Source organism: Salinigranum halophilum (assembly GCF_007004735.1).
Lineage (GTDB): Archaea > Halobacteriota > Halobacteria > Halobacteriales > Haloferacaceae > Salinigranum > Salinigranum halophilum.
Map to the genome: position 1 here is coordinate 55,572 of NZ_SSNL01000005.1, position 54,986 is coordinate 110,557.

A 54,986-nucleotide genomic window follows, 5' to 3' on the forward strand; every position below is an offset into this window, starting at 1 on the left:
AAGATGATGGCCGAGCTCTACGGCAAGCGAGACGGCTACTGCAACGGCAAGGGCGGGTCGATGCACATCGCCGACGTCGACGCCGGGATGCTCGGTGCGAACGGTATCGTCGGTGCGGGCCCGCCACTGGCGACAGGCGCGGCACTGACCGCCGACTACAAGGGCGAGGACAAGGTCGCCCTGGCGTTCTTCGGTGACGGGGCCGTCGCACAGGGGCAGGTCCACGAGGGCATCAACCTCGCCGCGACGTGGGACCTCCCGGCCATCTTCGTCGTCGAGAACAACCACTTCGGCGAGGCGACGGCGATGGAAGACCAGCACAACGTCGAACACCTCTCGGCGACGGCGGAAGCGTACGACATCCCCGGCTTCACCGTCGACGGGATGGACGTCACCGCGGTCTACGAGGCCGTGAAGGAGGCCCGCGAGCGCGCGGCCAACGGCGAAGGACCGACGTTCATCGAAGCCGACACGTATCGGTACGAGGGCCACTTCGAGGGCGACCACCAGCCCTACCGCACGGAGGAGGACATCGAACTCTGGAAGGACCGCGACGCCATCGAGACGTTCAAGAACCGACTCGTCGAGGCGGGAACGGTCACCCAAGCGGAGTTCGAGGAGATGCGCGACGAGATCGAAGCCGAGATCGAAGAACACGCCGAGCGGGCCAAGGAGGCCGACTACCCCGACCCGAGCGAAGCGTACGAGGACATGTTCAACGCGACCGTCCCCGAGATCAACGACTTCGCGGCGCGGATGCGCGCCGACGGAGGTGAGCGATAATGAGCACTGACACCGCAAGCGGCGAGGGGTTCTCCGACACCGAGACGATGACCGTCCGCGAGGCCATCCGGCAGGCGCTTCGCGAAGAGCTGGAACGTGACGAGGACGTCTATGTCATGGGCGAAGACGTCGGCCGCTTCGGCGGCGTCCTCGGCGTGACGGGTGACCTCGTCGAACAGTTCGGCGAGAAACGGGTGCGGGACACACCCATCAGCGAGGCCGGGTTCACCGGCGCGGCCGTCGGTGCGGCCGCGACCGGGACCCGCCCCGTGGTAGAGATCATGTTCTCGGACTTCATGGGCGTCTGCTCCGAGCAGATCCTCAACCAGATGGCGAAGAACCGCTACATGTTCGGCGGGAAGACGGAGATGCCCGTCACCATCCGTACCACCGAAGGTGGAGGGATGGGTGCGGCGAGCCAACACTCCGGCACCATCCACACCTGGTTCGCCCACCTCCCGGGCATCATGGCCGTCGCACCCGGCACGGCGCACGCGGCGAAGGGTCTGACCAAAGCCGCCATCCGCTCGAACGACCCGGTCATCGTCTTCGAGAACAAGCAGATCTACGAGCAGGAGGGCGAGGTCCCCGTCAGCGAGGACTACACCATCCCGCTCGGCACCGCGAGCGTCGAGCGCGAGGGAGAAGACGTCACCGTCGTCGCGACCCAGCGGATGGTCGGCGAGTCGCTCCAACTCGCCGACGAGCTGGAGGGTGAGACGAGCGTCGAGGTCATCGACCTCATGTCGCTGTACCCGATGGACACCGACACCCTGCTGAAGAGCGTCGAGAAGACGGGTCGCCTCGTCGTCGCCGACGAGAGCCCCCTCTCGTACGGGACCCACGCCGAAGTGGTCGCGCGCGTCCAGGAGGAAGGCTTCTTCAGCCTCGACGCGCCCATCCAGCGCGTCGGCGTCTCGGACACTCACATCCCGTTCAGCCCGGCACTCGAAGAGGAGATTCTCCCGCACGCCGACGACGTCCGCGCGGCAATCGACCGCGTGGTCTGAGTGGGCGCGACTGTCGGTCTGGTCGTCAACCCGGCCGCGGGACGTGACATCCGCCGCCTCACCGGCGGCGCGAGCGTCAGTGACGACTACGAGAAACGCCGGACCGCCGAGTGCGTCCTCTCTGGACTGACGCTGGCGGACGACATCGAGGTGTTAGTCATGCCCGACCGTGGGAGCCTCGGCCAGAAACTCGTCAACCGCGGTCCCGACGAACTTGACATCAGCCTGCTCGACATGACCGTCGGCGGCGACGGCCAGGACACCAGACGAGCGGCGGAGATCTTCGCCGAGGAGGCAGACGCCATCGTCGTCCTCGGTGGGGACGGGACCAACCGTGACGTCGCTCACACCTCGGGTGACGTGCCGCTCGTGAGTGTCTCGACCGGGACGAACAACGTCTTCCCGAACGCCATCGACGGAACCGTCGCCGGGGGTGCGGCCGCCCTCGTCGCGACGGGCGCGGTGGCCCGGTCGGAGACGACCTACCAGCACGGGATGGTCGAGGCCGTCGCCGACACGGCGAACGGTGAGCGTCGAATCAGCGGACTGGCGACGCTCGGAATCCTCGATCACAAGTTCATCGGGACCCGCGCCATCCTCGACGCGGAGAAGATCATCGGCGGTGTGGTCTCGCGGGCGTTCCCCACCGAGATCGGCCTCTCGGGCATCGCGGGCGGTCTCACGGTCCACCCGCCCGACGAGCCGGGGGGCGTCGGCTACCGACTCGGCCCGGCCGCCGAGTGTACCGAACAGGTCGACGCCATCACCGTCCCCGGCGTCGTCGAACGCCTCGGCGTCCGCGAGTGGGAACCGCTGGACGACGACCAGCCCATGACGTTCGAACTCCCCCGCGGCGTCGTCTCGGTCGACGGCGAGCGCGAACTCGAGCTCAGAGAGGCCGTCATCGACGTGTGTCCCGTCGCGGACGGTCCCCGGGTGGTCGACGTCGACGCGGTGTACGACCACGCCGCACGCGACGGCTACTTCCGGCGGCACTGACTCCCCTCGTGGGGGGGGGGACGCTGACGGCTCGACGTTCAGAAGTTTTTGAACTATCATTATAGTTTTGTAGAAGTATATTCTTCTTGACGTCGAAGGGGTGGCATGGACACTGACGTGCCAGACCTCGGTATCGAGATTCCGGAGATCACCCAGATCGCGTTCGTCGTCCGAGACATCGACGACGGGATGGACCGCTTCGGCGGAATCCTCGGGATGGGCCCGTGGGACGTTTTCCGCTTCGAGCCACCGACGCTGACTGACACCACCTTCCGGGGCGAGCCACACGACTACTCGATGGTCCTCGCGCTGGCGTACGCCGGCGACACGATGATCGAACTCATCGAACCGCTGGAGGGGCCGAGCATCTACACCGAACACCTCGACGAGCACGGCGAGGGACTCCACCACGTCGCCTGCTTCGCCTTCGACGACACCGAGGCCATCGTCGAGGAGTTCGAGGCGGCCGGGATGCCGGTGATACAGAGTGGTGTGTACGGGGAGACGCCGTACTGGTACTTCGACACGCAAGAACAGTTGAACGGCGTCATCTTCGAGACGGCGACGAACCTCGAAGCGATGCCCGAACCGGACCGGACCTATCCGGAGTGAGGCGGCCGTCGACCGCCGCACACAGCAGGTGTTTTTCGAGAGGAACCGATTCCGACAGTCAGCGCCCGCCCGCGCTGATGACGAGCGGCCAGGGGTTCTCGACGTGTTCGACCAGCGACCCGAGGAACCGCGCCGCGTCGGCACCGTCGACGATGCGGTGGTCGAACGAGAGGTCGAACGAGATGCGCTTGCGGACGCCGACCTCGTCGTCGCCGATGGGGACCACCTCGTCCTTGATGGTGTTCACCCCGAGGATGGCGACCTGCGGGGGGTTGATGACCGGGTCGAACGACTCCACGCCCAGAACGCCGAGGTTCGAGACGGTGAACGTCCCGCCCGAGAGGTCCTCCATCGTGTAGTCGCCCGAGAGCGACTTCTCCGTGACCGCGCGGCGCTTCTGGGCGAGTTCGGCCAGGGAGAGTTCGCCCACGTTTCGGACGACGGGCGCGATGAGCCCCTCGTCGATGTCGATGGCGACGCAGATGTCCTGGGCCCGGTGGAGGCGGTGGACCTCCTCTTCGAAGGTTGCGTTGAACGCGGGGTGCTCGTCGAGCGTGGCCGACAGCGCCAGCAGGAGGACGTCGTTGACGGTGACCTTCGGGTCGAGCGCGTCGTCCGCAGCGTCGGCGGCCGCCAACAACTCCTCGGCGTCGGCGCCGCGGTGCTCCGTGACGTGGACCGCCTCCCTGTCGCTTTGGCCCAGTCGGTTGGCGATGGTCCGACGCATCCCGCTCAGTGGCCGCTCCTCGTCCCGCGTGCCGACGTCGGCGGCGTCTGCCTCCGCGGCCTCACCCTCGGCGACTTCGCCGTCCCCGGCCGCCCGGACGTCCGCCTCGGTGATGGCCCCGCTGGGGCCGGACCCCTCGACGGTCGCGAGGTCGACGCCCAGTTCTCGAGCCAGCCGCCGGACGCGCGGCGGGGCGAAGACCCGGCCCTCGGCAGCCGACACCTCGGCCGGCTCCTCGTCTGCGCCCGCCTCCGCCGTCGCCGACTCGGCGGCCGCTTCGACGTCCTCCTCCGAGACCGCGCCCTGCGGACCCGTGCCCTCTACAGTCGTGAGATCGACGCCAAGCTCTTCGGCGCGCTTTTTCGCTCGCGGCGTCGCCTTCACCGACCCGGCGTCGCCACCGCTCTCTGCAGCGGCTTCGACGTCCTCCTCCGAGACCGCGCCCTGTGGTCCCGTGCCCTCCACGGTCGTGAGGTCGACGTCCAGTTCCTCGGCGCGTTTTTTCGCCCGCGGCGTCGCTTTCACCGACTCGGCCGACTGCGACCCACCTGTCGAGGTCGCCGACGGCCCGTCGAAGCTCGCCGCCTGCGGTGACGGCCCGTCACCGGACTCGGCCGCTTCGTCTTCGGTGTCGGCCTCCGCGTCGGGTTCGGCCGCCGACTCCCCCTCGAGGAGTCCCGAGACGTCCTCGTCGGGACCACCGACGATGGCGACGTCGCCACCGGGTTCGACGCTGTCACCGACGTCGAGGAGCATCCGGTGGAGCACCCCGTCCTCGCGGACCTTGATCTCGCCGGTCGTCTTCTCGGACTCGATCTCGGCGACGACCTGTCCGGACTCGACCTCGTCGCCCTCGTCGACGAGCCACTCGACGATCGTCCCCTGGTCCATGTCCATACCCAGCTTCGGCATCTTGACAACGTAGCCCATGTCAGACAGATACACGAGCGAGTGGGTCAAAAAACTACAACACCCGGCGAAACAGGCCCCGTATCCCGAGTCTACGCGGCGTCGGCGACGGTCCCGACGCTCAGTCGGGCGTACCCCATCGCGTGCGTCTCGTGTTCGACGTCGACACAGCGGTCGAACAGCGCGCGGTGGGCGGCGACGACCCGCCGGTCGAGGAGCGCCGCCGGCGACGTCGCCAGTCGAGACCGGGTCCCCGGCGGCGAGGTGCCGCGAACGACGATGCGGAAGACGTCGTTGAGTGGGCGGCCGACCGGGTGAGTGCTCCGCGCGAGGTCGAGGAGGCCGAGTCGTCCACCGGGCCCGACGATGTCGGCCCACGCGTGGACGACGCTCGCGGGGTCTGTGAGCATGCCCGAGACGAACGAGGCGAAGACGGCGTCGGCGTCGCGGACGGGCGGGCGGGTGGCGTCGCCGCGGACCACGCCGACGTGCTCACAGTCGCCTGCGACCGTGTTCAGGCGTCGGTCGCGAGCGATTTCGAGGACGCCGGGGGTGAAGTCGACGCCGAGAACACGGCCCGCTGGGCCGACCCGGGCGGCGAGAGACGGGAGGTTCGCACCGGTGCCACAGCCCATGTCGACGACGACCCCGCCGTCTGGTGGGGCGAGTCGCTCGGCGGCGCGCTCGCGGAGGCTCTGGACGCCCGGAGCGCGGCGGGCGATGGTGTCGTACAGGCGTGCCCACCGGGAGTAGAACGCCTGCGTCGTGGCGACGCCCCCCTCGGCGCGACGGGTCACAGCAGGTCGCGAACGCAGTCGGCGACGGTCGGCGCGTCCGGGCCGAGGAGATACGTGATGGGCTCGATGCCGTAGCCGCCGGTCTGATAGAGGACGAACACGTCGGTGAGCGCCGGGGCGTCGGCGAGCACCTCGCGGACGCCATCGACCTCGTCACCGTCGTCGGGCGAGAACTCGAGACAGACGTAGCCGGCCTCGGAGAGCGATTCGACGAGCGCCGGGTCGTACCGGACGTTGACCGCGGCGCGCGCTGACGTGGACTCGCGCGCGGCGAGTAAGACCGACGCGACGTACTCGCTCACGCCGAACTCGGGGTCGCCGGGCACCGTCGCCTGCCCTTTCACGTCGAAGATGCGCCCAGGGACCGCCGCGACGTCGTCGAGCCCCGTCGCCTCGGGGAGGCACTCGACGAGGTTCGAGCCGACGTTGGGGATGAGCGTGGAGAAGCCCGAGGCGTTCGTGAGCGTCCGAATCCCACGTCTGACGGACGAGCGGACGCGCTCTGTGGTCCGGACCGCGCTGTCGGGGTCGTGGATACGCGCGTGGTCGACATCCGCGAGCGCCGGCATCATCTCCTCGTGGAGGTCGGCGAGGAGGTCGCCGCGCTCCAGCCGACGGATGAGAATCTCGCTCTCGACGAGTGCCTGCACCGGCGTCATGTCGCTGCTGGCGAGGCCCTCGCCGACCCGGGTCACGAGTTCGCGAACCCGGTCGTCGGTCGCGACCCGGTCGTTGCGGGCGACCTCGCCGTGGGCGTACTTCGAGACGGCGCTCTGGCTGATGCCCAGGACGGACGCAACCTCGCTCTGGGTGAGCCCCTGCGCGCGAAGGTCCTCAGCGAGCATCGAGCGGAACGTCGGGAGGAACTCCTCGACGACGACCTCCTCGATGAACTTCATCGGTCGGCGAACTCCGGGTCCTCGCCGATTCGGGACGCTTGCGGTCCGCGCTGACCCTGGTACTTCGAGCCCCGTTCGGTGCCGTACGGGCGCGTCGCCGGCGACGTTAGTTCGGTGAACGTCAGCTGAGAGATGCGCATGTCGGGCGTGAGGGCGACGGGTGCGCTCCCGAGGTTCGAGAGTTCGAGCGTGATCTGTCCCTCGTACCCGGGATCACAGAGCCCGGCCGTCGCGTGAACGACGATGGCGAGTCGGCCGAGCGACGAGCGTCCCTCGACGTGAGCGACCAGATCTGGCGGGATCTCGACGCGCTCTTTGGTCGTCCCGAGGACGAAATCGCCCGGGTGGAGGATGAACTCCTCGCCCTCGGGAACGTGGGTCTCTCGGACGTACTTCGACACCTCGTCCTCGCGGTTGGGATGAATACACGGGATGTTCGTCCGCTGGAACTCGAGAAACTCCGAGCCGAGACGGAGGTCGATACTCGACGGCTGGACCTGCATGTCGACGTCGTCGAGCGGTTCGACGACGAGGTCGCCCTCGTGCAGACGCGCGAGCAGGTCCGTATCGGAGAGAATCATACAGGGATGCCGGTTACGGGCGGATTTAGTTTTTCGTGTCGACGACGCGGGACGGAACACGTCGTGGACCTGTCGGAAGGCGTCCCGACACGTGTCGAGTGCAATACATATTTCAGTCCACACACACTGAACAGAACTGTGACGGACGGTCCTCCCGAACGAATCCACGTCCTCCACGTCGACGACGACCCGGACTTCCTCGCGCTCGTCAAGCAGTTCCTCGAGCGGGTCGACGAGGAACTCCGCGTGATTCCGGCCGAAGGTGTGCCAGCGGCGCTCGACCGCCTCCGGCGTGACGACCGCATCGAGTGCGTTCTGAGCGATTACGACATGCCGACCGTCGACGGACTCGACTTCCTCGCCCGTGTCAGGGACGTCGCCCCGCGACTTCCGTTCGTCCTCTACACCGGACAGGGAGACGAGGCGGTGGCGGCCGCGGCGATCTCGGCCGGCGTGAACGACTACATCCAGAAGGGCGCGAGGACGACCCACTATCTCAAGCTCAGCGTCCGCATCAAACGCGAGGTCGAACGGCGACGGGCCGAAAGAGAGACCGAGACGCGCCTGGCGGCCCTGGAGGCCGCCCGGGACGGCATCTGTATCCTCGACGCTGACGGCCGTGTCGAGTACGCGAACGCGGCGTATCTGGACCTGTACGGCTACGAGCACGCCGACCTCGTCGGGACGCCGTGGGAACGGCTCCACCCCGAGTCCGAAGTCGAGTTCATCACCGCCGAGGTGCTTCCACACCTCGACGAGCACGGCGAGTGGGCGGGCGAGAGCGTCGGCCGCCGGGCGGACGGGACGACGTTCCCCGAGTCGAAATCGATGGCTGCACTCCCCGACGACAAACTCGTCATCGTCGCCACGGCGTTCACCGACTCGACGGCCACGTAGCCCGACGAGAGTCGAACGAGCGCGCGGATAGCAGGAGACTTCAGCCCGGGCCGAGGAGGGATGGTATGAAGCAAGCCATCGCGGCGCGGACCGACCTCGGCATGGGCCGGGGCAAGCTCGCCGCACAGGTCGCCCACGCGTCGTTGTCGGCGTACGAGGACGCCTCCGACGCGACGCGGAAGGCGTGGAAAGGGTCGGGACAGAAGAAGGTCGTCCTCAAGCTGTCGGGCGAGCAGGCGGTGTTCGACGTCGCCTCGGAGGCCGAACGGCTCGGCCTCCCCAACGCGGTCATCCGCGACGCCGGCCACACGCAACTCGACCCGGGGACGGTCACGGCAGTCGCCGTCGGCCCGGCCGAGGACGACGAGGTCGACCGCGTGACCGGCGACCTCTCCCTGTACTGATGCGTGACGCTCACCCGCGAGAGCGGACGGTCGGGATGGCGTGGTACGCGAGCGACGCCGAGGGAATCGGGGGGCGACTCAGGGAGCAGCCGACGGACTTCCGGGTCGAAGAGGTCGAGACGGTCGAGGCCGCCCCGGCCGATAGCGACGTCGGCGACTACGCGCACCTGCTCGTCCGGGCGACGCTGCACGGCTGGGACACCAACGACTTCGCCGCGCGACTCTCCGACGCGCTGGGGATGAGCCGCGAGCGCGTCTCGTGGGCTGGCACGAAGGACAAACACGCGGTGACGACCCAGCTGTTCTCCCTGCAGGGCGTCTCCGCGGACGACGTCCCCGACGTGAACAACGCCGACGTCGAGGTGGTCGGCCGACTCGGCCGCGCGCTCCAGTTCGGCGACCTCGCGGGCAACGAGTTCTCCATCAGGGTGCGCGACCTGGCCTGTGACACCGAGACGGCGCGCGGCCGAGTCGCGGCTGTGACGGACGACCTCACAGCCCTCGTGGACGGGACGGGGGAGCGCGCACGCGTCGGCGTCCCCAACTACTTCGGCCACCAGCGGTTCGGGTCGCGCCGGCCCGTCACGCACGTCGTCGGCCTCCACGTCGTCCGCGGCGAGTGGCGCGAGGCCGTGCTCGCGTACTGTGGCGACCCGGCGGACACGGAACCCGAGGCGACCCAGGACGCTCGCGCCATCGTCGACGAGGAGGCCGCGAGCGACGACCCCGACTGGCAGCGAGCGCTCGACGCCATGCCGGGCTATCTGCGGTACGAACGGTCGATGCTCCACCGGCTGGCAGAGGGGAGCGGTGAGACCGAAGACGTGGACGAGGACGCCCGGTTCAGAGACGCGCTCGAGGCGGTTCCGTCCAACCTCCAGCGACTGTTCGTCAACGCCGCGCAGTCGTACGTGTTCAACCGAATCGTGAGCGAGCGCCTCGAGCGAGGGCTGCCGCTGTCGCACCCGGTCGAGGGCGACGTGGTCTGTTTCGCCGACCGCTCGCTGGACGAGGACTTCGCCGTGCCCGACACGAGTCGCGAGCAGCGCGTCACGGCACGGCGTGTCGACATCATGGGGAAACACTGCGCACGCGGGCGGGCGTTCGTCACCGCGCCGCTCGTCGGGACCGAGACCGAACTCGGCGAGGGAGAGCCGGGAGACATCGAGCGGGAGGTCCTGGCGGAACTGTCTCTCTCCCCGGCGGACTTCTCGCTCCCGGGGGCGTTCGACTCGACGGGGACGCGCCGGGCCGTGCTGGTGCGGACGCGGCTCGACGCGACGGTGGACGACGAGGGGGCGACGTTCGACTTCGCGCTCCCCAAGGGGTCGTACGCGACCGTCGTGCTCAGGGAGTATCTGAAGACGGACCCCCTGGAGCTCTGAGAGCGACGGCGAGCGGACGGGGAACGCGAGCGGGGGCGTGGATGCGGAGTGAACCGGACGGGCTTTTACGCTCGCACCCGGAACGGGGGATATGAACTGTCGGCGGTGTGAGTCCCCGATCGAGCGTCCGGGCGACTACTGTCTCACCTGCGACACCGCCAACTGTGACACGGTCGTCGTCGACGTCTCGAGAGACCGGGCGACGCTAACGATGCTCGACGAGGAACGGGTGGTCGGGGAGTTCACCGTCACCACCATCCCCGAGGAAGGGGGCGAAAACGGCGTCGTCGAACTCCGGAACTTCGCCGGACTCGTGGCGGACGAGATCCACCGGAAGCGACCCGACGAGGTGTACGTCTCGGGGGAGCATCGCGTCATCCGTGAGGTCCGCGCCCAGTTACACCTCGACGTCTTTCGGGTGCGAGACGACTCGGACCCCGTCGACTCCGTCCTCTCCAGACGTGGTGAGCGCACGCTCGAGGTCGTCGAGGCGTCGCCGAAGGAGAAACTCGGCGGGAGCCACACCACGCTCATCGGCGGGCGTGAGGGGCGACGCGCCATCGGGGTGGTGGCCGAACACCCCCACGTGAAGAAGGTCGTCCCCGGCCCCATCGAAGCGGGCGGGATGAGTTCGCGGAAGGGGCTCAGAGCGAAGGTGACGCGCGCGGACGGGAACGGCAACGTCCGACTGCTCCTCCGTGACGGCTCCAGCGTCCAGGAGAACCGGGTCGTGACCACGGCGATGGACCGCGAGACCGGCGAGCGCGTGCGTGAGGACCTCAACGCGGCGCTCCGGGACGAGGCGTTGCAAGACGGCTGAGGGGAGCGCGAACGAGACGGGGTGGCGGGTGTGACGCCGTCACAGGCGCGGCGCGACGACTCGTAGGGTTTATCCCTCCGCTCGGGGTACTTCGCAGCACTATGGCCGACAGCAAATCGAGCAAGGTCGGGAGTGCCGGCCGGTTCGGCGCGCGGTACGGGCGCGTGGCCCGCCGACGTGTCAAGGAGATCGAAGCGGAGATGCGCGACTCGACGGTCGACGGCGACGACGTCACGCGCGTCGGCACGGGTATCTGGAAGAACGAGCGCACCGGCGAGGTGTTCACCGGCGGCGCGTACCGCCCCCAGACGCCCGGTGGCCGCCAGGTCACCCGCTCCATCCGCGCGGCGCTCAGCACCGAGAGCGACGAATAGGACGACGATGAGCTACAAGTGTTCCCGCTGCAAGCGTGATGTCGAACTGGACGAGTACGGCGGCGTCCGGTGTCCGTTCTGCGGGCACCGCGTCCTCCTGAAAGAGCGCGCACCGACGGTCAAGGAAGTCCCCGTCGAATAGCCGAGTGCGGTGACGCCGACGGCTCACTCCGGCGACGACTACCCCCACACCATCGGCTTGTCCTTCGAGTACGACGACGAGCGGCGCGCTCGCCTCGTCGGTGACGCCGTCGCCGTCGAGGTGGGTCAGATCGACGACGACCGTTCGACGGCGCGTGTCAACCGCGACGGCGAGACGCTTCGCGTCGACGTGTTCGCTCACGACCTCGTCGCCCTCCGCGCGGGTGTCAACACGTGGGTCCGCCTCGTCGAGACCGCCGAGGACGTCTGCGAACTGGCCGGCTGAGCGGTCGGGGACAGGTGGCGAGCGTCCGCCGCGGCGGGGCCACGGCGTCGCTCGTCTCCCCCGGGTCACAGAACCGAACGACGGGAACGACTCACACGATTTCGGGTCTCACGAGGACGAATACGGGGCTTTTTCAGGGTGGATACCTTCCCCTCGCGTATGCAGGGAAGCCTACCGCCGGAAGCGCAGGAGAAGCTCGAAGAACTGCAGGACCTCCAGGAGACGGCCCAGAAAGTCGCCGCCCAGAAGGAGTCCGCCGAGTCGACACTGAACGACGCACAGACCGCCCTCGACGCCCTCGACGACATCGACGAGGACACCGTCATGTACCGCGAGGTCGGCGAACTGCTCGTCGAGACCGACTACGACGAGGCCTACGAGAGCCTCGAAGACCGCGTCGACACGCTCGAGATTCGCGTCGAGCAGCTGAACAAGCAGGAGTCGCGCGTGCAAGAGCAGTTCGAGGACCTCCAGCAGGAACTCCAGCAGATGCTGCAGGGCGGCGCCGGTGGCGGTCCGATGGGCCCCGGCGGCGCTGGCGGCGCGTAAGCGATGCCGACGGACGAGGAAGTCGTCCAGACCGCGTCGGAGGCCGCCGAGGGACTCATCTTCGAGCGGTACAAACAGAGCGCGGTGCGTGACGTCGACGTCACCGTCAGCTTCGAGGAGGGCGTCCTCGACGTCGACGTCTACCTGAACGCGCCCGACGACGAGAAGGCACAGCGGGTCGCCGACGAGGCCGCACGCGCGGCACAGGACGCCGTCGACGACCTGTTCGCGGCCGAGCAGGACGAACCGCAGTAACTGCAACACGCGTCCGTTCTCGTTCGACTCACAGCCCGGGAGCGACGGCGCTCGCCCCGGCGTGGTGTGTCCACGCGACCCACCGCAGGGGCTATTACGATACGTGTTGTATGGTAACACATGTCTGCCTGGCGTACGAGCGGGACGACGCCACTCGACCGACTGAAATCGCAGTACGACCGTAACCTTCGGTGTGGTGAGTGCGGCTACGTCGACGAGGAGGGGGAGTGGCAGGCGCGGATGACGGGCGACCGCGTGGACTACCGTCACCTCTGTCCGAGCTGCGGGGCCGTCGAACACCGGACGCTCGAACTCCGCTGACACCGACGGTGTCGTCGACGCGTGGCGAGCGTGAGCCTCAGGTGAGGAAGAAGATGAGCACGCTGACCGCCATCGCGGCGAGGATGACCGCGCCGGCGAGGGCACCGCCGAGCGAGACGACGGCGTTTGCGTGACTCGCGAGCGTCTCCGTCCGGTCGTTCCCGAACACCGTGACCTCGGCCCGTTCGGTCGCCATCCCTGCGGAGACGGGTTCGCAGTCCGCGAGCGCCTCGTCGACGAGGTCGGAGACGAGTCCAACGAGTTCGTCGTGGTCGAGGACGGCACCGACCTGGTTGTCCGCCTCGACGGTGTTGACGATGTGGGTGTCGGTGGTCATCACCTCGCTCACGTCGATGCGGTCGTCGAGCGCGTCGATGATCCGGTCGCGCAGTCCGGGCTCCATGTTGTTGCCGTCGACGAGGACGTACGCCGTCGTCTGTCCGTCGACCTCCGTGACCGTGACGCGGATTCCGAGCGGGCCGATACCGTCGACGGGGCCCCACGGCGTGTCGTCCCAGGCCGTGCCGAGCAGGAGTTCTCCCCGCGGTGCGGTCGCGAGACGCCGCCCGACGTCGCCGGCCGCCTCGATCATGTCGAACGAGCGCTTCGAGCCGGGGGTGACGTGCCCCAGGTCGGGGCCGTCGAGGCCGTTGTTGGAGTTGTGCGCGTCGACGAGGAGGACGTTCTTGTGCCCCGCCGTGCGCGCCTCGGTGGCGGCCGAGAGGCCGACGGCGTACTCGACGTCGTCGGCGAAGCCCGGGGCGTACGTGGAGACCAGGAGGGCACTATCGTCGAACGCCTGGCCGAGCATCTTCGCCTCGCCGGACTGCACGCGAACGCTCTGAGTCGCCTCCAGCGAGTAGGTGATCTTCTCGTACGCGCGGTCGACCGCGTCGAGGATGGTGTCGACCTCGCGCTCGGTGACGAGGTTGAAGTCGTGGCCCGCGGTCGCGTGGGGCGGGAACGCCAGCCCCTCGGCCCGCGCGGCGACCCGCTCGGGGAAGTTCCCCCCACCGATTTCGCCCATCGGTCCCGGGTGAATCATCGGGAGAATCCAGCGCGCCTTCTCGCTGCCGTCCAGCCGGCGGAACGAGAGGACGGTGACGGGGACGATGGCCTCCTGACCGAGCTGTTCGAAGAAGTCCTCTAACTCCCGAGAGCCTTCGATGTGGCCGATGAAGCCGCGGAGGAAGTCGAGCATCGACACGCCGAGCGACCGCTCCCACGGGCGGTCGATGACACGGATGAACACGTAGACGGCGGTCGCGTAGATGAACGAGGTGACGACGAGCAGCGCGAAGTGGTTCGGGCCGACGATGAGCAGTTCCGGCGGTGCGCGGTCCGCGCGAGCGAGGTAGGGCATCATATACGCCTGCAGGAGGGGCCCACCGACTTCGAGGAAGCGGACAGTCCCACTGTAGACGAACAGCAAGACCGCGGAGGCGACGGTCTGGATGCTCGCGGGCACCGCGGCGACGAGGATCGACGACCGCGACACCGCCATCACCACGAGGAGGCGAAACGCGAAAATCGACGAGAGCGCGATTACGAGCACGTCGAAGACGAACGTCTGGCCGAGCGGGGTGACGACGGTGACGACGGCCGCGGCCGTCAGGGCGACGACGAGGATGAGCTCGCAGACGAGCGCCAGGAGTGACGACCGGTTGGGCGTGAGCTTCCCGCCGAGGAAGCGGTCGACGCCGGCGGTCCCCACCGAGGCGATGACCGTCGGGATACCGATGTAGAAGACTCCCTCCCACGCGTCCTGTCCGACGATGAATACCCGTCGCCACGACTCGGTCGCGCTCCCGGAGTCGAACGCCGCGATGCCGGCCATCGCGGCGATGAGGAGGGCGAAGCCGAGGCTCGTGTACCACCTCGGCGCGCGGAAGATGAAACGCGACAGCCCAGCGAGGTCGCTCTGTGTCGCCGTCATCGTGCCCCTCTACCCCATCGAAGTGGTAAAGTCCTCTCCTTCGCCGTCAGACGGACGGCAGACGCGCTCGTACTCCTGATTTTTCTGAGAGTGTCGTAGACCGAAACCGCAGCGGCCCGCCGCTGTCAGCGTCGACAGCGAGCGACGAAGTTCTCGAACACCTCGTCGCCGCGTTCGGTGTGAGCGACCTCCGGGTGCCACTGCACGCCGTAGAGTTCGTCGGCGGCGTTGCTCATCGCCTCGACGTCACAGACGTCGCTCCGCGCCGTCAGCGTGAATCCCGGTGGGACCTCCTTCACCTCGTCGGCGTGGCTCGCCCAGACGCGCGTCGTAGGCGCGAGCGACCCGACGAGCGGGTCGTCCGGGTCGACGATGTCGACGTCGACGTCGGCGTACCCGCCGTAGTCGCCGCCCCCGACGGTGCCGCCGAGTTCGTCCGCGATGAGTTGCATGCCGAGACAGATGCCGAAGACGGGGACGTCGACGTCGAGGTACTCGCGGGAGTGGCCGATGCGGTCCATCGACGGGCCGCCCGAGAGGACGACGCCGTCCACGTCGGCGACGACCTCGTCGGGCGGGGTGTCGTTGTCGACGAGGTCGGCGTCGACACCGATGTCACGGAGCGCGCGCTGTTCGAGATGGGTGAACTGCCCGTGGTTGTCGACGACGGCGATACGGGTCATTGCGCCGAGATAGTTCGCAGCGGCGTAAAAGCGAATCGAAACCCGGGCTTCCCGACGCCTTCGCGCCCGCCCCGCGAGCGGACCGGTCGGCAGCGTGCGACTCGGGGGCGATACCGGGAGACGGCAGAGGCCGGAATACCGACCACAGCGACCGAAACTGCACACTGCTGACGGACGAGAGGCAGCAGTCCGCACCGATGTCGAGGCGTGGGCAGCGAACTGCCCGAGTGGACGACGTTCTGTCGACCCAACCGATACGGCTTTGGAGCCGTCTATCAGACTAGGTGACAGATGACAGAGGGGGTCACCGCGGTCGTTCTCGGAGACGAAGGCTCCGAGGCCGCTGCGGCGGTCGCACGCGCACTCGACGACGGGACTGTCCGGACCACCGCCTCCGTCGACGAGGCGAGCGCGCTGTCGCGGGAGGTCGACTGCGTCGTCGTCACGTCGACCGGCCGGGCGAGGGCGTTGCTCGAACGGCTCGACGGCGAGCCCGCCTGTCCGGTCGTCGTATTGACGGCGCGCGCGACGCCGGTGACGGACCGGACACGCGTCCGACACCATCCCGCCGACGCGCTCGGGACGCTGGGAGAACGGCTCGTCGACGCCGTCCTCGCCGACAGGGAGCGACAGCGAGCCGCGAACCGGGCAGACGACGGCGACAGGGGGCTGGCCGAGCGCGAGGCCGCCTACCGGACGCTGGTGGAACACATTCCGAACGGCGGCGTCGCGCTGTTCGACCGGGACCTGCGGTACACGTGGGTCGGCGGCGAGGTGTTCGAGCGGGTCGACCTCGACCACGAGAACATCGCCGGAAAGACGCTCGAGGAGGTCCACTCGCCGGCGTTCCTCGACGCGAACGCCGACGCCTATCGGCGCGCGTTCGAGGGGGAACGCGCCTCGCTCGCGTTTGTCTACGACGACCGACACTTCCGACTGGACATCGTACCCGTTTCCGACGGCGACGAGGTGGTCGCTGGACTCGCGATGACGCGCGACGTCACCGACGAGGTCGCGGGCCAGCGCGACCTGCTGGTCCGGACGCGCGCGATGGACGCCGCCGCAATCGGGCTGTGTCTCACGGACCCCAACAGACCGGACAACCCGCTCATCTACGTCAACGAGGGATACGAGCGGATGACCGGCTACGACGCCGAGGAGGTGCTCGGGCGGAACCCCAGACATCTCAAGGGACCGGAGACCGAGGCCGAGGCCAGCCGACAGATGCGCGAGGCCGTCGAAAACGCCGAATCCGTCTCCGTCGACGTCACGAACTACCGGAAAGACGGCACGCCGTTCGTGAACCACGTCGACATCGTCCCGCTCTTCGACGACGAGGGTGACCTCGTCCACTTCCTCGGCTCGCAGGTCGACGTGACCGACCAGTACGAGCGCGAGCGCGCGCTCGCCAGACAGAACGAACAGTTGGCGGAGTTCGCGTCCATCGTCAGTCACGACCTCCGGAGCCCGCTCGCGGTGGCCCGCGGACGCATCGAACTCGCACGGGCGACGGGCGACCTGTCGCACCTCAAGCAGGCGGAGACGGGCCTCGAGCGAGCGTCGGAACTCATCGACGACCTGCTGACGCTGGCCCGCGAGGGGCAGACACTCGACCCCGCCCGCGTCGAAACGGTCGCCGTCGACGCCGTCGCCCGCGCCGCCTGGGACACCGTCGACACCTCGGGGGCGACGCTCACCGTCGTGGACGAGTGGACGGTCGACGCCGACGAGAGCCGCCTCCGCCAACTGTTCGAGAACCTCTTTCGGAACGGCGTCGAACACGGCGCGACGGGTGGCCGGTCGGTCGAGGTGCGAGTCGGCCCGCTGTCGGAGCGGTGTGGCTTCGTCGTCGAGGACGACGGTCCCGGCGTCCCCGAGGGGGTGAGCGAGCGCCTGTTCGAGGCGGGCGTCACCACCGCCGAGGACGGGACGGGGTTCGGCCTCGCCATCGTCCGGAGTATCGCCGAGGCGCACGGGTGGGCGGTCCGACAGACCGACAGCGAGCGGGGCGGTGCGCGCTTCGAGTTCGACGTCCCGTGTCTCGGGAGCGACGACGACTGAGGAGCCAGGGCGCGGTGCTCACGACGCGGTCCCGGTTCGTCCCGCAATCGCAATCGCAATCGCGAGCGGGGGAACCGCTCGGAGCCCCGGCTGGAGAGACGCCGGATGCATCTGTATGAACACTCGGCCCGTCTCCGTCGCCGAGATGTTCTCAGTAATGTATATCCGTCCGTGACCGGAACAGATGTCTATGCCCGATCAAGTCCGATCGGTGTCACGACGACAGGTGTTGAAGACGCTCGGTTCGACCGGTCTCGTGGTCGGTTTGGCCGGTTGTGGTGGCGACGGGGGCTCCAACTCGGCCGCCGGCGAGACCGAGACGGGGACACAGAGCCCCGAGCCGGAGTCGACCGACTCCCCCGAGCCGGAATCGACCGAGTCCGCCGAACCGGAGTCGGTCAGCGGGACGGTCACGCTCATTCACGACACGCATCTGCAGGGCCGTTACGGCAGTCTCGAGGACGCGGAGAACATCGCGAACTACGTCGGGCTGATGGACCAGCTCACCGAGGAGTATCCAGACGCAGTGCGCGTCGGCGTCGGTGACGACCTCGCGTCGTCGGTGTTGTCGTCGGTGTTCAACGGCGCACACATCGTCGACGCGCTCAACGTCGGCGAACTCGACTACGACGGGTTCGGCAACCACGACTTCGACATGGGGCCGGACACGTTCCGCGAGCAGGTCGAAAACAGCGAGTTCCCCTGGCTCAGCGCGAACTGCCTCGACAGCCGGACCGGCGAGGTGTTCGCGAGTGAACAGGGCGCACAGCGGTACGCGCTCACCGAAGTCGACGGGGTCACCGTCGGACTGACCGGAATCCTCACCGAGGAAGCGCCGAACATCGCGTCGATGGGGGAGCACGCCGAGGTGACCGACCCAGCGACGGCGCTGCAGGAGGTCGTCCCGCAGATGCGCGAGGAAGGTGCCGACGCCGTCGTCGTGCTCTCTCACGTCGCCAGCCCGGCCGTCGAGTCCGAGGTCGCACCGAACGTCGATGGCGTCGACGCGTACGTCGGCGACCACGCCGCACAGGCGTACGAGACGCCGAACGTCGTCAACGGCAGTCTGGTGTCGATCATCGGTGACGAGTTCCAGTACCTCGCCGAGCTTCACCTCGAGGTCGAAGCGGGCGAGGTCGTCTCCCACGAGTTCACGCGGCACGCCACGGCCGAGGCGGTCGGGCGCGGGCTCGAACCGAACGCCGAGGTCGCCCAGCTCGTCGAGGACTATCGCGCACAACTCGACGAGGAGGTGGGTCAGGAGATCGGGCGCACGGAGACGGCCCTCGACTGCCGGGAGAACGTCGTCCGCCGCGAGGAGTCGAACATGGGCAACTACATCGCGGACGAGATGCGCGAGGCCACCGACGCCGACGTCGCGCTGATGAACGGCGGCGGCATCCGGACCGACAGCCAGTACGGCCCGGGGGCGCTCACCCAGCGGGACGTCTTGAACATCCTCCCGTTCGGGAACGAGCTGACCGTGCTCGAGGTCACCGGCGAGACGCTGCTCGCCGCGCTGGAGAACGGCGTTAGCGAGGTCGAACGCCTCTCGGGGCGGTTCCCGCAGGTGTCGGGGATGCAGTTCACGTACGACCCGAGCAACGAGGTCGGGAACCGAATCGTCGAGGTCAGCCTCGGCGGCGAGTCGGTCGACCCCGAGGCGACCTACACCGTCGCCACCAACAACTTCGTCGCCGGCGGCGGTGACGGCTACGAGATGCTCACGGACGCGACCCGTGTGCTCACGCCGGGCAACGGCCCGGTGCTGGCGAGCCTCATCGTCCGCCGTATCAGGGCTGAATCACCCATCGCGCCCGAGGTCACGGGCCGGGTCACGGTACAGAACCCGACGTGGGAGCCGCTCGTCGCCGAGGCACTCGCGCCCGTTCTGGCCGCGTAGGTCCCCCGACGGACGGTCGACGGTCCCGCTCGGAGCCCCGTGGAGCCGAGCGGGCCGAGTCAGCAGTCGTCGGACGACGTGTCGTCGGACGGCGCGGAGGTCGAGGCGTCGGCCCGTTCCCGCGCGGAGGTGAACCCGAGTTCGGCCTGTTCTTTGCTCCGACGCTCTTCGCGGGCGGCGAGCGCTTCCGTCGTCGGGGCCGCGTCGTCGTCGATGCGGGCGAACGACTGGTGCACCTTCGCGTGACACCACCGACAGAGCGTCACGGTGATCTCGTGGCTCGTGCCGCGGTCGTGGTACGAGAGGTGATGCGTCTCGAGGAGCGGGCGGGCGGACTCGTGGGCGAGTCGGACCTCTTCGAGCCCACAGCGCTGGCAGGCGCGTGCCTTCGTCGTCGAGCGGTAGTGCGGACAGTCGCGCCAGGTCGCCCCCTCCGCGGCGGCGACGCACTCGTAATCGGCCCGCCGACGGTCGGTGGCGAACGCGGGGTCGTGGCCGGCGCGGTCCAGCGCGTACCGGCACCGGCCGTCGTTCGTCAGGTGGTCGCACGGGCCGGCGACCTCGTAGGGGTCATCGACGCCGACCGGCGTCCCCTCGGGCGTGCGCTCCATGGACGAGAGAAGGGGTGCGTGCAGTTGAAACTGTGGGGGAGTCGACGTGCGGACCGTCCCGACGGGCGTGGTCCCGGCGGCCACGTCCCGCGTTCACTGCTCTCGCGGGACGCTGAGGTCGCGCACGTCGCCGCCACAGGCCGAACAGCGAATCGGCTGGGTCTCGGCCTCGGTTCGCCTGCCGCAGTCGAGACACTCGAACGTGCGAACGTCCGGGGTGTCGTAGGGGTCGTGAGGCATCACATCACGACATCTGGTAGCACGAAACATAAATCGGCGAACCGGTTCCAACCGAGTGAGAACGCGGTCGGGTGCGGGCGGCCGGGACGCGAGTACTTTTTTCACTGCCGAGTGAAGGGCGGACGTGCGACTGGTACACGAACACGACGACGTAACCCGGACGCTCGCCACCCGGGTCGAGGTCGCGGAGTCGAGGCTGGCGCAGGCGCGTGGGCTGATGTTCCGCCGGTCGGTCCCCGACGAGTACGCGCTCGTCTTCCCCTTCGACGGCGTCGGGTCGCGAAGCCTCCACATGGTGTTCGTGCCCTTCTCCATCGACGCGGTGTGGCTCGACGGGGCCGAGGTGACGAAGGTCGAGCGACTGCGGGCGTGGACCGGTCTCGGGTGGGGGCGCGCGGACTGCGTGGTGGAGTTGCCGGCGGGTGCGGCGGCCGACGTCGCCGTGGGCGACAGGATTCGTATCGTCGAGGACCGCGTCGACGGTGACAACTGAGTACATCGGCCGACGGAAGGGTACGGCGCTGCCGGAATCCGACTCATTTAAGTCACGGGAGTGTCACCCTTGGTATACAATGTCGGAACACACCCCGACGGAGGATAGAGGAAGTCGCCGCGAGGCGGCTGGCCGTGAAATTCCCCGACGAGACTGACCGACAGGACCCCATTTTGACAGACACCAACCTCTTCGAGGGTAGCGACGGCTCCCTCGTCTCGGACACCACAGTACAGCTTCTCGACACCACACTGCGCGACGGCGAACAGGCACCCGGCATCTCGCTCACGCCGACCGAGAAGGCCGACATCGCCCGCGCGCTCGACCGCGCCGAGGTCCAGTACATCGAAGCCGGCAGCGCCTGTACCGGCACCGGCGAGCGCGAGACCATCCGCAAGGTGGCCTCGCTCGACCTCGACGCGACGGTGACCTCCTTCTGCCGCGGCATCCAGAAGGACATCGACCTCGCGCTCGACTGTCACGTCGACGGCGTCAACCTCGTCGTCCCCGCGAGCGCGCGCCACATCGAGGACAAGGTCGGGACGACTTACGAGGACAACGTCGCCGCGACCGAGGAACTGGTCGAGTACGCCAAAGACCACGGCCTCTGGGTCGAGGTCATCGGCGAGGACGGTTCGCGGGCCGACCTCGACTACCTCGAAGAGTTGCTCGGGAGCGCCCTCGACGCGGGCGCAGACCGCATCTGCTTCGCCGACACGGTCGGCCACGCGGGGCCCGAACGCGCCTACGAGGCGGTCTCTCGGCTCTCGGCCCTGGGCCCGACGAGCACCCACACCCACGACGACCTGGGTCTCGGGATGACGAACGTCTACGCCTCCCTGAAGGCCGGGGCGGACCTCGTCCACTGCACGGTCAACGGCATCGGCGAGCGCGCGGGCAACGTCGCCCTCGAAGAGGTCGCCATCGCCTTACACCACGTCTACGGCGTCGACACCGTCAAACTCGACGGGCTGTACGACCTCGCACAGGTCGTCTCGCGGAAGACGGGCGTCGAACTCCCGCCGAACAAGGCGGTGGTGGGACAGAACGCCTTCACCCACGAGAGCGGTATCCACACCGACGGCACGCTGAAGGACGACGCGATGTACGAGCCGTACGAGCCCGAGACGGTCGGGCGGGAACGACGGCTCGTCCTCGGGAAACACGCCGGCCGCGCGGGCGTCCGCGCCGCGCTCGACGAACACGGCGTCGACGTCTCGATGAACGAACTCAAGCAGGTCGTCCAGCGGGTGAAAGAGCTCGGCGACCGCGGCAAGCGCGTCACCGACGCGGACCTCCTCACCATCGCCGAGGACGTCCAGGGTCGCGAGCGCGACCGCCGGGTCGAGCTTGTCGACCTCACGGCCGCCTCCGGCGGGCGGACGCCGACCGCGAGCGTCCGTCTCCTCGTCGACGGCGAAGAGCGCGTCGCCTCGGGCACCGGGTCGGGCCCGGTCGACGCCGCCGTCGAGGCCGTCCGCGCCGCGCTCACCGCGAGCGCCGACGCGGAACTGGAGTCGTACCACGTCGACGCCATCACCGGCGGGACGGACGCGCTGGTGACCGTCGAGGTCGAGATGTCCCGCGGCGACCGCTCGGTCACCGTGGCCGCGAGCGACGCCGACATCACGCGGGCGAGCGTCCAGGCGATGGTCGACGCACTCGACCGCCTTCTGGCGGCCGACTCACAGCACGTCCCGGCCGACGACTGACCGGCGCTCGACGTGTGGAGCGCGCGCGGCCCGGCGTCACCGACTCCACTCGCGCGGCTCGTACGTTCGAGCGGGGTACCGTCATTTATCCCTCACGAGCCCTCCAGTCGGGACGTGTCATCGAACCACTCCACGCCGTTCCTCTCTGCGGCGGCCATCATCGCGTTGCTCGGTTGCGCCCTCGTCGTGGCGACACCACTCGTCGCCGGCGCGAACCGGGCGTTCGTCGGGAGCATCGTCACGAGCGGTCTCCTAGGTGTCGTGTTCGCCGGACAGAACCTCCGCCTCTACCGAGCGCAGTCGACCCCGTCGGTGCCAGCCGCGACCCTGACGGTCGTCTTCGGAGGCTGGTTCATGCTCGCGCCGCTGCTGTACGACGTCGGCTTCCTCGCGACGGCCGGGACCCAGTTCGGCGGCCTGCTGGTCGCAGCGTTCGGGCTGTACATGCTCGTCTCGGCGGTCGCTCCGCCGCGCTGAGTCCTGCCTAGCACGAAGCAGACACCACCCGGGATGGCGGCTACCGAAGCGACGTATAAAAGTCGGCGGCCGCCGTACGCTCACGTGTGTCGGAGTATCTCGTCGAGGTGAAACACTCGGCACGGAAGTCGAACGCCGCCGTCGGGAGCGTCGTCTGCCAGCACGGCGTCTCCCACCGGTTCGCCTCGCGAGACGAGGCCGAAGCGTGGGCGGCCGACCTCGCCGCCGCCGACGCACACGTCTGGATTCGCGCCGCGAACCCGGACGACCGCTCCGACGTCGACGCGTACCTCGTCGGCTGGCTTCATCGACCCGCCACGCCGCTCGAAAGGACCTCCAGCGACGACGGCAGCGACGCTGCAGGGCGGGCTGACGAGGTCGAGCAGGCGTGGCTCGCCGACTACGCGCGCACCGCGGTCGCGTCGAACGAGGAGGAAGCGGAGGAGACGACGTCGACGACCCGGCGCGGAGGCGAGCGGATCACGGACTGGCTCGCCTCACAGTGAGCCGCCACAGCCCGGGCACTCGTCGGGATACCGCTGTCCGTCGACGACGGCGAGGCCGTACTCGGCGTTCGTGGGGGCTTCGCGATAGACTCTGTCACCGCAGGAATCGCAGGTTTTCATGTGAATTGGAACGTCGACTCGCTCGACGCGGACCCGCCTCATCAGCGTTTCGTCGCTGGAACGAGCGGACCGCCCGGCGGACCCGCGGAGGCCGGTGCGAGCGGCGTCGAGGTGTGGCGAATCCCCTCCCAGAGTATCAAATCGGATTTTCAGGGGCGAGGCTTTATTATCACCCTTGTGAGAAGCCTTCTCGAACTCCCCGACGAGGTTCGATTCACCCCTAGCTATGCACTGCATCCGATGCCAGTCCGAGACGAGGTACAATCGCGCGGTCGTCACGCTGGACGACGAGACGGTCCGCGGCGGATTCTGTGCGGAGTGTGAGCGGACGGTCTTCGGCCGAGCGCTCATCGAGCGGCCGTTCGCTCATCTCGACGGCTGCATCGAGTGCCCGAACGCCGGTGTCGCCGCGATTCCGGAACACGAACTGGAGATATCCATCGAGACCGACAACGAGTACGTGACCGAGGGCTACGTCGTCGACGAGGAGACGCCCGTCTTCTGCCGCGAACACCTCCCGGCGCAGTTCGCTCGGCTCACGACCGGTGACGGACGCACGACTGTCGTCGTCGACCACGTCTAAGTGGGGCGGTCGCGTGTCGCACCGCGAAAGGTCACCGCTCGGAGAACGTTCCGCGTAACGGGGGTGAGGGCGACGAGCCACGCGGGGCGGACAACAGCACGAACGGGACGTCACACCCGCGAGCGCGCTCTTCGTAGCACGCCTCACACTCGAGCAACCCGTCCCGCCGAGCGGTCGGCCGGGAGACCGTTCGGGGTGAGGAAGGACAGTGCCGACACCGCGGGGTCGTATGGAAGACGGGCGAGTCGGCGACGGGGGGAACGTAGACGGAGCGCGGGCGCGGTGACATGGGTTCGGCGTTCGAACGACCAGAGTCGGAAGGCGGTGATATACGCTCGCCTCCGAGCATCAGCACTGAGATTTTCTGACAGCGACGTCCGAGTTCGGACGACTGTCCGGTTGTTCGAGACTGGTCCGGGGCCGAACGCCACAGCACGCACTCGTCGGGTGGTGGTGGGAGAAGCGCCGAGGGTGAGATTTGAACTCACGTGTCCGAATGGACAGTAGATTTCGAATCTACCGCCTTGGCCAGGCTAGGCTACCTCGGCTCACTCTCTACTGAACGGCGGGGTAAGTAATGGGTTTCGGTTTCCGGAAGTGACACACAGCGGTCCATTTCACCGCATCGCCGGGCCGAGTCAGGAGTCGACGACGAGGTAGGTGCGTGCGCCGCGTCGCTCCAGCGAGCATTCGACGGCGTCGAGCGCCTGCAGACGGATGTAGTCGTCGACGCTGTCGGCCGGGAGTTCGGTAATCTCGATGCGGCGGCGCGTTCGGAGCTCACGGGTGTCGTTCGAGGCGAGCATAGAGGATACGAGGGGCCAAACCGGCTTGTAGCTCTGCCTAGTGTGGTGAAAGTGAAAGTGCGCGACGGCGAACGGGCGACCGCGTGGCGGGGGACCAGCGGGGGTATCGGGGCCGGAATTGGGTGAGAACCGCGTCACAACGGGGACACAATCCCGTCGTAGTTCGGAGTATCTTCATCCGTGTTTTCGTTCGAGCACAGGTCGCCGACGATGAAGTCACCCAAGACCGCGTCCGACCGCGACGACTCGACGCCGACCAGTTCCTCCCGCCGCGCCTTCCTCGGCTCGGCCGCGACGCTCAGTGCACTCGCCCTCGCAGGCTGTATGGGCTCGGACGGCTCCGGGGCCGCGACCGACACGCCGACCTCGACGTCGACGCCGATGCCCACCGAGGAGCCCACGACCGAGACCGAGATGGAGACCGAGACCGAGACGATGCCGGCCGTCGACCCCGACGTGCCTGTCCTGAACTACGCGCTCACACTCGAACACCTCGAGAACGCCTTCTACCGCGACGGCCTCGCCGGGTTCGCCGACGACGAACTGATGAACGCGAGCGTGCTCTCGGGCTTCGGCGAACAGGTCCGGATGGACGTCCCGGCGTATCTGGCGGTCGTCGGCGAGCACGAGGCCGCCCACGTCGAGGCGCTCTCGGCCACCGTCGAGCAACTGGGCGGGACGCCGGTCGAAGAGGCCGAGTACGACTTCGGCTACGAGACCCCCTCGGAGTTCCTCGCGGTGGCGCAGGCGCTGGAGAACACCGGCGTCGCCGCCTACGCCGGTGCCGCACCCGCCGTCCACAGCACCGAGGTGCTCTCGGCCGCCGCGGGAATCCACAGCGTCGAGGCCCGTCACGCCGGCTTCCTCAACCTCGTCAACGGCGACAGCCCCTTCCCGAACGCGGTCGACGAGGCCAGTTCGATGCAGGAAGTGCTCGAGGTCGCCGGGCAGTTCGTCACCAGCGACACGAGCGGGCTGTCAGCGGAACCCGAGACGACCACGAAGCCCATCGCCCGCAAGCAGGAGGACGACGTGAGCGACCTCGACGTTCTGAACTACGCACTCACGCTCGAGCACCTCGAGAACGCCTTCTACCGCGACGGCCTCGCCGAGTTCGCCGCCGACGAACTCGTGAGCGCCGACGTGCTGTCGGTGTTCGGCGAGGAGGTTCGCGCGAACGTGCCCGACCACCTCGCGACCGTCGGCGAGCACGAGGCCGCTCACGTGACCGCGCTGACCGACGTCGTGGAGCAACTGGGCGGGACGCCGGTCGAAGAGGCCGAGTACGACTTCGGCTACGAGACCCCCTCGGAGTTCTTCGGCGTGGCGCAGGCGCTGGAGAACACCGGCGTCGCCGCCTACGCCGGCGCGGCCCCGACGGTGACGAACGACGACATCTTCGCCGCCGCCATCGGAATCCACAGCGTCGAGGCGCGCCACGCTGGCTTCCTCAACGAACTCAACGTGTCGTCGCCGTTCCCCGACGGGGTCGACGAGGCGATGACGATGGCCGAGGTGAGAGGAGTCGCCAGCCAATTCATCGTCGGCTGAGATGCGCTGTTGGTCGTTCCCCGTGCGGGCGTTCGCGCCGTCAGTGCCCGATGGTCGGGGTGACGTGTCGCCGTCGAACACCGCCGCGAGAGCGTGGCCGGCTGTGAGCCTCTGGAGGTGGTCGTGTGGCGCGCCCTGCTCGCACTCCACGCCCTCGAGACCGTCGCGCTCGTCCCGCTGGCGGACGTGACGCTCGACTGAGAGGGCGTCGTCGTCGCCCCTCGAACAACCATTCCTCCGACATAACAGCTATTGGTGTCAACTGAGTATACACTAGTGGAGGGATCATGTCACACGCTCCCTCCCATTCCCTCGACGGCGGACGGCGGGGTTCTCGTCGGACCTGAAGACGACGTCGAGCGCACGTGCTGTCGCTCGACGACGGAGTCGTGCGCAATCGTTCGACGAGTCGGGTGTCCGGGACGACCCACTCACTCGGGAGCGTCGGCCCCGTCCTCCCCGTCGTCGAAGTCGGCGTCCGAGTCCGCCGCCGTCTCGAGGTGCGACGTGTCCGCCAGGATGTCGACGTCCCAGCCCCAGGGGTACGAGGCGAGCCGCGTGATGCCGGCGACGGGCGTGTCCACCTCCTCTCGTCCCGTGAAGGCGGCCACGACGCTGGCGACGGTGAGGCCGTGACCGACGAAGAGGCTCGTCTCGGGGCCGTCGGCGAGGAGTCGCCGGACCGCTCGTACCGTGCGGCTGGCCGCCTCCTCGTCGGTCTCGGGGTAGTTCGGCCGGAGGACCGACGAGTGGGTCGGGTCGACGGTGTCGAACCGGTCGGCGAGTGTCCGCGGCGTCAACACCGACGGGGCGACGTCGAACCAGTCGGCGTTGAGGTGTTCGGAGAGCCCGTGGTCGACGAACACGGGACGGTCGAGGGTGCGGGCGACGAGATGGGCAGTCTCGGTGGCGCGGACGAACGGCGAAGCGTAGACGGCCTCGATATCCTGCCCCTGGAGGCGCTCGCCGAGGCGCTCGGCCTGCCACCGTCCGTGGTCGGTCAGCGGAGGGTCGTGCGGCCGCTCGGCCTCTGCCGCCCAGTTGGGGTCCACCTCGTCCCGGCGCTCTCCGTGCCGGACGAGCCACAGGACGCGACTCATGGAGGTACTGAGGAGAGAGCCGTGTATGTATGTTGTGTCACCGACGAGAACGGCCTCAGAAGAGGTGGTCGTCGACGCGTTCGGCCGGGCCGCCGACGCGCCAGACGTGTGAGTCCAGTCCGAGCGCCTCGACCGCCTCGGCGACACGCTCGGCGTGGGGCGCTGTCGTGTTCAGATACGCCGTCGCACCGGTGTCCGACGAGAAGTAGACGGGGAGTCCCTCGTCACGGAGGCGGCGGGCGAGGTCGTACAGCCGCACCGTCTCGGGACGCCAGTACAGCCACCCGTCGGGACCGGTCATCGTCGTCGCGAGGAGACTCAGCGAGTCGCGTTCGGCGAGCGCGAAGGTCCGCGCGAAGTCGCCGCTGCGAATCGCATCCCGTGCCTCGGCGAGCGTCTCGTGGACGGCCGCGAGGCGGGCGTCGAAGAACGGCGAAGCGGGTGTCTCCGCGTGCGCACGCGAGGTCCGTTTGTACGCGGGGACCATCCCGACGACCATCCGCACCTCCTCAGTGAAGGGCGCGTCGAGCCGCTCGCCCACACACTCGTGGGCCGGCAGGCGCGCGCGGAGCTGTGCGTACCCGCCGGGGACGCTCCGGGCCGCAGAGGTCGCCCCCTGCCGCGCGAGGGCCGACAGCTCCCGCCGCGAGAGCGACAGGCCGGCCGCCGCGGTGGCCGCGACGGCGAGCGCTGCGTACGCCGACGCCGACGCGCCCAACCCGACGTTCGAGGCGAACGTGTTCACCGACTCGACCCGTGCGCCCGACGTGAGCCCGGCGCGGTCACGGACCGCGTCGAGGACGGTCGTGACGCGGTCGAACCCCTCGTCGTCGACGGGGTCGCCGTCGACCAGGCACGTGTCGGCGTCGTCGCCGAACGCGACGGTGGTGCGCGTCTCCGAGGGAGCGGTACAGACCGAGATGGAGTCGTGGTACGGGACGTTTCGCGCGGGGTCTCGGAGCCCGTGGTACTTGACGAGCCCCTGGATGGGGTGGGCGCGGCCAGTCGCTTTCATCGGGGGGGTGGCTGTCATGGGGTGTCCGGCGGCGTCTCCGCCCGCACGCGGCGGCGCCGCGGTACGCTGCGAGGTGTGCGTCATCAGTGACTCAGGACGGATAACTGTACGCGTCGAACGGTGCGCCACGCGCCGTGGTTCCGTACGCACCCCTGGCGGGACGCCGCGTATCCGTGTCAACGCTCCACATATTTAATATCCGTCCGGGCCGTTGTCGCGACATGACACAGCACCACACGGCGTACGTCGAGACGCTGGTCCACGTGAACTGTGGGAACTGCGACGGCTACTGGGGACTGAGCGACATCGACGTGGACGAGATTACGGCGGAGACGTGGTACTGTACCCACTGCGGCCACGAGGCAGCGCTCGGCGAACTGGTCCGAAGCGACTGATAACTCACACGAACCCATGAAGATATACACCAAGCGCGGCGACGAGGGACAGACCGACCTGCGAGACATGTCGCGGATCTCCAAGGCGAGCCCACGCATCGAGGCGTACGGCAACGTCGACGAGGTGAACAGCCTCATCGGGCGGGTCCGCCCGACCGGGTACGACGACGTCGACGAGTGGCTCCGGGAGATCCAGAACCACCTCCACATCGTCCAGGCGGATTTCGCCAACCCCGACCCCGACGAGGACGACCCAGTCATCCGGTCGGAGCACACGGCACAGCTGGAGACGTGGATCGACGCCGTCGAAGAGGAACTCGAACCGCTGACGGCGTTCATCCTTCCCGGCGGGGGCGACTCCGGGGCGCGACTCCATCACGCCAGAGCCGTGTGTCGGCGCGCCGAGCGCCGTGCCATCGTCCTCATGCAGGACGAGCCCATCAACGACGAGGCGGTGGCGTATCTGAATCGGCTCTCCGACCTCCTGTTCGTGCTCGCCCGGCTCGTGAACGCCCGCGACGGTGTGCCCGAGGAGAACCCGACGTACTGAGGCGAGCGACGGCTGCCCGTCGACCCCGCGGGGAACAACAGCTATGTGTCGAGTTCTCGTACCACACAGTATGACTGCGAAGGACGCCCGTGACGACACCGGCGTCGGTGGCGACGACGGAGCCGGAGACGCTGCCGACGACAATCACAACCCCGACCGTGGGCGCGAGCACATCGAAGTGCTCAAAGAGACCATCGACCGCAACCGAGACGACGACTGGGAGCGCTACCGCGAGCGGTATCGCTTCACCGTCGTCGACGACGGACGGGTGCGGGTCTCGGCCGTCGACCGGGAGCCGACGCCCGGCCGCGCGATGGAGACCGCGGTCGACCACGTCGTCAGTGTCGAGGGCGGGGCCGCCGTCGACTGCAACTGCTTCGCCGCGCGACGCCGGTTCGACCGACAGTCGTGCCGACACATGCGCGCGGTCGACGCCCACCCGTTTCTCTAGTGGGCGTCGAGCGCCGGCGGACGAAGAGACACGTCAGAGCGGAGTGAAAAAAGCGCGCGCCACCGCGTCTTAGAACAGGTCGCGTTCCTCGTACACCTCGGCCGCTTCGCGCACGTGCGCCGCGTTGATTTCGGCGTCGTACTCCGATTCGAGTTCGTCGGCGATGGCGTGGAGTTCCTCCTTCTCGGCCCCGCTGGGGCGGAGCGCGTTGTAGATCTCGAGGATGCGGTCGTCGGGGACGGCCGTCAGTTCGGCGGCGCGGCGGAAGTTGCGCGCGAGCTGCGGTCGGCCGGCGTCCTCGGCGATCTTCGCTTGCTTCTCGAGCGTCTCCGGCGCGATGACCAGTTCCGAGCCGTCGACCTCGCCGTCGACGATCTTCTCGAGCGTGATGTCCGAGAGCTTGGTCCCGGCGGGCGTTTCGACGTCGTCGGGGTTGTCCGCGAGTGGGTAGTGAATGTCGTCTGCCATGGTTATTCGAAGGCCACCTCCATCTCCATCGGGGGCTTGTCCTCGTCTTTCAACTGCATCTCCTTGATGTGCCAGAGCGCCGCGAGCGCCTGGTACTTCGGGCGCGTCATCGGGTCGTTGGCGACCGGCACGGGTTCGGGCGTCTCGCCCTTGGCGTACAGCGCCGCGTTCTTGCCGATGGCCCGGAACGTCTCGAGGTCGATGAGCGGTGCCTGCGGGAACAGCTCCAGATTACTGAGCGGGACGAGGTCCTCCTGGTGGATGAGCGTCGTCCCGCGGGTCTGGATACCGATCGAGATACCGGAGCCGCTGAGTTTCGCACCCCGGAGGCCGATGACCCCGAGGTCGAGGCTGTCGGAGAAGCGGACGACCCGAGCGCTGAGCCCTTCTTCTTCGATACCGGCCATCATCTCGCGGAGCGCCCCGGCGAGTTTGACCCCCGAGAGCGTCTCGTCTTTCATCTCGCCGAACCCAACGCTGATCGCGATGACGACTTCGTCGGTGTCGGTTCCCTCCTCGGCCTCGCCGGCCTCCGTGAGGACCAGTTTCCGTTCGTGCTGCTGTGCCTGTGCCATCTCAGATGTCCTCCGGGTCGACCGCGAACCGAACCGATTTCTTCTCCTCCCAGGCCTCGCCTTCGAGCCGGTGACCCGTGCCGGGACCCTGGTACTCGTTGGGGTCGTTGACGGCGCTCACGACGTCGAACTCGCCGTCACCGACGAAGATGCCGGACGTCTGGATGTAGTCGCCGGCGACGCGACCCTTGAGCATGCCGAGCATGTTCTCGGCGATGTCCTCGAAGCCGTTCGCGGCGAGAATCTTCACCACGTCCGCGCCGGTGACACCTTCTTCCATCAGTTCCTCGGCGGCTTTGATGTCCTCGGACACGCTGCGGTCGGGCATGTCCTTGCTGCCGTCGGCGTAGATGGCGGCTTCGACCTCCTCGTCGGAGATGGGTGGGAAGCCGAGTTCCTCGAAGACGGTCTGAAGCGCCTTGACGGCCCGTTCGCGGTACTCGAGGACCGTCTCTTCGTCGACCGGTTTCGTGCCGCCTTCGACCTGCAGGTCCCGCTGGAGGATGTTGTACTCGTCGAAGTCGTAGGAGTCGAACGTCGACCCCGCGAACATGTTGTCGTAGTTCGGGACGGCGCTGTACCCCGAGAAGATGAAGTCGGTGCCGGCGAGGAACTGCGGCATCATTCGGGCGGTCCGACGCTTCTCGGAGTGGGTGAACGTCTGGTCGTTCCCGGAGGCGACTTCCAGGTCGGCCATCATCGTGATGAGGTTCTCGGCCGCGACCTCTTTCACCCCGGCGGGGACCGAAGTGGGGATGGCGATACAGCTGATGCCGCCGTTCTGGAGCCCCTGGACGCCACAGCCCTTGGTGACGAGGATGCAGCGCGTCTCCAGATAGAGCATCGACTTGCCCTCGGCCTGGCCCATGTTGAGCTCGGAACCGGCCCCGGAGGTGTAGCGCATCTTCAGCCCCCGTGACGCGTAGCCCGAGGCGAGGAACGCCTTCGACCACGGCGTGTCGTCGCCGTCTTTGAACACGTCCTCGGTCCCGTACACCGATACGGTCTCGGCGTAGCTCGTCATCCCGCGCATGCCGAGTTCGAGTTCGGTCGCCTCCTCGACGGCACACTGCGGCAGTGTTCCGCCACGTCCGGTCTGGGCACCGATCTGCAGGGCGAGCGCGTTCAGCGGTGCCATCCGGGCGACCCCGACCGTCGTCTCGACCTCGTAGAAGCCCCGGAGCGTGGCCTCCGCCGCGTCGGCGGCGATCTGCGCCGCGTTGTCTTTGAGGCTCGTGACGTGCGCCTGGTTCCCCGGCGTCTGCCGGGTCCGCATCTTCTTCATCGCCATGATGATCTCGGCCATGTCGAGGTGGTTGATGACCTCGACGAGTTTCGCCGGCGTCATCGCGGTCGAGAGTTCGACGACCTCCGAGCGCGGCACGTTGATGTCGACGAGCTTGCGGGCGAACTCCAGGGAGTCGGTCGCGACCGCCTCTTCGGCCTTGTCGACGTTGATGGCGTAGTCGGCGATGAACCGGTCGATGAAGTCGAACTCCTCGCGGGTCTTCCCGTCCATCTCGACGATCTGCCCGTCCTCGACCGTCACACTCGGGTCGGGGTCGTTCGGGCTCTCCATGGCCACGAACCCGACCTCCGGCCACTCGTTGACGAAGCCGTCCTGGGTGACGGCCCGTTCGTCGAGCGCCTCGAATCGCTTCGAGCGTCTGGGTGTGGTCTCTTCGACCTCACCCGAGCCGTCGGTGCGTGGTGTGTTGTCTGCTGACGTGTCGTCCTCTGACATTACGCATGGGTTCAGGGGACGAACCATGTTATATCTTCACGGATAATTGTTGGGAATAAAGCAAGGAACCAATAGTTAGTGCAAGATAGCTTGTATTCATGTGAAATAATCACACGGGTTCGGTCAGCCAGGTTACATTCCGGCCTGGGAAAGCTATTTTTCACCCCCATCACATGACATCACATGGCGTACACCGCGGGTGTGGATATCGGCAACTCGAGCACTGAGGTCGCGCTCTTGCAGACCTCGGCGGACGGGACACACGAGTTCGTCGCCAGTGCCCTGTACCGGACGACGGGATTGAAAGGCACGAAGAAGAACGTCCCCGGGGTCGTGAACGCGATCTCGCGGGCGGCGGACAGTGCAGGAATCGACGTCGCCGAGATCGACCGCGTCCTGCTCAACGAGGCGGCACCGGTCATCGGTGACGTCGCGATGGAGACCATCACGGAGACGGTCATCACGGAGTCGACGATGATCGGTCACGACCCGTCGACGCCGGGCGGCGTGGGGTTGGGTCAGGGGACGTCCGTCGAGATCACGGCCGACCGCGCCGACCACGACCCCGACGAGCCGGTGGTGGTCCTGGTGCCCGAGACGGTCGACTTCGCGGTCGCCGCGGGTCTCGTCAACGACTGGGTCGACGAGGGGTACGACGTCGCCGGGGCCATCGTCCAGCGCGACGACGCGGTGTTGATTCACAACCGCATCGACGTGGAGATTCCCATCGTCGACGAGGTGTCCGAACTGGACAAGATCCCCCGCGGCCAGCCGACGGCCGTGGAGGTCGCCCCGCAGGCGACGGGGAAGTCCATCGACGAGCTCTCGAACCCCTACGGCATCGCGACGGTGTTCGACCTCTCGCCGGAGGAGACACAGAAGATCATCCCCGTCGCGCGAGCGCTCGTGGGGAACAAGTCCGCCGTGGTCATCAAGACCCCGAGCGGCGACGTCGAAGAGCGGACCATCCCGGCCGGGAAGCTCCAGATCATCAACGAACGCGGCTCGACGGCCGAGGTCCCCGTCGACGAGGGCGCGGACGTCATCATGGAGACCGTGATGGACAACTGGCCGGTCGCGGACGTCCAGGGCGAGAGCGGCTCGAACATCGGCGGGATGTTGAACCGCGCGCGGGCCAGCATGGCCGAGGTGACCGGTCAGGCCGTCGACAGCATCGAGATTCGCGACATCGTGGCCGTGGACACGCTCATCCCACAGGAGGTCGAAGGCTCCGTCGCCGGCGAGTTCAGCATGGAGAGCGCCGTCGCACTGGCGGCGATGGTCAAGACCCAGCAGTTGCCCATGCAGCAGATCGCCGACGGCATCGAGTCCGAACTCGACACCGAAGTCATCATCCAGGGGGTCGAGGCCAACATGGCCGTTCTCGGCTCGCTCACGACGCCGGGGACGGACGTCCCCGTCGCCATCCTCGACATGGGCGGGGGCTCGACCGACGCGGCGTACATGAACACGGACAAGGAGATCGACTCTATCCACCTCTCGGGTGCCGGCGACATGGTCACGATGCTCATCGACTCCGAACTGGGACTCGACGACAGGGACCTGGCCGAGGCGGTCAAGAAGTTCCCGTCCGCGAAGGTCCAGACGCTCTTCAGCATCCGCGAAGAGGACGGGACCGTCGACTTCCTCGACGACCCGGTCGACCCGAGCCTCTTCGGGCGGACCGTCCTCCTCGAAGACGACGGCGGGATGCGGCCGGTTCCGGTCAGCAAGTCCCCGGAGGAGATCCGGCGGATCCGCCGCCGGGCAAAGCGCCGGGTGTTCGTCAAGAACGCCGAGCGGGCGCTCAACCTCATCACGCCGACCGAGAGCATCCGGCAGATCCCCTTCGTCGTGATGGTCGGACGCTCGTCGCTCGACTTCGAGATTCCCGAGATGATCTCCGACGCGCTCGCCGAGTACGGTATCGTCTGCGGTCGCGCGAACGTCCGCGGCGAGATGGGGCCCCGGAACGCCGTCGCGACCGGGCTGGTCCTCTCACACATCGGTGGCGGGTCGTACCTGGACTTCGAGTTACCCGCAGAGCTGTCGACGTCGCTCGAGCGGACGCCGGCGAAGACGAACTGACCCGCGGACCGGACGCCGAGCCGCCGCGCGGGCGGACAGCCGAAGCGACGGCGGCGAACGGCGTCATTTATGTCTGTGACGGTGTAACACGACCCGTATGAGCGAGTGTCGCGGCCCGGTCGACCAGGACGACGACGTGCCCTGCGTTCACGTCCGCTGTCTCGGCGCGCGGGACGCAGAGCCGGAGTGGGTAGCGTACCTCGAACACGGCCTCGAAGAGGAGGGAGTCCCCTGGCTCGTCGAGTTCGACGCGGCCGACGACAGCGTCGCCGCCGCCCACGGGGCGGCGCTCGAGTCGGCACTGAAGATCGGCGTCAGCGTCCACGAGACGCGGATCGTCGTCCACCACAAGCAACTGCCCGACGACGAACCCGTCTTCGACGTCTCGGAGGTGACCGCGAGCGACGCGCGTGACCTCGGGTCGAACGCGGCTCGACTCGCCAAGGGGACACCGCTGAAATCTCTCGACTAATCGTTTTCGAGCCTCGTTCGTCAAAAATTCGAAGTTCGAAGCCTGTGACTCGTCGGGTACGAGGCAGCTCGCCTTACAGCGACTCGAACGCCTCGACGGCGGCCGACGCGACCTGGACGTCCTCCTCGGCGCTCCCGCCCGAGACGCCGACACCACCGACGACCGAGCCGTCTGACTCCAGCGGGATGCCCCCGCCGAAGGTGATGATGCGTCCGTCGTTCGTGTTGCCGAGCCCGTACAGCGACTCGCCGGGCTGTGAGACCTCCCAGACCGTCTCCGTGTCCAGTTTCAGCGAGACGGCGCTGTAGGCCTTGTTCTGCGAGATGGAGACGCTCGCGAGGAGCGCGTCGTCCATCCGGTGGAAGGCGACGAGGTTCGCTCCCTCGTCCATCACGGCGATGCACATCGGGACGTCGATATCGTCGGCTTCCTCTTCGGCGGCGTCGATCAGGGTCTTTGCGACGTCGAGGGTTACGTCTGTCATGGTTGTGAACCAGAAGACCAATCAGTTCATAACCGTTTAAAATTTTGTTTTTTGCGAATCACGAAACCAGCGGCGGGCCGAAGCGCGGTCAGTACCGGTCGAGACCGCCGCCCAGCACTCCGGACGGGTATATATCAGAATTATAAACGTACTACCCCCGTGTCCGTCATCCCCGACGTGAGTCGTCGCGCACGCCACCCGGCGCGATGGCGACTGACGAGACTATGTCGAAGACAGACCAGCGACCCCCCGAGACGGCGTGTGAATCGGTCCACAGGGAGTACATCCTCGACGTGCGAGTCGTCGAAGTGACAGACGACGAACCGCGGTATCGGTTCGAGGCACCGGAACACCGGGGTATCGCGTTCGGCGACCCCGAGATGGCAGAACTGTACGCCGACGTCTACTTTTGCGCCAACGGCTTCGAGGAGGATGGAACCGGCGAATACGGTATCCCGCCAGCGATTATCGGCGCTGGTCGTGCCGTGCTGGCGTCGTACATGCTCGCGCAACCGCACAACGACCTCGAGTGGGTCGCCTCGTTCTTCGGGTTGAAACCACACCGAATCAACAAGTACGCAGAGGTCGTCGCGAACCGTGCCCAGGAGATCCGCGACGGCGCCGAAGAACGAGGCGTCGAGTAACGCGGGCGATGTCGTCTCTCGGTGGGTGACCGAGGAGCAACACGCGTCGATTCGAACAGCCGTTCGGCGCGCGTGGTCCGAGATATATAAAATATATTGTGTTTTGCGGAGAGTGTAGCGTTTTGTATGTGTTCTGAGCGAGCTCGGGCGACACGGCTCTGTGATAGATTTCGATGCGTTCTCTTGCGGAATATTGTCGGAATATCGTCTTCGATACGCAGAGAAGTACAGTTATCAGTCCGCCTCTTGATGGTCTTTTCGAGCGTCTTCCAACGGCTTCGAGAGCACGAGGCCGTTATGTCAGCCGAGAATATTTACGCGTATGTACGACACGATAGAGTGGGTACCGCTTCGCACCACCCTTGTCGGGTAACTCTCGATAGTTGTAATCGAGAGAGATATTATAAAATGCTTTTATTAAACGGTTGTGCCGTCCACGTGCATGGTCGATTTCAGTCGACGTAACCTGATGGCCTCATCGCTGGCTGCGGCGCTCGGCGCGAGCGTGGCGGGAAGCGGTGTTGCGAGTGCGAGCAACAGCGAGATCGAGGAATCCGACACACCGAACGCTCCGAGCGTGAGGGGGAGCATCAAGCGCTTCTCGAACACCGCGTTCGGGGCAGAGGTGACCGGACCGTTCGTCTTCGCCGACGGCACCCTCCTCTACAGCAATCAGCACCCGAGCGAGGAGAACACGGGCGAGTTCTCCGCCCCGGGTGTCGGCTACTTCAGTGGTTTCAACTTCGAGATGGACGGCTCGAACGCCGACTTCTCGGAGCTGTCGATTCCGGAGACCGAAGAACAGCGCCGACGGATTCGCTCCAGCGCGGGCGAGTACACCTACCTCGGAAAGGGCCGTGACTCCATCAACGGTGGTACCGAGCGCCTCGGCGTAACCCAGACGCCCGACGGCACCGACATCACGATGGACAACTTCGCGGGCACCCAGTACGGCGCGGCTGCGACCAACCCTGACTGCAACGAGTTCGTCGCCACGAACGAGGAGGAGACCGAGGGGTACCTCTTCACCAACTGGGAGAACAGCCCGGGATGCGTCAGCAGGATTCCGATCAGCCAGACCGAAGACGGCGAGTGGGAGTCCGACCTCGAGAACGCCATCAACGTCGTCAACACCGACGCGTTCCGCGCCGTCGGTGGAACTCGCATCAACTGTTACGGTGACCTCTCGCCGTGGAATACGATGGTCACCTCCGAAGAGAACTACGCGCACCCACGCGTCTCTCTGACCAACACGGTGGGCGACATCGTCGAAGCCGGTTCCGGCGAGGGCCTCGTCGGCGGCTGTCAGTTCTGGAACCGACCGAACCCCTCGGAGATCCAGGGTGCAGTCAACGACTACGCCGACAACGGCGACCTCGAGAGTAGCTGGTACGTCCAGGGCTACTGGGCGCTGACCGGCGTCGAGTTCCTCGCGTACTACCTCGGCGCGGACCAGGTCGACCAGTCCGGTGACTCGAACACGTTCGCCCCCATCAGCGACGTCTACCCGAACCCCTACCGCTACGGCTACCAGGTGGACATCCGCGACGCCGCGGCGGACGAACCCACACCCATCAAGTACTACGTGATGGGCCGCGCCTCCTGGGAGGCACCGGACTTCCAGAACGACCACAAGACGGTCTACGGCTGCTCCGACGGCGACTCGAAGGGCATCTACAAGTTCGTCGCCGACGAGGAGATTCCCGGCTACGACGACCCGATGGACGTCGAGGGCACGCTGTACGCCCCGAAGATCACCAACGACTCGGCGAACGTCGCCGAGTCCGGCACCCGTGCCTCCCCGGCCGATGTCAAGCTCGAGATCGAGTGGATCCCGCTCGGCCACGCCTCCAACGCGGAGTGTGAGGAGTGGATCGCCCAGTACGACGACGTCACCCAGATGGACTACCTCGAGACCCACACGGCCGACGACACCGACGTCGTGGGGGACCTCAACGCGGCACTCAAGCAGGCCGACCTCGAGGTCATCGCGAACGGCAACCAGAACTACATCACGAACGAGGAGATTCTCGAGTGGGCCGACCAGTACGAGGAGAACGGCCCCGACGGCGTCGACGACGAACTCCGCAAGGTGCCCTTCCTCGAGACCCGCGCGGCCGCCAAGGAGATCGGCGCCTCCATCGAGTTCAACAAGGCCGAGGGCGTCGACAGCGTCTCCGACGCCGGTCCCGGCGACTACGTCTACTTCGGCATCTCCGAGTTCAACGACGACCTCGCCGACGAGACGGGCGACGTCCGGATGGACCGCGTCGACGGCGGCGTGATCTACCGCGGCGAACTCGACGCGAACTACAACGTCTCGACGCTCGAGGCGGCCATCGTCGGCCCGGACTTCACCGACGGGCCGGAGGTCGCAAACGACGCGGTGCGCAACATCGACAACGTCTACGTGATGGACGACGGTCGCGTCCTCTGCTGTGAGGACGGCTTCGACGAGTCGCGGCGCTCGTACCCCAACGACTGTCTCTACGTCTACCAGCCCAACGTTCAGGTCGACGTCAGCTCCGTCGCGGTCGGGCAGGGCGAGACGGTCGAGGCGGACGTCATGGCGAAGCACGTCCCGGAGGGACTCGCCGGCGGTACGTTCGAGGTAGAAGTCGCAGACGAGAGCGTCGTCGAAATCGTGAGCGCGAGCTACCCCGACGCGGTCGGCCTGTCGAAGCAGCCGACCATCGAGGACGGCAAGACGGCGACGTTCAAGTTCGCCGATACGAACAAGCTGATGCAGCAGGAGGGCACCGAGTTCAAGCTCGCCACCATCACCCTCACCGGCATGGGCGCAGGTGCCACGGACATCGACACCAGCGCGTCGTTCGACGACGACGACGGCAACGCCATCGACGTCGAACCCCGTTCCGGCATTGCCCTGACCGGTCCCGCAAGCGTCGGCAGCAGCAGTGCCTCGCCGCAGGACCCCGACGGTGATGGCCGCTACGAGGACGTCAACGGCAACGGCCGCGTCGACTACGACGACGTCGTCACGCTGTTCAACAACCTCGAGAACAGCAACGTGAAGTCCAACGCTCGCGCGTTCGACTTCAACGGCAACGAACAACTCGACTACGCCGACCTCGTCGTGCTGTACGAGGAGATCGACGCCTGAGACGACTGCGACTGCGTCGAGCGAACTGACACGGCGGTCTCCGCCGCCGCCCCCGCTCGTTCGGCACACCATCCCCCCACACCACCCAACACATGCCACGAGAGACAGACCGGTTCCGAACCGCCATCGTCGGCGTCGTCCTCCTCGCACTCTGCGCTTCGGCGCTGACCGGAGCGGCGACCGCCCAGACAGACAGCCCGACCATCCGCGTCGAGAGCGCGACCGTCCAGCCGGGTGAGACCGCGACCGTCGACGTCGTCCTGACGTCGGCACCGAACGGGCTCGCCGGCTACGCCGTCGACCTCTCGGTCGGAAACAGTAACGCGCTCATCCAGGGGGCGAGCTACCCCGACGCGTTCGGGCTCACCTCGGAACCCACCCTCTCAGAGGACGGCTCACGGCTCACCCTCGAGGCCGCAGACCTCAACGAGCAGGTCCAGCCCGGCGCAACGGACGTCGTGCTCGCGACGGTCGAGGTGTCCAGCGGCATGGCCGGCGACATCACGCTCTCGGTCGAACCGCTCCAGTTCGACGCCGACGGCGGGTCCGCGGTCGACCCCGTGAGCGAATCGGGAACCGTCACCGTCACCGCGGGTGAGGACGCCGACTCGACCGGGACGACCGACGCCGATTCGGCCGACTCGGACGCCGCGGCGGCCGCGTCGAACGACGGCGACGCCTCAGAAGCCGCGACCGAGACGACGTCGACCGAGTTCGCCTTCCCCGCTGGCGGAATCGCGCTGACGGCGCTCGCGCTGACACTCGTCGCCGCGTTCGCGGCGCGTCGTCGGTAGGCGCGCTCGACACCTCCCTTCTCGCGGGGCTCCCGTTCTCACACACTTCTTTCACGTTCCGCACGGCTGCGACGACCGGGAGCCGTCACCCACCGTTCAATCCGAATCGGACCCGTCCGTCGCACCGACCCGCCGCCGCGACGGAGGACGTCCGACACCCACAGGCGAAACGACTTCCGGGTGGCCGGCGAGTGACGACACACGAGATGAAGGCGTTCCCTTCGGACCCGTCCCCGGCCGATGCCCAGCCGGCGCTGTTCGAGCGCGGGCACCTCTGGGTCCACGAACTGGTCGACGGCGCACCCCTTCGGGTGCAGGCGCAAGGCGGCGGACGACTCCGCTTCGGCGACGCCGTCCGCGTCTTCGGCGACGGAGACGACGTCCCGCCGGCGTACGAACACGCCGTCCGGCACGTCCGCGAGTCGTTCGACCGCGGGGCGCTCGCGGCCGCCGTCGACGACGTCGCGTCGGTCGTCTTCTTCACCCGCGCGATGCACCGCTGTGGCGTCGACTACGACTGGGACGAGACCCCGAACGTGCTGGGCGTCGACGTCTGGTCGGAGACGAGCGAGCGATATCTCCAGCCCGACCGCGTCGAGAAGATCTACACGCGACTCGGGCTCGAACCACTCAACACGGTGCGCGCGGAGGTGCGTGCGGCCGACTTCGACCCCTCGTCGTACGCGTTCCCCGACTCCGCGTGGTACGACGGACCGTGTGCGGGGGTGTTGCTTCGGAACAAGACCGGGCTCCGCTGTGCGCTCGAGAACCCGGCCGTGGACCGAGGAGAGCGTCGCGCCGCGTCGGACACCGACGCCGAGGCGTTCGCCCGCGACCAGGCGACGACCGCGCGATTCGACGCCGCCGCACGGCAGCTTCGAGCGGCAGGCCAGCCAGTGACGTTCGACACGCTGTACGAGCGCGTGCTGGAGCGCGTGGCGCGCGCAGAGCACGACCGCCTCTTCGAGGGCGACGTCGACGTCCGGGCGTTCCGGTCGGCCGTCGCCGAGCGGACGGGCGCGTACCTCGGCGAGCGCGACGAGGGGCGCTGAGCGGGCCGCCGCCGGCGACTAGACGGCCGTCTCACCGAGCGAGATATGGCCGGCTTCGAGCGCCTCCAGCAGGCGCTCGTCGAGCGGGCGGTCGTCCCAGTCGTCGCCGCGCTCGGACTCGGGCACGCGGTCGAGCAGCGAGACAAGCGAGGCGTGGACGTGTCGCCCGTGTCGTCCGCAGGCGGGACAGGTCAGGACGATGAATCGCACCCCGTAGGAGCGCTCCGTCGTCTCGTGGCAGACCGAACAGACGTACGTGTCGGACACACCCCCGCTTCGGGGGCGGAGGGACTCAACGGTTCCGTCCGCGCGGTGCCCACAGCACAGTCCGGCGCGGAGGTGCGCGCTCAGCCTCCCTCGCCCGTGCTCCGTCCGCCACTCGAGACGGTCAGGTGAGAGCGCACATTTATCACCTGTGCATCTCTGAGTATCGACCATGTCGAAAGTCGAACTCTCGCTGCCCGACCGAATCGACAGTGACATTCGCCGACTCGTCGAACAGGGCGAGTTCGTCAATCGCGACCAGGCCGTCGAGGAACTCCTCTCGATGGGGATGTCCGCGTACAACACCACGAACACGGACGACACCCAGGGGCCGGAGGACACCCTCTTCTCGCAGGCCGTCGAGGACCAGCAGGACCCCGCCGCGCGCACCGACACGGGCGACGACTACTCCTTCTGAGTCGGGGCTCCGTCTGCGTCGAGCCGTCGAGCGCAGCCGTCGGCACCGACGCCCACTGCTCGCGCGCCCGACCCGGGCGCTCGACCCCACGCGTAGAAGGTCCCGGCCGACGGACTCATGCCTCAGTGCTCCCTCCGTTCGGTTGTGCAGCCCGTCCTCTCCGAGACGGAACGACAGCGGTTCGACGAGCGACCCGACACGACGTTCTACGACAGCCCCCGATTCGTCACGCACGCCGACGACGCGTTCCTCGCACGGCTGACCGACTGCTACGCGGAGGTACTCACTCCCGGCGACCGCGTCCTCGACGCGATGAGCAGCTGGGTGTCGCACCTGCCCGACGAGTCGTACGAGGTGGTCGGGCACGGCCTCAACCGCGAGGAACTCGCCGCGAACGACCGCCTCGACGAGTGGGTCGTCCAGGACCTCAACCGCGACCAGACCCTCCCGTTCGCCGAGGGCCAGTTCGACGCCGTCCTGTGTGCGCTCTCCGTTCAGTACCTGCAGTACCCCGGGCGCGTGTTCGCCGAGTTCCGCCGGGTGCTCGAGGACGGTGGCGTCCTGGTCGTGAGCTTCTCGAACCGGCTGTTCCCGACGAAGGCCGTCCGGGCGTGGCGTACCGCGTCGATGGCGGGACGCGTCGACCTGCTCCACCGGGCGCTCGACGCCGCGGGCGGCTTCGAAACGCGTGACGTGCGCCGAGAGCCGGGGACGGACCCGTTCTACGCGGTCGTCGCACACGCGACCTGACGGGCCACCCGTTCGTTCGAACGGAGACGGGGAGCGAGTCGAGGGTCCGCCACGCTCGGTCACGACCGGACTGCGTCCGTGTGGTCGACTCGGCGGAGGGGAGAGAGAACCGCCGCAAGGGTACCCCGTGGCCTACAGTCCGAGGTAGAGGTTCATCAGTTCGTCCTCGTCGGCGAGGTCGGTCGGCTCGCCGTGGAACTGCACCTCGCCCTCGGCGAAGATGTAGACGTAGTCGGTGATGCGGAGCGCTGCGGAGACGTTCTGCTCGACGAGGACGACGCGGGCACCCCTGTCGACGAGCGTCGTGACGAGGTCGAACGCGTCGTCGACTAGTTGGGGCGCGAGGCCCGCCGACGGTTCGTCGAGCAGGTAGGTGTCCGCCCCGGACATCATCGCCCGACCCAGACTGACCATCATCTGCTGACCGCCCGAGAGGTTCCGCGCCTTGTCCCCCATCTTGTCTTCGAGCACGGGAAACGCGTCGAGGACCTCCTCGACGCGCCGCTCGACCGTCTCGCCGTCGCCGACCGTGAAGGCACCGACGCGGAGGTTCTCCTCGACCGAGAGGCTGTCGAAGACGCCACCACCCTGCGGGAGCGTCGCGATGCCGTTCGTGACAGTCTCTTCGGGCGGCCTACCGGTCAGGTCGACGTCGCCGTACCGGACACGTCCCGACCAGACCGGGACGACCCCGTTCACCGCCTTCAAGAACGTGGACTTGCCGGAGCCGTTCGGCCCGAAGATGGAGGTGACCCCCTCGCGGTTCTCGAAGGAGATGCCGTGGAGGACCTCCTGGTCGTCGTAGCCGGTGACGACGTCCTCCGCGACCAGCGTCGACGGGCCGGCGTTGGCGTCGGGACTCATATCGGGAGTCCCTCGTCGTCCGCGGTGGTTCCGAGGTACGCCTGGCGAACCTGTTTGTCCTGTCTGACCTCGTCGAACGTCCCCTCGGCGATGAGCGCGCCCTGGTCGAACACCGAGACGGTGTCGACGATCGACCGGATGACGCTCATGTCGTGTTCGACGACGACGAACGAGGTTCCCTCTTCGTTGAGCTCGCGGATGTGGTCCATGATTCGCTCCTGTAACGCCGGGTTGACGCCCGCGGCAGGTTCGTCCAGCATGATCACCTTCGGGTCCAGCATCAGGACCCGCGCCAGTTCGAGCAGTTTCTGCTGACCGCCGCTCATGCCGCTCGCCTGGTTCTCCGCGACGTGGTCGATGTCGAGGAACGCCAGAATCTCGTCGGCTCGGGCCCGTTTGTCGAAGTCGGCTGTCGTCTGGACGGCCAGCATGTTCTGCCGGACGGTCATGTTCTCGAACGGCGAGACGATCTGGAACGTTCGGCCGAGACCCCGACGAGCGATCTTGTGGGGTTTCCACCCCGTGATGTCGGTCCCGTCGAAGGTGACCGACCCGCCGTCGGGCTGGTAGAACCCGGTGACGGTGTTGAAGAACGTCGTCTTGCCGCTCCCGTTCGGGCCGATGATGCCTCTGATCTCGCCGCGTGGTACCGACAGCGAGATGCCGTCGTTCGCCCGGAGCGCCCCGAACGTCTTGGTCAACGCCTCCGTCCGAAGGATGATGTCTGAATCGCTCATAGGAGGTCGAATTTCTCCGCGAGTTCGCGAGCGTTGTTTCGGATGTCGGTGCTGTCGACTTCGCCGCGCAGGAGCCCCACGACGCCGCTCGGCGCGAACAGGACGACGAACATGATGAGGACGCCGATGAGCGGGAGGTAGATGGTCGACTGGCCGAGGAACACCGACGAGAGGCGCTGGAGCAAGAAGACGAGGACCCCGCCGATGACGGGGCCGGCGATGGTTCCCAGCCCGCCCAGAAGCGCCATGATCACCATCTGGTCGGTGATGATCGCCGCCAGCACGTCGTTCGGGTGGATGAACGTGATGAAGTACGCGTGGACGCTGCCGAAGAGCGCCGCGACCGCACACGACAGCACGTACACCTGTCGCTTGACCCGGGTGGTGTCGATACCGAGCGACTCGGCGGCGTCCTCGTCGTCGCGGAGCGCCTTCACGCGGAACCCGAACTTGCTGCGTTCGAAGAGGACGTACGACACGGCGATCGTCGCGAGACACAGTATCAACATGAGGTAGTAGAACAGCGTCGTCGAGAGCTCACCGACCGGGAGACCGAAGCTGGCCGCGGTGGTCGGCAGGCTGAGTCCGAACGTGCCGCCGGTGATGTCGAGGTTGAGCGCCAACTGCTTGAACGCCTCCGCGAGCGCCCAGGTGGCGATGGCGAAGTACGCCCCGGTCAGTCGGAGCGTCGGGACGGCGACGAGGTACGCGATGACGGCGGCCGCGGCGGCCGCGACCACGAAGCCCGCGAGAAACGGGAGTTCGAACGAGACCATCACGGCGCCGGTGGCGAACGCACCGATGCCGAAGTACGCCCCGTGTCCGAAGTCGAGGTAGCCGGCGTAGCCGCCGATCATGTTCCACGACTGTGCGAGTCCGATCCACATGAGCGCGCCCAGTCCGATGCGGGTCCAGAACGCGTCGAGGGCCATCGGGAGTGCGACCAGCACGACGACCCCGACGAGTGCGACGAGCCAGACCGGGACTGACCCGAACCGCGTCGAGAGGACGTCGGTCGTCCGCTCGCTCATGATGCCCACTCTCCCTTCCCGAGGATGCCGGCCGGAGAGACGAGGAGCACGGCGTAGATGAGCGCGAACAGCACGAGCAGGACGACCTGGCTACTCGCGTACACCGCCGTCAGCGACTGAGCCAGGCCCAACACGATTCCACTGAGAATCACGCCGGGGAGGTAGCCCATCCCGGCGAGAACGACCATGAAGAACGCGAAGGCGGTGTACTGCAGCCCCATGCCGGGGTTGGCCGTGAACACCATCCCGATGAACACGCCGGCAGCCGCCGTCAACGCGGCGTAACTCCCGTAGGCGATGGACTGGTACCGGTTGATCTTGATGCCCATCAGGCGAGCGTTCGTGCGGTCCTCGGCGATGGCACGGATCGCCATCCCGCCTTTGGTGTTGTAGAGGTAGTACATGAACACCACGAGGGCGACGACGCCGAAGACGGCAGTCGCGGCGCGAACGTACGGGAAGATGCCCACGCCCGGAACCGTGAGGCTCCCCTGGAGCAGCGACGACGGAACGTCGCGGTTGTTCGGGCCCAGGAGCGTGAGGACGGAGCCCCGGAAGAACGTCGCCAGTCCGAAGGTGAACACGAGCCCCATCAGCAACGGCTGCGGCCGGTCACCTGTCGTGACGTGGTGGATGAGCGGCTGGACGAGGAAGCCAACGACGAAGAACGCGACGAGGACCAGGGGGATGACGAAGACACCCTCGGAGCCGAGCATGGGGGCGACGAGCCCACCGATGATGGCACCGAGCATCACGTACTCGCCGACGGCGAAGTCGACGACCTCGAGCACGCCGAACGCCAGCGAGAAGCCGACGCCGACGGTGACGTAGATGCCGCCGAGCAGCAGGCCGTTGACGACCGTCTGAATCAGCAGTCCCGTCTCGACCATCGCTCGTTACCGCTCACTCCAGCTCGGAATCGGGTACGTCGCCTCGTCGACTGCCTCGCCTTCCGGTCCGACGATCTTCGGAGAGCCGTCGTCGGCGAGTTGGATGAGGAGCGAGGTCGTGTTGACGTTGTTGTGGTAGTACTCGCCCTCGGTCTCGAACTGCACGTCGCCGTAGAACGTGTTGACCTCGATGTCCTCGAGGATAGAGATGAGTTCGTCCTTGTCGTCCTGCGAGAGCGGCGGCGCGGAGCCGAGCTGTTTGAACGCCTCCTGAAAGACGATACCCGCGGCGGTCGACCCGGCCTGCGTGTAGTCCGGCGCGCTGCCGTAGGCGGCCTGTGCGGCGTCGGCGTAGGCGCTCGGCGAGTCGAACAGTGCGCCGCCGGAGCGGTCGGCGCTCGGGAGCCAGACGGTCGCACCGAACGTGTGGGCCGCACCCGCACCCGCGCCGTCTTTGTAGCTCCCCGTGTTGACGCCGTAGTGCATCATGAAGCCGTTCGGCGAGTAGTCGAACTGCTCGGCGGCGTTCATGAGGTTGACGTGGCTCCCGATGTGTCCGCCGTGGAGGTGGAGGTCCGGCTCGGCGCTCTTCGCCTGGGAGACGACGTTCGCGTAGTCGGCCCCGCGCGGGAAGAGCTGGAAGTCGAGGACCTCGACGCCGGCGTTCTCGGCCGCCGTCCGCATCGCCTCCGCCGTGCTCTTCGAGAAGGGTTCGTTCACCCCGGTGATGTAGACCGATTCGGCGTTCGGGTCGAGGTTCAACAGCGCCTCCCCGGTTTCGCTGGCGATGATCGAAACCGTCGGAATCGTCCCGAACGAGTACTCGAACTGCTGTTGCCAGATCTGCGGGGACTCCGCGCTGCCCGTGATGTGCGGCATGGCGTTCTGCTCCATGATCGGACAGACGGCCAGCGTGACGTTGCTGGAGTAGGGGCCGAGCACGGCGTCGACGTTCTCGTTCGAGATCATCCGCGAGGCGGCGTCGGCGCCGGAACTGGGCTTCGACTGGGCGTCGGCGTAGACGATTTCGACGTCGTACGACTCCCCACCGACCTCGATACCGCCGTTCTGGTTGACGGTGTCTGCCCAGAGGTCGTACCCGCGCTTGGTGACGCCACCGCCGAAGCGGAGGTCGCCGGACAGCGACGTGACCGCACCCAGTTTGAACCGGTCACGGCCGCCGTCGGCGCTTCCAGTCGAACCGCCGGTTCCGCTCTCACTGGTGGACCCCCCGTCCGAACCGCCAGCGCCACCGGAGCCGCCGTCACCACCGGAGCCGCTGCCAGAGCCGCCACTGCCGGAACAGCCCGCGAGTCCGACCGCGATCGCACCTGCTCCCGCCCGTTTCAGGAACCGCCGACGCGACTTGTTCTTGTGGTGGTCTGTCATACCATGAAAATGGTATATAGTCCCCCACTTAATGGTTTGGTATATAATGTCGTAGAGGTGTAGTACGGTATAAATCTTCGAAATAATAACTATCATCTTAAAAAATCGTAGATTCGTCCCGACGTGGGACGTGCTGGCGAGTCACGGCGCAGTTGTGTGTCTCCGTCGTCGAGGGTTACGAGAGACGCGCTGGCCGAGTCCGAAGAACGCGAGAGCGGGTCCGTGACCGGCCGGGCGCGCCCCCGTGCGCTCGCTCGACGCGGATATGGGACGGAAGGGAACGTCGATTCGAGCGCCGCAGCGTCTCACTCGCGTCTGGAGCCGTCCTCGGCCGACTCCTCGCCCGTGACGGAGCGCTCGGAGAGCACCGTCGGCTGGAGCGTCTCGAGGTCGGTCGCTTCCTTGAGGTCGCCCATCGAGGGGACCTCCGTCTGGTCGGCCTCGCCGCCGGTGGCGACGCCGCTCGTCAGGATGCTCCGGATGCCCTCCTCGATGGTCATGTCGACGTCGCACACGCGGTCGCTGGGGACGTGTGCGAGAAAGCCCCCGGTGACCGGGTTCGGTGCCATCGGGAGGAACATCGTGACCATCTCCTCGTTTCCGGTCGCCTCGTTCACCGAGTCGGGCGACGGGCCGGTCTCGAAGCCGAGGACGTACAGGCCCTCACCGAGACACTCGACCAGTTTGACCTCCTTGAAGTCGTCTGCCCCCTGGTCGAGCATCGCGTCGCTCATCCGCCGGAAACTCCCGTACACGGTTCCGACACCCGGAATCGAGGTGATGGCGAGGTCGACGTAGTCGATGACCATCTCGCCGTAGCGGTTGTGTCCGACCGTCCCGACCGCCACGACCACGCCGAGAAGGACGACGACCGTGATGAGTTCGGTGTAGAAGTCGGTCACCGTCGAGTACAGCCCCGTCTCGACCATGAATCGCGCGACCCCCGCGTCCGACAGGCGCTCGATGACCCCCGCCCACTGGAGGATGTCGATAACGGGCCCGAGGGCGTCCGTTATCAGGTCGAGCGTCATGTTGATGAGGTAGACCGTGATGACGATGGGGATGAGGATGGTGAAGCCGGTGAGCAGTACCTCGAGCGCGGTCTCGTAGACGCTCTTGCCCGCCTCGACGGGTTTCGAAGCCGTGTCGTCGCCCGTCACGGCAGATCACGACCGGAACGGACTGCCGAGGATGGCGGGCGGTGCTGTGTCTCGGACCCGGCCGAGGCCGGCTGCGAGACGACCCGACTGTTCGGTGCGGCCGTCGGGGGCGGTGACCGCGTGGAGGGACCAACTCGTTCGAAACGCGCTGCGTTCTGCGTCACGGCTACTGCGTGTCGGCCGCCAGTCAAGTGTTTTGAGGTTCGTCACGGGGCGTGAGACCACGGCACGCCCGCGTGTCCGAGGGCGACCGAGCGGAGACCCCTAGCGTTCTATACCGTCACGGCGAACGTGTGCGTAGTGCGACAGAACTCACGGTCGCTGGCGGTCGCACGGGCGACAGTCGCCGTCGTGCGCGAGAAACACGTCGCCGCAGACGCGGCCGGCCTCGCGTACTACGCGTTCAGTTCGCTCGTCCCCCTCCTGGTGCTCGCGTACGCCGCACTCACGACGTTCGGCACGGCGCTGGTGCTCGCACAGGCACTCGAACTGGTGACGGGCGTCGGCGCAGGGGAGATCGAGGCGGTCATCAGTCGACTCGGCGGGGACGGCGCGGGCCGGGTTCGCGCGGTCGCGCTCGCGCTCGTCATCTCGGTCTGGAGTACACACCGGATGTTCCGCGCCGTCGACCGCATCTTCGCCGAGGTGTACGGCGTCCGGCAGGAACGGTCGCGGACGCGCCGCTTCCTCGACAGCACGCTCGTGTTGGTGACCGTCACCGTCGGCATCACGGTGATGACGGGCCTCGGCGTCGTCCTCGCGGTGCGCGTCTCGGGACCGCTGTGGGCCGGCCTCGGGCCGGTCGTGCTGTGGCTCTCGCTCGCGGTCGTCTTCGTCCCGATGTACGTCGCGCTGTCGGGGCCGGACGTCTCGACGACCGAAATCGCCCCCGGCGCGGCGTTCGCCGCGAGCATCTGGACCGTCTCGCTCGTCGTGTTCCGCCTCTATCTCTCTACCTCCGAGACCGTCGAACTGTACGGCGTCGCCGGTGCCGTGTTGCTCGTCCTCTCGTGGCTGTACGTCGGGTCGTTCGCGCTGCTCGTCGGTGTCGTCTTAAACGCGGTCATCGCCGGCCGGGTGGAGCCCGACGAGACGTGGGTTCCAGGCGAGGCGGGTGGGACGGGCGGGTGAGCCACGCGTTCGCGCCGTGAGAATCGGAGCCCAACGGTTAAACCCCTCCCGGTGAACCGACGGGGTATGCGAGCGCCTCTCCTCGCGAGCACCGGCATCGTCGCCGGCGTCCGGTACGACCTGCGGACGCTCCACGGCCTCTGGATGGCGCTGGCCTTTCCACAGTTGCGCGAATCACACCCCGTGTTGGGCCAGTGGTATCCACAGACGACCACACAGCGGGTCACGTACCGGCTGTGGGCCGTCCTCGGCGGGCTCGGACTGCTCGTCGGCTACCCGCTCACCGTAGCAGGCTTCGCGATTCGGTTCTACGCGCGGCGCTTCGACCGGACGGCCACGCGCATCGGCGTGGTCGGGACCGTCCTCCTCGCGGTCGTGGTCTGGGGCGCGCTCGCGGCGCTCGCGCGGCTACGGTTCTCCCCGGAGGGGTTCCTCGCCGTCGCCGCCGCCGGCTCCGTCGCCGTCGTCGCCACCGTACTCGCGCTCGGGTTCGCGCGCGTCGGCGGCCGCGTGACGACGGTGCTGTTCGCCTATCCGCTCGGCGTCGTCGCCGTCTTCTTACCGCCGGTCGTCGCAGCGCTGTACTCGCCGACACTCGCCGGCGTGGTCTTTCCCGAGAGCGAGTCGCTCGCCATCTGGCTGCTCGACAACGTCCTCGTTGTCGGCGACCTCAACGCGACGCTCAGAGCACGGTTCGACCTCGTCGGCTTCGCGTACGTCGGGATGTGGAGCGGCCTCGCCGTTCCCGTCGGGTGGGTGCTCGGGATGCTGGTGACGCTCGCGAACCTGGTACGGCCGACAGCAGACGACGACGAGACGGAATGAACGGGCGTCAGTGTCAGCGTCGGTGTCAGTCGTGTCGGGAGTCGGAGGCGTTCGATGCCCCGGCACGAGGGGTCCGTTCGAGCGCCTCGGCGAGTTCGTCGAGGCCGAACCACTGCCGACCGGCGTACGACACCTGGTGGTCGCCGTAGTCGTACGCGAGGAGTCCGACCGCGTCCAGTTTCGGGAGGTGTAGATGGTGGAGCATCGTCGCGAGGTGCGCACCGTCGTCGACGGGTTCCGCAGTGGGGCTGTCCGGGCGTTGGGCGGACGCCCCGTCGACGGTGTCGGCGAGCTGTTCGAGCGTGAGCGTCGGCCCCGACCGCGCCAGGGCGGCGACGACCTCGACACGTCGTCGGTCGCTGGAGGCGGCCGCAATCGCCGTCCACACGTCCTGACAGACTCCGTCGAGCAGTCGTGTGGTGAGCGGTCCGTCGCGGACGTCCTGGTGTGGCCCCGGAGCGAGCGTCCGGCCGTCGACGGAGATTAGTTCCGCAGCGTCGAGTTTCGGGAGGTGACAGTGCTGGAGCGAGACGGCCGCCTCGCGCTCGTCTGTGACCGACAGGTCGGCCGTCGCCGCCTGCGGCGCAGCGGTGACGATAGCCGCGAGGTCGGACAGCGAAACCGCCCCGCGCGACAGCAAGACGCGCAGGACGAGTCGGCGAGTGGGGCTGTCGAGGGCCTGGACCGTCGATGGCGAGCACGCACAGAGCCGCAGAGGTGAGGGCGAGGGGGCAGAGGACCGGGCGTCTGAGCTCATTGGATTACCAGTTGTCTCTCATCGGACAAAGACGACATTCCCAAACAGTTAGTGTATACTGAATGTTCATTCAGGCGTGTATGAACGTTCGTCCGGGAGCAGGTGGATTGGAACCGACCCCCGACGAGCGGTGCGAGGCCGCCACGGCCCGCCCGCCCGAGTGACGTCCGCGGGCGCAACGCAGTCCGTCCACGAGACGGGCCGTACAGGGCGGCTGACGGACGCGAGCCCCCGGCGTGTCGGGAGTTCCGTCAACGGAAGTACTATGATGGAGGGACCGGTATCCGGAGCAATGCAGACGGGGAGCAGTGGCTGGCTCGCGGAGACACTCGCGGTGTTCGCGCGGACGGACACGCGTGGAGAGCCACTCACGACGCGAGAGGTGACCGAACAGCTCGACTGTACGCGCCGCGCAACCTACGACCGATTACAGCGACTCGCCGACCGCGGCACCCTCCACACGAAGAAGGTGGGCGCTCGCGGGCGAATCTGGTGGCGCGCGCCGTCGGACGACGCCGGCCTGTTCACGGTCGACGAACAGTATCGGCTCGTGTCCGTCGACGACCGCGCGGCGGACCTGTTCGAAGCGCGTGACGGTGGGCTCGTCGGCGAACCGCTCTGGGAGGTGCTGACGGCGTTCGACGAGTGCGACGTCCGCGAGCACCTCGACCGGGCGTTCGACTGCCAGGAGCCGACCGATTACGAGGGCTACGTCGAGTCGCAACAGCGCTGGGTCAGCCTCACCATCTCCCCGTCCGAGACCGGCCTCTCGGTCTCGGTGCGGGACGTCACCGCACGCCGAGCGCGCGAGCGGGAACTCGAACGCTACGAGGCCGCAGTCGAGACGATCGGTGACGGCGTCTACATCGTCGACGACGAGAGCCGCTTCCTGCTGGTGAACGACGCACACACCCACCTCACGGGGTACGACCGCGAGGAGTTGCTCGGCGCTCACGCGTCGCTCGTGACGACCGACGAAGCCCTCGCGTTGGCCGAACGACAGCGCGACGACCTCGAACTCGCCGGCGAGGGCGTCACCACCATCGAGACCGAACTCGTCACGAAAGACGGGGAGCGACGCCCCATCGAGACCCGGTTCGCACTGTTCCCGCTCGGCGCGGGGCGGACCGGTCGCGTCGGCGTCGTCAGGGACATCACCGAGCGGAGAGAACGCGAGCGCGAACGCCAGCAGTACGAGACCATCGTCGAGACCATCGACGACGGGGTGTACGTCCTCGACGGCGACTACCACTTCACCGCGGTCAACGACGCGTATCTGGAGATGATGGGGTACGACCGCGAGGAACTGCTCGGGGCACACTGCTCGCTGGTCGTGGGCGAGGACGTCTCGTCGGCGGCTGTCGAGCAGTCGCGGGCGCTCGTCGGCACCGACGGCCACGCGACACTGGAGGCGGAGATAGAGCGGGCCGACGGCAGTCGGTTCTTCGCGGAGAGCAAGTTCACTCCCCTGCCCGTCGACGAGGGACGCGACGGGGCCAGCGACGCGGGCGAACGGTCCGGCGGGACGGTGGGCGTCGTCCGCGACACGACCGCGCGACGGCGACGCGAGCAGGAACTCGCCCGCCAGCGCGAACAGCTCGCGGCGCTCAACGACCTACAGAGCGTCATCAGCGGGCTCACCGAGGCGGTCATCGCCCAGTCGACGCGCGAGGAGATCGAACGGGTCGTCTGTGACCGCCTCGCCGACGCCGAGACGTACCAGTGCGCGTGGGTCGGCGAGATCGACCGCTCGCTCGGCGCGGTTCGGGTCAAGGCGACCTCCGGCTGTGGGGCCACCGAGGGGACCGAGGTACCCATCGGCGCGGACGCGACGTCGGGCGACGGTGAGATGGTCGACGCGGCTGTCCGAACGGCGGCGGTCCAGGTGAGACGGCGCTCGGACGACAGTGGCTGGCCGGCAGACGACCGGGCGGACGGCGACACGCCCGAGGAGCCGTCCGCCTCGGCATCGCCCGCGCTCGAGGCCGAACTGCACTCGGCCGCCGCGATTCCGATCGTCCACGACGGGGTCGTGTTCGGTGTCGTGGTCATGTCGACAGCGCGCCCGGACGCCTTCGAGGACGACGAGCAGGCGACCATCGACCACCTCGGCGAAATCGTCGGCCACGCCATCGCCAGCATCGACCGAAAGCGCGCGCTCATGAGCGACGAGGTGGTCGAACTCCGCTTCCAGATGAGCGACGTCTCGACCGCACTCGGCATCGCCGGGGAGATGGACGGGACCGTCTCCATCGCGCGGACCGTCCCCGTCGACGACGGCCGATATCTCGCCTACGGCACGGTCACGGCGGACGCCGTCGAGACACTCGAGGTCATCGTCGAGAACGACGCACACTGGGAGGAACTGACGTTCAGAGACCACGGTGACGCCGAACGGGGGTTCGAGGTCGTCGTCACCGAGCCACCCGTGACGTCGGCAGTCGCGGCACAGGGCGGGGAGGTCGTCGAGGCGCGAATCGTCGACGGCACTCTCAACCTGGGCGTTCACCTCCCCCCCGGCGCGGACGTCAGAGCCCTCAGCGACGTGGTCGAGGCGACGTACCCGGGGGTCGAGATGGTGACCCGCCGGCAGGTCAGCCGGGCCGCGCCACGGCGAGAGAGCCTCCTGGAGACGGCGCTGACAGACCGCCAGCGAGCCGCGCTCGAAGCGAGCTACCAGGCGGGCTTCTTCGAGTGGCCGCGTGTCACGTCGGGCGAGGAGGTCGCCGCGACGCTCGGAATCAGCCCCTCGACCTTCCACGAGCACCTCCGGACGGCCGAGCGGAAACTGGTCGCGTCGTTCCTCGAGTGACGCGGTGCTCGGGCCGTTACGGTGAGTGTGCGACCCGACCGCGACGACCCCAGTGTGGCTCCTTTTGTCGCTGCGGCCCTCACTCTCACGCGATGACACAGCCACCCGAGAGACGCGCCGCCGTCGAGGGGACCGACCTCACAGGAACGACCGCGCTGGTGACGGGGTCGACGAGCGGCATCGGCCGGGAGGCCGCGCTCGCGCTGGGGCGACTCGGCGCGCGCGTCGTCGTCCACGGCCGCGACGAACAGGCCGGTTCGGCGGCGGTCGAAGACCTCGAATCGGTGGGGGCCGACGCGCTGTTCGTCCGGGCCGACTTCGCCGACGTCGACGACGTACGAGCGCTGGCCGAGACGGTGCGAGCCGAGACCGACGACCTCGACCTGCTCGTCAACAACGCCGGGGGCTTCTTCCGCGAGGCGCGGCTGACCGACCGCGGCGTCGGGTACACCTTCCACGTCAACCACCTCGCGCCGTACCTGCTCACCGCCGAACTCCTCGACCACCTCGCGCCCGACGCCCGAATCGTCACCACCGCCTCGGAAGCCCACCGCGGCGTGACGCTCGACCT

Annotated in this window: 61 protein-coding genes and 1 tRNA gene (2 of these 62 cut by a window edge); 37 read left to right on the top strand and 25 right to left on the bottom strand. The window is 67.6% G+C overall.

The genetic code is table 11. The annotated features are described in order from the left end of the window. The 4 genes from E6N53_RS12435 to E6N53_RS12450 form a co-directional block, all read left to right on the top strand. Positions 1-783, top strand: the 3' portion of a protein-coding gene (locus tag E6N53_RS12435; RefSeq protein WP_142859749.1) for a thiamine pyrophosphate-dependent dehydrogenase E1 component subunit alpha. Its footprint begins 249 nt before the window's first position; the window shows 783 of its 1,032 coding nt (coding positions 250-1,032); its start codon lies off the left edge, out of view; it ends in the stop codon at positions 781-783. Further along, a complete protein-coding gene (locus E6N53_RS12440; RefSeq protein ID WP_136603435.1) occupies positions 783-1,793 on the top strand; it encodes an alpha-ketoacid dehydrogenase subunit beta in 1,011 nt (336 codons plus the stop codon). Before E6N53_RS12435 ends, E6N53_RS12440 begins: the two co-directional genes overlap by 1 nt. After that, positions 1,794-2,792 carry an NAD(+)/NADH kinase gene (locus E6N53_RS12445; protein WP_142859751.1) on the top strand — a complete coding sequence of 333 codons (999 nt, stop codon included), beginning with the start codon at positions 1,794-1,796 and terminating at the stop codon, positions 2,790-2,792. It begins immediately after the preceding gene. 105 nt (positions 2,793-2,897) lie between these two features. Next, positions 2,898-3,404: a VOC family protein gene (locus E6N53_RS12450; RefSeq protein WP_136592125.1), complete on the top strand. Its 507-nt coding sequence runs from the start codon at positions 2,898-2,900 to the stop codon at positions 3,402-3,404. A 58-nt stretch (positions 3,405-3,462) separates the two neighbouring features. Here the strand turns inward: E6N53_RS12450 and E6N53_RS12455 are convergent, their stop codons facing one another. The 4 genes from E6N53_RS12455 to dcd all read right to left on the bottom strand — a co-directional run bounded on the left by E6N53_RS12455 (position 3,463) and on the right by dcd (position 7,317). Then, positions 3,463-5,061, bottom strand: a complete 1,599-nt coding sequence (locus E6N53_RS12455) for a 2-oxo acid dehydrogenase subunit E2 (protein WP_142859753.1) — start codon at positions 5,059-5,061, stop codon at positions 3,463-3,465. A gap of 71 nt (positions 5,062-5,132) precedes the next feature. Beyond that, the gene (locus E6N53_RS12460) at positions 5,133-5,837 is read right to left on the bottom strand and encodes a class I SAM-dependent methyltransferase (RefSeq protein ID WP_236642350.1); all 705 of its coding nucleotides are present in this window, start codon (positions 5,835-5,837) and stop codon (positions 5,133-5,135) included. Then, positions 5,834-6,736 (bottom strand): thiamine-phosphate synthase family protein, encoded by a 903-nt coding sequence (locus E6N53_RS12465; protein WP_142859757.1) that lies wholly within the window; start codon positions 6,734-6,736, stop codon positions 5,834-5,836. Before E6N53_RS12465 ends, E6N53_RS12460 begins: the two co-directional genes overlap by 4 nt. After that, positions 6,733-7,317 carry a dCTP deaminase gene (dcd, locus tag E6N53_RS12470; RefSeq protein ID WP_136592129.1) on the bottom strand — a complete coding sequence of 195 codons (585 nt, stop codon included), beginning with the start codon at positions 7,315-7,317 and terminating at the stop codon, positions 6,733-6,735. Before dcd ends, E6N53_RS12465 begins: the two co-directional genes overlap by 4 nt. A gap of 138 nt (positions 7,318-7,455) precedes the next feature. Between dcd and E6N53_RS12475 the strand changes: the two genes are divergently transcribed. From E6N53_RS12475 to E6N53_RS12520, 10 genes are all read left to right on the top strand, one after another. Then, entirely contained in the window at positions 7,456-8,214 is a 759-nt protein-coding gene (locus E6N53_RS12475; RefSeq protein WP_161596558.1) for a response regulator, read from the top strand. 65 nt (positions 8,215-8,279) lie between these two features. Then, positions 8,280-8,618, top strand: coding sequence for a peptidyl-tRNA hydrolase Pth2 (gene pth2 / locus E6N53_RS12480; RefSeq protein WP_136592131.1), 339 nt, complete (start codon positions 8,280-8,282; stop codon positions 8,616-8,618). Next, positions 8,618-10,003 carry a tRNA pseudouridine(13) synthase TruD gene (gene truD / locus E6N53_RS12485; protein ID WP_142859763.1) on the top strand — a complete coding sequence of 462 codons (1,386 nt, stop codon included), beginning with the start codon at positions 8,618-8,620 and terminating at the stop codon, positions 10,001-10,003. Before pth2 ends, truD begins: the two co-directional genes overlap by 1 nt. Positions 10,004-10,094: 91 nt before the next feature. Further along, complete coding sequence (locus E6N53_RS12490; RefSeq protein ID WP_136603443.1) at positions 10,095-10,823, top strand: DUF2103 domain-containing protein; 729 nt, start codon at positions 10,095-10,097, stop codon at positions 10,821-10,823. Between the two features lie 101 nt (positions 10,824-10,924). After that, positions 10,925-11,197 carry an eL43 family ribosomal protein gene (locus E6N53_RS12495; protein ID WP_142859765.1) on the top strand — a complete coding sequence of 91 codons (273 nt, stop codon included), beginning with the start codon at positions 10,925-10,927 and terminating at the stop codon, positions 11,195-11,197. Between the two features lie 7 nt (positions 11,198-11,204). Continuing rightward, on the top strand, positions 11,205-11,339 hold the full coding sequence (locus E6N53_RS12500; protein ID WP_103424606.1) for a DNA-directed RNA polymerase subunit P: 135 nt from the start codon (positions 11,205-11,207) through the stop codon (positions 11,337-11,339). A gap of 9 nt (positions 11,340-11,348) precedes the next feature. Further along, positions 11,349-11,624, top strand: coding sequence for a KEOPS complex subunit Pcc1 (locus tag E6N53_RS12505; protein ID WP_136603444.1), 276 nt, complete (start codon positions 11,349-11,351; stop codon positions 11,622-11,624). Positions 11,625-11,783: 159 nt separating this feature from the next. Beyond that, positions 11,784-12,173: a prefoldin subunit beta gene (locus E6N53_RS12510; protein ID WP_136592136.1), complete on the top strand. Its 390-nt coding sequence runs from the start codon at positions 11,784-11,786 to the stop codon at positions 12,171-12,173. A 3-nt stretch (positions 12,174-12,176) separates the two neighbouring features. Beyond that, positions 12,177-12,428 (top strand): DUF3194 domain-containing protein, encoded by a 252-nt coding sequence (locus tag E6N53_RS12515; protein WP_136592137.1) that lies wholly within the window; start codon positions 12,177-12,179, stop codon positions 12,426-12,428. A 120-nt stretch (positions 12,429-12,548) separates the two neighbouring features. Beyond that, the gene (locus E6N53_RS12520) at positions 12,549-12,749 is read left to right on the top strand and encodes an HVO_0649 family zinc finger protein (RefSeq protein WP_136603445.1); all 201 of its coding nucleotides are present in this window, start codon (positions 12,549-12,551) and stop codon (positions 12,747-12,749) included. 37 nt (positions 12,750-12,786) lie between these two features. Here E6N53_RS12520 and E6N53_RS12525 read toward each other — a convergent pair whose 3' ends face one another. Both E6N53_RS12525 and E6N53_RS12530 read right to left on the bottom strand, forming a co-directional pair. Then, on the bottom strand, positions 12,787-14,685 hold the full coding sequence (locus tag E6N53_RS12525; RefSeq protein WP_142859767.1) for a DUF2070 family protein: 1,899 nt from the start codon (positions 14,683-14,685) through the stop codon (positions 12,787-12,789). A gap of 125 nt (positions 14,686-14,810) precedes the next feature. Beyond that, on the bottom strand, positions 14,811-15,368 hold the full coding sequence (locus E6N53_RS12530; RefSeq protein ID WP_142859769.1) for a GMP synthase subunit A: 558 nt from the start codon (positions 15,366-15,368) through the stop codon (positions 14,811-14,813). A gap of 291 nt (positions 15,369-15,659) precedes the next feature. Here E6N53_RS12530 and E6N53_RS12535 point away from each other — a divergent pair, with 291 nt between their 5' ends. After that, a complete protein-coding gene (locus E6N53_RS12535; protein ID WP_142859771.1) occupies positions 15,660-17,429 on the top strand; it encodes a receiver/sensor box histidine kinase in 1,770 nt (589 codons plus the stop codon). A 190-nt stretch (positions 17,430-17,619) separates the two neighbouring features. Further along, on the top strand, positions 17,620-19,332 hold the full coding sequence (locus E6N53_RS12540; RefSeq protein WP_161596559.1) for a bifunctional metallophosphatase/5'-nucleotidase: 1,713 nt from the start codon (positions 17,620-17,622) through the stop codon (positions 19,330-19,332). Between the two features lie 59 nt (positions 19,333-19,391). Here the strand turns inward: E6N53_RS12540 and E6N53_RS12545 are convergent, their stop codons facing one another. Then, positions 19,392-19,943: a DUF7097 family protein gene (locus E6N53_RS12545; RefSeq protein WP_142859773.1), complete on the bottom strand. Its 552-nt coding sequence runs from the start codon at positions 19,941-19,943 to the stop codon at positions 19,392-19,394. 93 nt (positions 19,944-20,036) lie between these two features. Beyond that, positions 20,037-20,183 (bottom strand): rubrerythrin-like domain-containing protein, encoded by a 147-nt coding sequence (locus E6N53_RS12550; RefSeq protein WP_142859776.1) that lies wholly within the window; start codon positions 20,181-20,183, stop codon positions 20,037-20,039. Between the two features lie 124 nt (positions 20,184-20,307). Between E6N53_RS12550 and E6N53_RS12555 the strand changes: the two genes are divergently transcribed. The 4 genes from E6N53_RS12555 to E6N53_RS12570 all read left to right on the top strand — a co-directional run bounded on the left by E6N53_RS12555 (position 20,308) and on the right by E6N53_RS12570 (position 23,371). Then, the gene (locus E6N53_RS12555) at positions 20,308-20,676 is read left to right on the top strand and encodes a DUF192 domain-containing protein (protein ID WP_142859778.1); all 369 of its coding nucleotides are present in this window, start codon (positions 20,308-20,310) and stop codon (positions 20,674-20,676) included. Between the two features lie 173 nt (positions 20,677-20,849). Continuing rightward, positions 20,850-22,388 carry a (R)-citramalate synthase gene (locus E6N53_RS12560; protein ID WP_236642374.1) on the top strand — a complete coding sequence of 513 codons (1,539 nt, stop codon included), beginning with the start codon at positions 20,850-20,852 and terminating at the stop codon, positions 22,386-22,388. A 114-nt stretch (positions 22,389-22,502) separates the two neighbouring features. After that, positions 22,503-22,865 (top strand): hypothetical protein, encoded by a 363-nt coding sequence (locus tag E6N53_RS12565; RefSeq protein WP_201740302.1) that lies wholly within the window; start codon positions 22,503-22,505, stop codon positions 22,863-22,865. 86 nt (positions 22,866-22,951) lie between these two features. Then, entirely contained in the window at positions 22,952-23,371 is a 420-nt protein-coding gene (locus tag E6N53_RS12570; RefSeq protein ID WP_142859782.1) for a DUF8081 domain-containing protein, read from the top strand. Here the strand turns inward: E6N53_RS12570 and E6N53_RS12575 are convergent. Further along, positions 23,363-23,728, bottom strand: coding sequence for a hypothetical protein (locus E6N53_RS12575; protein ID WP_142859784.1), 366 nt, complete (start codon positions 23,726-23,728; stop codon positions 23,363-23,365). The two genes, E6N53_RS12570 and E6N53_RS12575, sit on opposite strands and share 9 nt — an antisense overlap. Here E6N53_RS12575 and E6N53_RS12580 point away from each other — a divergent pair. Further along, the gene (locus tag E6N53_RS12580) at positions 23,718-24,074 is read left to right on the top strand and encodes a hypothetical protein (protein ID WP_142859787.1); all 357 of its coding nucleotides are present in this window, start codon (positions 23,718-23,720) and stop codon (positions 24,072-24,074) included. The two genes, E6N53_RS12575 and E6N53_RS12580, sit on opposite strands and share 11 nt — an antisense overlap. Positions 24,075-24,537: 463 nt before the next feature. Here E6N53_RS12580 and E6N53_RS12585 read toward each other — a convergent pair. Both E6N53_RS12585 and E6N53_RS20755 read right to left on the bottom strand, forming a co-directional pair. Then, positions 24,538-24,622 (bottom strand) — tRNA-Ser (locus E6N53_RS12585). A gap of 90 nt (positions 24,623-24,712) precedes the next feature. Continuing rightward, positions 24,713-24,880, bottom strand: a complete 168-nt coding sequence (locus E6N53_RS20755) for a hypothetical protein (RefSeq protein WP_161596560.1) — start codon at positions 24,878-24,880, stop codon at positions 24,713-24,715. A 210-nt stretch (positions 24,881-25,090) separates the two neighbouring features. Here E6N53_RS20755 and E6N53_RS12590 point away from each other — a divergent pair, with 210 nt between their 5' ends. Next, a complete protein-coding gene (locus E6N53_RS12590; RefSeq protein WP_142859789.1) occupies positions 25,091-26,431 on the top strand; it encodes a ferritin-like domain-containing protein in 1,341 nt (446 codons plus the stop codon). Positions 26,432-26,862: 431 nt separating this feature from the next. Here the strand turns inward: E6N53_RS12590 and E6N53_RS12595 are convergent, their stop codons facing one another. Further along, positions 26,863-27,531 carry a histidine phosphatase family protein gene (locus tag E6N53_RS12595; RefSeq protein ID WP_142859792.1) on the bottom strand — a complete coding sequence of 223 codons (669 nt, stop codon included), beginning with the start codon at positions 27,529-27,531 and terminating at the stop codon, positions 26,863-26,865. 55 nt (positions 27,532-27,586) lie between these two features. After that, a complete protein-coding gene (locus tag E6N53_RS12600; protein ID WP_142860425.1) occupies positions 27,587-28,546 on the bottom strand; it encodes a GHMP family kinase ATP-binding protein in 960 nt (319 codons plus the stop codon). Between the two features lie 221 nt (positions 28,547-28,767). On the opposite strand from E6N53_RS12600, the gene E6N53_RS20760 reads away from it, so the two are divergent. The 3 genes from E6N53_RS20760 to E6N53_RS12610 all read left to right on the top strand — a co-directional run bounded on the left by E6N53_RS20760 (position 28,768) and on the right by E6N53_RS12610 (position 29,942). After that, entirely contained in the window at positions 28,768-28,941 is a 174-nt protein-coding gene (locus E6N53_RS20760; RefSeq protein WP_161596561.1) for a hypothetical protein, read from the top strand. A gap of 16 nt (positions 28,942-28,957) precedes the next feature. Further along, on the top strand, positions 28,958-29,491 hold the full coding sequence (locus tag E6N53_RS12605; RefSeq protein ID WP_142859794.1) for a cob(I)yrinic acid a,c-diamide adenosyltransferase: 534 nt from the start codon (positions 28,958-28,960) through the stop codon (positions 29,489-29,491). Between the two features lie 70 nt (positions 29,492-29,561). Then, a complete protein-coding gene (locus tag E6N53_RS12610; RefSeq protein ID WP_142859796.1) occupies positions 29,562-29,942 on the top strand; it encodes a hypothetical protein in 381 nt (126 codons plus the stop codon). A gap of 69 nt (positions 29,943-30,011) precedes the next feature. Here E6N53_RS12610 and E6N53_RS12615 read toward each other — a convergent pair whose 3' ends face one another. The 3 genes from E6N53_RS12615 to E6N53_RS12625 are packed head-to-tail and all read right to left on the bottom strand — an operon-like array spanning position 30,012 to position 32,729. Further along, complete coding sequence (locus E6N53_RS12615; RefSeq protein ID WP_136592153.1) at positions 30,012-30,410, bottom strand: diol dehydratase small subunit; 399 nt, start codon at positions 30,408-30,410, stop codon at positions 30,012-30,014. A gap of 2 nt (positions 30,411-30,412) precedes the next feature. After that, the gene (locus E6N53_RS12620) at positions 30,413-30,985 is read right to left on the bottom strand and encodes a propanediol/glycerol family dehydratase medium subunit (protein WP_136592154.1); all 573 of its coding nucleotides are present in this window, start codon (positions 30,983-30,985) and stop codon (positions 30,413-30,415) included. A 1-nt stretch (position 30,986) separates the two neighbouring features. Continuing rightward, positions 30,987-32,729 carry a propanediol/glycerol family dehydratase large subunit gene (locus E6N53_RS12625; protein ID WP_142859798.1) on the bottom strand — a complete coding sequence of 581 codons (1,743 nt, stop codon included), beginning with the start codon at positions 32,727-32,729 and terminating at the stop codon, positions 30,987-30,989. A gap of 183 nt (positions 32,730-32,912) precedes the next feature. Between E6N53_RS12625 and E6N53_RS12630 the strand changes: the two genes are divergently transcribed. Together E6N53_RS12630 and E6N53_RS12635 are read left to right on the top strand one after the other, a co-directional pair. Further along, a complete protein-coding gene (locus E6N53_RS12630) occupies positions 32,913-34,817 on the top strand; it encodes a diol dehydratase reactivase subunit alpha (RefSeq protein ID WP_142859800.1) in 1,905 nt (634 codons plus the stop codon). A gap of 97 nt (positions 34,818-34,914) precedes the next feature. Then, entirely contained in the window at positions 34,915-35,289 is a 375-nt protein-coding gene (locus E6N53_RS12635) for a glycerol dehydratase reactivase beta/small subunit family protein (protein WP_142859802.1), read from the top strand. A 73-nt stretch (positions 35,290-35,362) separates the two neighbouring features. On the opposite strand, the gene E6N53_RS12640 is transcribed toward E6N53_RS12635, so the two are convergent. Continuing rightward, positions 35,363-35,773 (bottom strand): GlcG/HbpS family heme-binding protein, encoded by a 411-nt coding sequence (locus E6N53_RS12640; protein WP_136592158.1) that lies wholly within the window; start codon positions 35,771-35,773, stop codon positions 35,363-35,365. Positions 35,774-35,997: 224 nt separating this feature from the next. Here E6N53_RS12640 and E6N53_RS12645 point away from each other — a divergent pair, with 224 nt between their 5' ends. The 4 genes from E6N53_RS12645 (at position 35,998) to E6N53_RS12660 (ending at position 41,387) form a co-directional block, all read left to right on the top strand. After that, entirely contained in the window at positions 35,998-36,417 is a 420-nt protein-coding gene (locus tag E6N53_RS12645; protein ID WP_142859804.1) for a hypothetical protein, read from the top strand. Positions 36,418-36,859: 442 nt separating this feature from the next. Continuing rightward, positions 36,860-39,541 (top strand): alkaline phosphatase PhoX, encoded by a 2,682-nt coding sequence (locus E6N53_RS12650; protein WP_201741147.1) that lies wholly within the window; start codon positions 36,860-36,862, stop codon positions 39,539-39,541. Positions 39,542-39,633: 92 nt separating this feature from the next. Then, positions 39,634-40,335 (top strand): cell surface protein, encoded by a 702-nt coding sequence (locus E6N53_RS12655; protein WP_142859806.1) that lies wholly within the window; start codon positions 39,634-39,636, stop codon positions 40,333-40,335. A gap of 191 nt (positions 40,336-40,526) precedes the next feature. Continuing rightward, positions 40,527-41,387: a hypothetical protein gene (locus tag E6N53_RS12660; protein ID WP_236642351.1), complete on the top strand. Its 861-nt coding sequence runs from the start codon at positions 40,527-40,529 to the stop codon at positions 41,385-41,387. 18 nt (positions 41,388-41,405) lie between these two features. Here the strand turns inward: E6N53_RS12660 and E6N53_RS12665 are convergent, their stop codons facing one another. Further along, positions 41,406-41,654 carry a hypothetical protein gene (locus E6N53_RS12665; RefSeq protein WP_142859808.1) on the bottom strand — a complete coding sequence of 83 codons (249 nt, stop codon included), beginning with the start codon at positions 41,652-41,654 and terminating at the stop codon, positions 41,406-41,408. A gap of 169 nt (positions 41,655-41,823) precedes the next feature. On the opposite strand from E6N53_RS12665, the gene E6N53_RS12670 reads away from it, so the two are divergent. Both E6N53_RS12670 and E6N53_RS12675 read left to right on the top strand, forming a co-directional pair. After that, complete coding sequence (locus E6N53_RS12670) at positions 41,824-42,069, top strand: DUF7120 family protein (protein ID WP_136592162.1); 246 nt, start codon at positions 41,824-41,826, stop codon at positions 42,067-42,069. Positions 42,070-42,186: 117 nt separating this feature from the next. Further along, positions 42,187-42,819: a class I SAM-dependent methyltransferase gene (locus E6N53_RS12675; protein WP_394344756.1), complete on the top strand. Its 633-nt coding sequence runs from the start codon at positions 42,187-42,189 to the stop codon at positions 42,817-42,819. Between the two features lie 132 nt (positions 42,820-42,951). Here E6N53_RS12675 and E6N53_RS21260 read toward each other — a convergent pair whose 3' ends face one another. From E6N53_RS21260 to E6N53_RS12705, 6 genes are all read right to left on the bottom strand, one after another. Next, complete coding sequence (locus E6N53_RS21260; protein ID WP_236642352.1) at positions 42,952-43,683, bottom strand: ABC transporter ATP-binding protein; 732 nt, start codon at positions 43,681-43,683, stop codon at positions 42,952-42,954. Further along, complete coding sequence (locus tag E6N53_RS21265; RefSeq protein ID WP_236642353.1) at positions 43,680-44,420, bottom strand: ABC transporter ATP-binding protein; 741 nt, start codon at positions 44,418-44,420, stop codon at positions 43,680-43,682. The genes E6N53_RS21260 and E6N53_RS21265 overlap by 4 nt, the downstream gene beginning before the upstream one ends. Further along, on the bottom strand, positions 44,417-45,451 hold the full coding sequence (locus E6N53_RS12685) for a branched-chain amino acid ABC transporter permease (protein ID WP_142859812.1): 1,035 nt from the start codon (positions 45,449-45,451) through the stop codon (positions 44,417-44,419). The genes E6N53_RS21265 and E6N53_RS12685 overlap by 4 nt, the downstream gene beginning before the upstream one ends. Continuing rightward, on the bottom strand, positions 45,448-46,341 hold the full coding sequence (locus E6N53_RS12690; RefSeq protein ID WP_136592164.1) for a branched-chain amino acid ABC transporter permease: 894 nt from the start codon (positions 46,339-46,341) through the stop codon (positions 45,448-45,450). The genes E6N53_RS12685 and E6N53_RS12690 overlap by 4 nt, the downstream gene beginning before the upstream one ends. 6 nt (positions 46,342-46,347) lie before the next feature. After that, complete coding sequence (locus E6N53_RS12695; protein ID WP_201740304.1) at positions 46,348-47,730, bottom strand: amino acid ABC transporter substrate-binding protein; 1,383 nt, start codon at positions 47,728-47,730, stop codon at positions 46,348-46,350. 305 nt (positions 47,731-48,035) lie between these two features. Further along, complete coding sequence (locus E6N53_RS12705) at positions 48,036-48,890, bottom strand: DUF502 domain-containing protein (RefSeq protein ID WP_142859814.1); 855 nt, start codon at positions 48,888-48,890, stop codon at positions 48,036-48,038. A 300-nt stretch (positions 48,891-49,190) separates the two neighbouring features. Here E6N53_RS12705 and E6N53_RS12710 point away from each other — a divergent pair, with 300 nt between their 5' ends. After that, positions 49,191-50,021: a YihY/virulence factor BrkB family protein gene (locus E6N53_RS12710; protein ID WP_236642354.1), complete on the top strand. Its 831-nt coding sequence runs from the start codon at positions 49,191-49,193 to the stop codon at positions 50,019-50,021. 66 nt (positions 50,022-50,087) lie between these two features. After that, the gene (locus E6N53_RS12715) at positions 50,088-50,846 is read left to right on the top strand and encodes a hypothetical protein (RefSeq protein WP_136603467.1); all 759 of its coding nucleotides are present in this window, start codon (positions 50,088-50,090) and stop codon (positions 50,844-50,846) included. Between the two features lie 25 nt (positions 50,847-50,871). On the opposite strand, the gene E6N53_RS12720 is transcribed toward E6N53_RS12715, so the two are convergent. Next, positions 50,872-51,603, bottom strand: coding sequence for a DUF7344 domain-containing protein (locus E6N53_RS12720; RefSeq protein WP_142859816.1), 732 nt, complete (start codon positions 51,601-51,603; stop codon positions 50,872-50,874). 292 nt (positions 51,604-51,895) lie between these two features. On the opposite strand from E6N53_RS12720, the gene E6N53_RS12725 reads away from it, so the two are divergent. Together E6N53_RS12725 and E6N53_RS12730 are read left to right on the top strand one after the other, a co-directional pair. Next, positions 51,896-54,415 carry a PAS domain S-box protein gene (locus E6N53_RS12725; RefSeq protein ID WP_161596562.1) on the top strand — a complete coding sequence of 840 codons (2,520 nt, stop codon included), beginning with the start codon at positions 51,896-51,898 and terminating at the stop codon, positions 54,413-54,415. Positions 54,416-54,507: 92 nt separating this feature from the next. Beyond that, positions 54,508-54,986 carry the 5' portion of an SDR family NAD(P)-dependent oxidoreductase gene (locus E6N53_RS12730; RefSeq protein ID WP_142859820.1) on the top strand. Its footprint extends 439 nt past the window's final position, so 479 of the gene's 918 nt are visible here — the first part of the coding sequence; it begins with the start codon at positions 54,508-54,510; its stop codon lies beyond the right edge, outside the window.

Bases quoted from the DNA above. Each gene is read 5' to 3' on its own strand.
- E6N53_RS12440 (WP_136603435.1), top strand. From the start codon at position 783: ATGAGCACTGACACCGCAAGCGGCGAGGGGTTCTCCGACACCGAGACG.
- E6N53_RS12450 (WP_136592125.1), top strand. From the start codon at position 2,898: ATGGACACTGACGTGCCAGACCTCGGTATCGAGATTCCGGAGATCACC.
- E6N53_RS12455 (WP_142859753.1), bottom strand. From the start codon at position 5,061: ATGGGCTACGTTGTCAAGATGCCGAAGCTGGGTATGGACATGGACCAG.
- E6N53_RS12465 (WP_142859757.1), bottom strand. From the start codon at position 6,736: ATGAAGTTCATCGAGGAGGTCGTCGTCGAGGAGTTCCTCCCGACGTTC.
- dcd (WP_136592129.1), bottom strand. From the start codon at position 7,317: ATGATTCTCTCCGATACGGACCTGCTCGCGCGTCTGCACGAGGGCGAC.
- pth2 (WP_136592131.1), top strand. From the start codon at position 8,280: ATGAAGCAAGCCATCGCGGCGCGGACCGACCTCGGCATGGGCCGGGGC.
- truD (WP_142859763.1), top strand. From the start codon at position 8,618: ATGCGTGACGCTCACCCGCGAGAGCGGACGGTCGGGATGGCGTGGTAC.
- E6N53_RS12490 (WP_136603443.1), top strand. From the start codon at position 10,095: ATGAACTGTCGGCGGTGTGAGTCCCCGATCGAGCGTCCGGGCGACTAC.
- E6N53_RS12495 (WP_142859765.1), top strand. From the start codon at position 10,925: ATGGCCGACAGCAAATCGAGCAAGGTCGGGAGTGCCGGCCGGTTCGGC.
- E6N53_RS12500 (WP_103424606.1), top strand. From the start codon at position 11,205: ATGAGCTACAAGTGTTCCCGCTGCAAGCGTGATGTCGAACTGGACGAG.
- E6N53_RS12510 (WP_136592136.1), top strand. From the start codon at position 11,784: ATGCAGGGAAGCCTACCGCCGGAAGCGCAGGAGAAGCTCGAAGAACTG.
- E6N53_RS12515 (WP_136592137.1), top strand. From the start codon at position 12,177: ATGCCGACGGACGAGGAAGTCGTCCAGACCGCGTCGGAGGCCGCCGAG.
- E6N53_RS12520 (WP_136603445.1), top strand. From the start codon at position 12,549: ATGTCTGCCTGGCGTACGAGCGGGACGACGCCACTCGACCGACTGAAA.
- E6N53_RS12525 (WP_142859767.1), bottom strand. From the start codon at position 14,685: ATGACGGCGACACAGAGCGACCTCGCTGGGCTGTCGCGTTTCATCTTC.
- E6N53_RS12530 (WP_142859769.1), bottom strand. From the start codon at position 15,368: ATGACCCGTATCGCCGTCGTCGACAACCACGGGCAGTTCACCCATCTC.
- E6N53_RS12535 (WP_142859771.1), top strand. From the start codon at position 15,660: ATGACAGAGGGGGTCACCGCGGTCGTTCTCGGAGACGAAGGCTCCGAG.
- E6N53_RS12540 (WP_161596559.1), top strand. From the start codon at position 17,620: ATGCCCGATCAAGTCCGATCGGTGTCACGACGACAGGTGTTGAAGACG.
- E6N53_RS12545 (WP_142859773.1), bottom strand. From the start codon at position 19,943: ATGGAGCGCACGCCCGAGGGGACGCCGGTCGGCGTCGATGACCCCTAC.
- E6N53_RS12550 (WP_142859776.1), bottom strand. From the start codon at position 20,183: ATGCCTCACGACCCCTACGACACCCCGGACGTTCGCACGTTCGAGTGT.
- E6N53_RS12580 (WP_142859787.1), top strand. From the start codon at position 23,718: ATGCACTGCATCCGATGCCAGTCCGAGACGAGGTACAATCGCGCGGTC.
- E6N53_RS12575 (WP_142859784.1), bottom strand. From the start codon at position 23,728: ATGCAGTGCATAGCTAGGGGTGAATCGAACCTCGTCGGGGAGTTCGAG.
- E6N53_RS20755 (WP_161596560.1), bottom strand. From the start codon at position 24,880: ATGCTCGCCTCGAACGACACCCGTGAGCTCCGAACGCGCCGCCGCATC.
- E6N53_RS12590 (WP_142859789.1), top strand. From the start codon at position 25,091: ATGAAGTCACCCAAGACCGCGTCCGACCGCGACGACTCGACGCCGACC.
- E6N53_RS12595 (WP_142859792.1), bottom strand. From the start codon at position 27,531: ATGAGTCGCGTCCTGTGGCTCGTCCGGCACGGAGAGCGCCGGGACGAG.
- E6N53_RS12600 (WP_142860425.1), bottom strand. From the start codon at position 28,546: ATGAAAGCGACTGGCCGCGCCCACCCCATCCAGGGGCTCGTCAAGTAC.
- E6N53_RS20760 (WP_161596561.1), top strand. From the start codon at position 28,768: ATGACACAGCACCACACGGCGTACGTCGAGACGCTGGTCCACGTGAAC.
- E6N53_RS12605 (WP_142859794.1), top strand. From the start codon at position 28,958: ATGAAGATATACACCAAGCGCGGCGACGAGGGACAGACCGACCTGCGA.
- E6N53_RS12610 (WP_142859796.1), top strand. From the start codon at position 29,562: ATGACTGCGAAGGACGCCCGTGACGACACCGGCGTCGGTGGCGACGAC.
- E6N53_RS12615 (WP_136592153.1), bottom strand. From the start codon at position 30,410: ATGGCAGACGACATTCACTACCCACTCGCGGACAACCCCGACGACGTC.
- E6N53_RS12620 (WP_136592154.1), bottom strand. From the start codon at position 30,985: ATGGCACAGGCACAGCAGCACGAACGGAAACTGGTCCTCACGGAGGCC.
- E6N53_RS12625 (WP_142859798.1), bottom strand. From the start codon at position 32,729: ATGTCAGAGGACGACACGTCAGCAGACAACACACCACGCACCGACGGC.
- E6N53_RS12630 (WP_142859800.1), top strand. From the start codon at position 32,913: ATGGCGTACACCGCGGGTGTGGATATCGGCAACTCGAGCACTGAGGTC.
- E6N53_RS12635 (WP_142859802.1), top strand. From the start codon at position 34,915: ATGAGCGAGTGTCGCGGCCCGGTCGACCAGGACGACGACGTGCCCTGC.
- E6N53_RS12640 (WP_136592158.1), bottom strand. From the start codon at position 35,773: ATGACAGACGTAACCCTCGACGTCGCAAAGACCCTGATCGACGCCGCC.
- E6N53_RS12645 (WP_142859804.1), top strand. From the start codon at position 35,998: ATGTCGAAGACAGACCAGCGACCCCCCGAGACGGCGTGTGAATCGGTC.
- E6N53_RS12650 (WP_201741147.1), top strand. From the start codon at position 36,860: ATGGTCGATTTCAGTCGACGTAACCTGATGGCCTCATCGCTGGCTGCG.
- E6N53_RS12655 (WP_142859806.1), top strand. From the start codon at position 39,634: ATGCCACGAGAGACAGACCGGTTCCGAACCGCCATCGTCGGCGTCGTC.
- E6N53_RS12670 (WP_136592162.1), top strand. From the start codon at position 41,824: ATGTCGAAAGTCGAACTCTCGCTGCCCGACCGAATCGACAGTGACATT.
- E6N53_RS12675 (WP_394344756.1), top strand. From the start codon at position 42,187: ATGCCTCAGTGCTCCCTCCGTTCGGTTGTGCAGCCCGTCCTCTCCGAG.
- E6N53_RS21260 (WP_236642352.1), bottom strand. From the start codon at position 43,683: ATGAGTCCCGACGCCAACGCCGGCCCGTCGACGCTGGTCGCGGAGGAC.
- E6N53_RS21265 (WP_236642353.1), bottom strand. From the start codon at position 44,420: ATGAGCGATTCAGACATCATCCTTCGGACGGAGGCGTTGACCAAGACG.
- E6N53_RS12685 (WP_142859812.1), bottom strand. From the start codon at position 45,451: ATGAGCGAGCGGACGACCGACGTCCTCTCGACGCGGTTCGGGTCAGTC.
- E6N53_RS12690 (WP_136592164.1), bottom strand. From the start codon at position 46,341: ATGGTCGAGACGGGACTGCTGATTCAGACGGTCGTCAACGGCCTGCTG.
- E6N53_RS12695 (WP_201740304.1), bottom strand. From the start codon at position 47,730: ATGACAGACCACCACAAGAACAAGTCGCGTCGGCGGTTCCTGAAACGG.
- E6N53_RS12715 (WP_136603467.1), top strand. From the start codon at position 50,088: ATGCGAGCGCCTCTCCTCGCGAGCACCGGCATCGTCGCCGGCGTCCGG.
- E6N53_RS12720 (WP_142859816.1), bottom strand. From the start codon at position 51,603: ATGAGCTCAGACGCCCGGTCCTCTGCCCCCTCGCCCTCACCTCTGCGG.
- E6N53_RS12725 (WP_161596562.1), top strand. From the start codon at position 51,896: ATGCAGACGGGGAGCAGTGGCTGGCTCGCGGAGACACTCGCGGTGTTC.